The following is a 53,719-nucleotide window of genomic DNA, read 5'->3' on the forward strand; positions in this document are numbered from 1 at the left end:
GTCGGGCCGCCCTTTTTGCGTCGTTCCGCCGGCCCGTCAGACAGTCAGTCAGTCAGTCAGTCAGTCAGGAACGGTTGACCCGGCCTGCCACCGCGTGGCCGATCAGCAGGTAGACCGCGGCGGGCAGACCGTAGTTGACCACCGTGCGCCACGTGTCGGACTTGATGTTGAACATGTCGCGCGACCAGCCCGAGAGCCAGTCAGCCGCGTTCCGGACCCATGAGACGACGTCGTTCGCCGTGTTGGCGTTGACCAGGAAGAAGGCGATCCAGAGGATCAGTATCAGTGCCGTGATGTCCGCGATGATGAGGATGCCGGTCGCCGCGGGATTACCGCCATAGCGCCTGGACATGTCCAACTCCTTGTTTCTGCAGGTGGGTTGACCGGACAGCCCGCCGACGCGCGTATCACCGTTTCGTGCGCCGGCGGGGACCGGGAGTGCTTCGGGAATCACAGGCTCAGCAGGCGCTCCGCGAGCCGGCGGTACTCGCGCAGGGCCAAGCGCAGGTCCTCTGTGGCCGCGCCGCCGGACGCGTCCTGCCAGGACGCCCGCAGGGTGCCACGACGCCGGCCGAGGGTTTCCACGATCTGCTCGGCCAGCGCGTCGACCGCAGAGGCAGCCTCCTCGACCGCCGAACGGGGCTCGTCGACGAAGCCGCCGACCGCATGCTGGATCCTGAGCTGGAGCTTGTCCCGCTGCTCCGACGGCAACACGGCGCCGGCTTCCGCGGAAACACGGGGCACGGCCTCCCGTACCGCCTGCTCAGAGCCACGCTGCCGAGAACCGCGCTGCTCAGACTCGGGCCGATCGGCCACGGACCGAGCAGGCACGGACTGATCGGGCACGGACTGATCGGGCACGGACTGATCAGGCACAGACCGATCGGAGCCGGACTGACCGGGTCCGGACCGATCGGATCCGGAGTGCTCTGGCACCGACTGCTCGGGGCGGGGCCCCTCGGCCTGGCTCATGACTGGCTCCCTCGGGCGATGTCGTGGTGTCGCATGCCACCCCGGGATGCGTGCCGGCCACTGCGGCCCGCCGGGCCTCCGGCTTTTTGCCCGCGGCGTTCCCCGGACAGCACCACGAAGAACTCATGGGCCTGTACGAGGGTCTCGCGCAGCTCTTCCGTACTGGCGCGCCGCCCGTCGGCGCCCTCGGCCACGCCCCGGATGCGGCGGTAGCCGTCGAGGTGCTGGGGGTGGTGCACGGAGAGGGCGGCCAGCTGCTCCTCGGACGAGCCGTCCGGGAAGCCGCGCTCCTGCGCGAGGCGGCCGAGCAGCGCCTCGGCGTCGGCGACCGCGCGCGTCGGCGAGTCGACGAACTCCTCCTGGACTCGCGCCCATTCGGCGGAGTACCGGCCGCGCACCTCGGCCGTCGGAGGCAGAACCTTCAGGTTGCCGTACCGGCGGACCCGCTCGTCCAGGTCCTTCTCTGCGGCCTTCACATCGCCGTTGTGCTCGGCCACGGTCCGCTCGTACTCGGGCCCGAAGCGCCGGCGCAGGCCATGGCCGCCCCGGCGTACGACGAACATGCCGAGAACCACCGCCACGACAACGATCACCGCGACCGCTGTCAGGATGATGACGACACCACTGGACATGGGCTGCTGCCTTCCCGTCGGTGAACGGCCCCGCACTCCGGGCTGTCCCTGTGCGAGTAGGCGCGACGCGGCCGGATAAACGCGGCCTGCGGTGTGCGTCCCGCGGTACGGCCGGGCGCCGTGGCACAGGTGGGTCGAGCCGCCACGGGTCTCGGGGCGGAGCACTCACGGGTCCATGCCCTGGGATCCCAGCATTCACCCGATCGGACCACGCGGCTTTCCCGCAGGCCCCGGCACGGAGAGGCTGGCGGGAGAGTACTCCCTCACCTGTAGGAGGAAACGTGCGTATTCGTATCGCACTCACAGCAACCGCCCTGGCCGCCAGCGCCGTGATGGGCACGGCCGGCGCCGCTGCCGCCAACGACCCGCCGCCAGTCTCGCAGACTACTGGCGACTCCCCCGGCATCCTGTCCGGCGACAACATCCTGGTTCCCATCCACATCCCGGTCAACGTGTGTGGCAACAGCGTCAACGTCATCGGGCTGCTCAACCCGGCTTCTGGCAACACCTGCACGAACAACTGATCTACCGGCCCCGCCCAGCGACTTCGCCCCGGAACCGCACGAGCGGCTTCCGGGGCGAATCGTTCGCCCGACCCGCGTCAGACGTGCATCCCTGCCCCGCCCGGAGCAGACTCGCCCTCGCGGGGGGACAGCGAAGATCAGAGCGAAAAGGATTGCCACGTCATGTCGACTGCCACCCACACCGAGCACGCCGAGCACACCCATGAGCACGGCACCGGCTGCGGCCATGTGTCCGTGCCGCATACCGACCATGTCGACTATGTGCACGACGGACATCTCCACCGGGACCACGACGGCCACACCGACGAGTGCGAGCCGGCCGCACACACCGTGCACGAGAACCACAGTCACCGCCACGATGTGGGCTGCGGACACGTAGCCGTACCGCACGGCGACCATGTCGACTACATCCACGACGGCCACCGCCATGCCGGCCACGACGGCCACTGGGACGACCACTGAGCGCCCTGGGCTAGCGCCCTTCTCGCAGGTCACAATCGGTTTGCCCTGGCAGCACCCCCGCTGTCAGGGTCTGGGCACCTCCCCCAGACTCCCACCGGCCATCCGCCGCCCGCTACGCGAGGAGCAACGCCGCATCCCAGGCGAGGAGTTGGGGATCCGAAGGGTGCGAGGGACGCGACGGGCCACCCTTCGTCGACCGGCTGCCCTCCACATACGTATGGAGTGCAAGCGCCGCCCCCGCCTCCCCTTCAAGAAAACCGAGGCCGTCCACCTCTCTCATCCCTTCGGCCAACTGCCGGGCCAGCGAGGGCAGTTGAGCGGACAGCGTCGCGTCGTCCATCTCGTACGCCATCCGCGCCGCGATCTGCAGCAGCCCGCCGGTGCCGTGGCACAGGCCCGGGCCCTCCAGTGCCCGCGTGTCGACGGGCCGCGCCAGCACCGCGCGTATCGAACGCCCGGCCAGCTCCTGCCACCCCTTCTCCTCCAGCGCGCGTCCCGCCAGGAACAGGGCGCGGGCCACCCCCGGGGTTCCGTAGCACCAGGCGGCCCGGGTCGGCGGGTTCGGGGGCCTCTCGCCGCTGAGTTCGTCCTCGGCACGTACGGTCAGCGGCCAGTACGGTCCGCACCCGTCCTCGTGTACCCGCCCCGCCAGCCACCCGGCGAGGCGGCCGATCGCCTCCGCGTGGCCCCGCACGCGCACACCCTGCTCATGCGCGAGGGCAAGGACGGCGAGCGGGCCCGGGATCCCGTGCGCCAGGCCCAGGTTGAGATGGCCGCGCAGGAAATCCGGGTTCGGCCCCTGGGCCCCGGGGCCGTCCGCCGTCCACCAGCCGGGCAGGGTTCCGTACCGGGTCACGGCGGGTTCGGCGAGCTCGACCAGGGCCTCCAGGCACTCGCGCAGCGCGGGGCCGTGCGGGTCGAGGGCAAGGAGCAGCCGCGCCAGGCCCGATGCGCCGGACACGGCGTCGTACAGGTGTGACGGCGTGCCGGTGCCCGCGGCCCGTCCCGCACGCAGGGCGCGCGCCCGCTCCATCGCCGCTTCGGCTACACGCGGGGTGACGGTGTCGAGGAGCGAGCGGTACGCGTCGGGGCCGGTCGCGGCGACGCGGGCAGCGAAGGCGACGGCCGCCGTCCCGCCGAACAGCCCGGAGGCGCGCAGTCCGCCCGCCGGCCGGATCGCGGCGGCGAGGTGGGCGTGGGCGACCGAGCGGGCCTCGGCGTCGCCGTCCGCCGCCAGCGTGGTGAAGAGCAGGGCGATGCCCGGGTGCCCGACCGCGAGCGAGTCGACCCGGGCCGCCTTGAGCACCTCCGGCGCACGGAGCCGGGCGGCCAGGGAGTCGAGGACCTCGCGGGCGCGCTCCTTGGAGAGACCTTCTCTCACCTGGACTCCTGGGCTCGGGCTCGGGCGCTGTGCGCTTCGAAGGCGCCCCTGGCCAGGGCGTGGGCGCGGCGTTCCGCTTCGGGGTCGATGCCGATGAGCCGGTTGTGGCTCATGTGGATCAGGCTGGCGGTGACGGAGGCGGGCGGGCGTCGTTCCGGGTCACGCGCGTACAACTCGGCGAGGAGGCGACCGTACTCGGCGAGGCGCGCGGCGCGCTCCTTCCACGCCTGCCGCAGGGCGGGGTCGGCCGCGTCCAGTGCGGGGCCGTCCGGGCCGATCGCGCGCAGGACAAGGGCGCGGTGGTCGCGGAAGGCGCGGTGGTCGCGTTCGGACTTGGCGAAGGCGGCCGGGAACCAGACGCCGGGCGGAGGTCCGCCGACGCCGTCGAGGACGTGCCGTGCCAGGTCGGCCGCGTTGACGGCGGCGAGCAGGTCGCGTTCGGGGCCGCTGCGCCCGCGCAGCGCTCCGATGCCGGCGAGCGCCGCGTGGCTGTCCGCCTCGAAGACGCGCTCGGCGGCGGCCATCGCCTCGGGGCCGCCGTACCGCTCCAGTTCCGGGTCGTACGTCTCCAGGCGCAGCCCGGCCGCGAGGTTCGCCCGGCACAGGTCGGCCGCCCAGTCGCGGACGAGCGGCAGCAGCGCCGCGACCGGCCCGGGTTCGTGGCCGTGGAAGCGGATCCTGAGGTGGGGCGCGGGGTCGCGGTAGCGGATGAAGAACCAGCGGTCCACATAGCCGGGGAGTACGGCGAGCAGCTGGGGCAGATGCTCTTCAAGGAGGGTGTCGTGGCGGATCTCTGCCGCGTCCAGGCGGGCGTAGAGCCAGTTGCCGCCGGGCAAAACGGCCCGCCCCTCCGGCCGGTGAAGGGGCTTCGGCAGCGGAACGGGGCGTCGGCTGTCCTGCTGTCGGGCGGCATGCAGGGCGACGACGAGTTCGGCGGTGCGGGACCCGTCGGGCCCGCGCAGTCGGCCGTCCGCTCCGGCGGCCGGCTCCTCCTGGAGGATCGCGTGCTCGGCGCTGCGCGCATGCGCGTACAACAGCCTTTGATGCCAGGGGAGTTCGAGGTCGAGGCTGATGCGCTGGTCCCCGGTGACGAGCCGGACCCGGTCCGGCACACTCCATCGCCGCCGCCAGCTCGCCAGCCCGGCGCACCACTGGTCGAAGTCGTCCGTCGGTACACCCAGCCGCCACGTCGCGGGCGCCAGGACCGTGCGCCCGCACCGCACCCGGGGCAGCGCGGGCAGTGCGTTGGCCGCGCCCCAGTCCCAGGGCTGCCAGGGCCGGTGCCCGGTCAGCGACACCTCGTGGAGGAAGCGGGCGGCGTTCGGCGCGCCGGTGCGCTGGTTGAGCACGTGATGGGCCCTGACCTCGACCGGCCGGCCGAGACGGCGGGAGTGCACGGTCAGCCGTTCCAGGTCGGCGGTGACCAACAGGTCGTCCAGCGGCAGGACTTCAGGGCCGTCCGCGTCCGGGAACGCACTGACGACGACGCGGTGGTCGAGCCAGCGCGGGGTGCGCGTGATGTTGGCGTACCGGGGCCGCGCCGGGCTGAACTCCAGATGCACCGGTACGGGTCCGCCGCCCCCGCTCCCGGCCACCTCCGACATGAGCCCGGCCCCGCCGAGCAGCCCGGCGAACCGGCCGAACGTCGCTCCGGCCACATCGCTGCCCACGACCGGGGACAGCACCACCCTCAACTCATCCCCCTGGCCCACGAGTTCGCCGTACAGCTCGAACGAGCCGGGAACACGGTGGGCCGCACCAGCGCCGTCCGCATCCGGCGACGGGCCCGGTCCGGCGAGCCGGTCGAGCAGCGCATCGTCCAGCACCACTTCGGGCATCGGCCGCCCGGGCTCGCGGTCGGCGAGGGCCCCGGCCGCCAGCTCGGCGAGCAGCCTGCCGCGCCCCGCGTCGTCCTGCGCGGACCCGTCCCAGGGGGCGAGGGCCGCGCCACCCCTCGGGTACTCGTACCCCTCGGGCGGCCCCAACCCCGTTTCCACATCGAGCAGTTCGGCGACAGGCACCGCGCGTTCGGTGCCGTAGCGCTCCACGAAAGCCCGGTGGTAGGCGCGCAGATGCGCGGGCGCGGTACGCGGCGGCGAGAGGCGCCACAGCACGGTCGCCGCCCGCTCGAACTCCTCGCGCACCTCCGGCGGCAGCACCACGTCCGCATCCAGCACGAGATCCACCTGGAGGACGTGGTCGGCGGGGCACACGCCGGTCATGCGCTCCCGCACCGAGCGCAGAGCCTTCAGCCTCTCTCCGCCCGCATCCCGTTCCTCACGCTCCCGCAAGTCACCTCGTACGGAGTCGAGTTCGGCCCGCAGCGGCAGGTCATCCGGCAGGCGTGCGGTGACGTGGCCGAGCGGATCACCGGCGTCCGGGGGCGGCATCAGGTCGGTGTACAGGAAGCCCCGCAGCACGAGGGTGTGGACGAGTTGGGTCACGGCCTCGGCCGGTGCGGCCGGGAAGGCGGCACGCACCCGACGGATCAGCTCGGGGAAGGGGACGGGCTCCGCCGACTGCTTCAACGCCTCTGCCACTGCCGGTGTATGACGCAGGCTCACCTCCCGCCTGACGTCGCCCGAGCTCGTGGGAACGTACGGCAGTGTCACGCGCGAGCCGCGGACGACGTGCTGCTGGTCGGCGACGAGAACCAGGCCGGGCAGGACGGCGGGGTCCTGGTGCAGGTGGTCCACGACCGAGGCGAGCCAGCCGAGGTCGGGGCGAACGGCGATGCGGTGCCGGTCGCCCCAGCGGGCCGAGGCGCTGTCGCCGAACCGGGCGAGCGCGACCCCGGCGAGCAGCCCGAAGGGGGTCGGCCGGGTCGTCATGCGCAGCCGGTAGCGGCCGACGGCGGTGGCCGCACGGCGCAGCGCGTCTCCTGTCGGCGGCGTGTCCCGGGCCAGGACCTGGGCCAGCGAGGGGCTGGACACCTCGATCGCCTCCCGGAACAGCGGGTCGGCCGCCGCCTCGGCGACATAGGCCGCGAGATCGGCCTCCGCCGGGCCCGCCGGGGTGTCGGGATGCTCGGGTACGGGCCGGGCGGGGGCCCGCAGAAGTACCGGTTCAGCGGCCGTGAACAGCCTTTCCTGTCGTGCCGCATGCTGTCCGCCCACAGTTCCCCTTCGCCGTACGAATGCCGTAATCCGCCCCTGTCTAGCGGAGGTTCGGGGAATTGTGACCAGGTCGCGCAGGCAACGTGCCCGATGATGCAGAACCCCTTTCCCTTTTGTTCACAGTCATTGACGCGGCCAGTCGTCCCCGGCCTACCGTCCATTCGTTCGCTGCGAGATCCGCAGCCGGAACGAGAGGAGTTCCTCATGACCAACGAGACGACTCAGGACCTGTTCGACCTCGACGTGCGCGAGGTGCTGGCCGAGGGCGAGGCCCAGAACAGCGCGGGTATCAGCATCTCCTGCGAGGGGTCCTGCCACCGCCCTTACTGCATCTGATTTCTGACACTGCATTTATTTCTGACACCGCGTCTCTTACTGACAGTGTGTCAGTGGCGGCTGCGGAGAACTACAGGGTTCTCCGCAGCCGCGGCGTTCCCGGACCCCGGTCAATTCGCCGACGGCCAGTCGACCGGTGCGGCGCGCGGCGCCGAGGGCAGCGGTCCCCGCGCCCGCGCGAGCAGTTCCTCGGGGGTGACGGCGTCCAGCCTCTTTCGTGCCGTCTCCATCAACTCACTCACGGAGTCCATGAGTTGTAGTTCCGTCAGAGGTCGGAGCGCGAGGCCCTCGCCCGGCTCGGTCAAGAGATCGGCGAGCGTCTGGCGCAGGCGGTTCGTGGTCGCTTCGCGGATGGTGAGGGCGAGGTGGACGGAGAGGCCTTCGTTGCCGGTCGCGGTGTGCGGGGCGCCGCGCGGCACGTACAGGACGTCGCCCGCGCCGATGACGGTACGCAGGGTGGGCTCGTCCGGGTGCGGCACCGGGCCCGGGTGCCAGTGGCCGTCGGCCGGGGCGTCGTACACCGTCCACTCCTTGCGGCCCGCGAGCTGGACGACGAGTACATCGGCGTCGTCCCGGTGCACGTCGAGGCCGCGACGGCCCGCCATGGTGGCGAAGCAGAACGCCTCCGTGGTGCGGCCCAGATCCTGTGAGAGCAGGGCGGTCAGGGCGCCCACCGATGCGTTCCACTGGTCGAGTTGGGGCAGCAGCAGAGTCGCCCCCTCGGCGAGCAGGCGCATGATCCGTTCCGGGTCGGCGAAGCCCTCCTCGGCCCGGCCGGCGACGACCCTGGCGGTGCTGAACTCCGAGGCCGGTACCACCTCGCCCTCCCGCACCATCTCGACGTACGGCGTGCGCATCAGGCCGCCGCTCAGCGCCTGGGTCAACTCCCGTGTCCGGGGTGCCTCTTGGGGCAGACTCGGCGGCGTGAACACATGTGGGCGGCCGCGGCGGCACCGGTCGAAGAACAGCTCGGGCTCCCCCACCAACCGGTCAAGCACTCCCCAGCTCATGGTCTCTCCCCAGGTACGCGGGCGGTCCGGTGCGCCGCCCGGAGCCGAACCTACGGGACGTCCCCGGGAGTGCGTCCCTGGACGGCCGGGCACCGTGAGTGCCGACGAAGCTGCCCGGGAGATCATTGACCCGCCGGCGGGCCCGGTCGGCCCCGGCCCGTCCACCTGTTGATCTCAAGCTCGTGAATCATTGACCTCAAGTTCGGTAGAGGTCGTACGTTCCTCGCATGAGTATGGAAGCCACCGCGTGGACACAGCTCCACAACGTCATGACCGCCCAGCAGGACAAGCGGCCCTTCAACCGGGCCACCCTGCGCCGCATCGGCGCCTTCGCCCGCCCGCACCGGCGGCGGATCGCCCTCTTTCTGGTCCTGAGCGTCGCCACGGCGCTGCTCGCGGTGGCCACGCCCCTGCTCGCCGGGCGGGTCGTGGACGCGATCGTCGGCGGGAAGGAGAGCGGTACCGTCACCCGGCTCGCGCTGCTCATCGCCGCGATCGCCATCGCCGAGGCGGCGCTCGGCATCGTGAGCCGGTGGCTGTCGTCGACGCTGGGCGAGGGCCTGATCCTCGATCTGCGCACGGCCGTCTTCGACCATGTGCAGCGGATGCCGGTCGCGTTCTTCACACGGACCCGCACCGGCGCGCTCGTCAGCCGCCTCAACAACGACGTCATCGGCGCCCAGCGGGCCTTCAGCAACACGCTGTCCGGCGTGGTCAGCAACCTGGTCACCCTGCTGCTCACGCTCGCCGTGATGCTCAGCATCTCGTGGCAGATCACCCTGCTCGCCCTGGTCCTGCTGCCCGTGTTCGTGCTGCCCGCGCGCCGCATGGGCACCCGGATGGCGCGGCTTCAGCGGGAGGCCGCCGAGCACAACGCGGCGATGGGCACCCGGATGACCGAGCGGTTCTCGGCCCCCGGCGCGACCCTGATCAAGCTGTTCGGGCGGCCCGCCGACGAGTCCGCCGAGTTCGCCGCGCGAGCCGGCCGGGTGCGCGACATCGGGGTGCGTACGGCGATGGCGCAGTCCGCGTTCATCACCGCCCTCACCCTCGTGTCGGCCCTCGCGCTCGCCCTCGTCTACGGGCTCGGCGGCTACTACGCGCTGCGCGGCACCCTCGAAGCGGGCTCGGTCGTCTCCCTCGCCCTGCTTCTGACCAGGCTGTACGCGCCGCTCACCTCGCTGGCCGGGGCGCGCGTGGAGGTCATGAGCGCGCTGGTCAGCTTCGAGCGGGTCTTCGAGGTGCTCGACCTGAAGCCGCTCATCGCGGAGAAGCCCGAAGCCCGGGAGGTGCCGCCGGGCCCGGTGTCGGTCGAGTTCCACGACGTGCGGTTCGGCTACCCGTCCGCCGACAAGGTCTCCCTCGCGTCGCTCGAAGAGGTCTCCAGCCTGGACACCCGGGGCGGCACCGAGGTGCTGCACGGCGTCTCCTTCCGCGCCGAGCCGGGGCAGATGGTGGCCCTGGTCGGGTCGTCCGGCGCCGGCAAGTCGACGGTCGCCCAGTTGCTGCCCCGGCTGTACGACGCGGACGACGGCACGGTGCGGCTCGGCGGCATCGACGTACGGGATCTGACCGCCGATTCGATCCGGGACACCATCGGCATGGTCACCCAGGACGGCCATCTCTTCCACGAGTCGGTCCGCGCCAATCTGCTGCTCGCCCGCCCGGACGCCGACGAGGAGCACCTGTGGGACGCGCTGCGCCGGGCCCGCCTGGACGGTCTGGTCGCCTCGCTGCCCGACGGCCTCGACACGGTGGTCGGCGAGCGCGGCTACCGGCTCTCCGGCGGTGAGCGCCAGCGTCTGACGATCGCTCGCCTGCTGCTCGCCCGCCAGCGTGTGGTCATCCTCGACGAGGCCACCGCCCACCTCGACAACACGTCCGAGGCCGCGGTGCAGGAGGCGCTCGGCGAGGCGCTGGAGGGCCGCACCGCGGTGGTGATCGCGCACCGGCTCTCCACGGTGCGCTCCGCCGATCTGATCCTGGTCGTCGAGGACGGCCGGATCGTGGAGCGCGGCACGCACGACGAACTCCTCGAACTCGGCGGCCGCTACGAGGAGTTGTACCGCACGCAGTTCGAGCGCCCCGGCGGCGCACCCGCGCTCGGCTGACCGGCGGTACGCGTTTGTCGGCGCCGTCAGCCCTCGGCGCCGAGGAACCGGTCGACATCGGTGACGGCGCCCAGGGCTCCGAGCAGGGCGCCCACCGACATGTCGTGCAGCTCGGTCCGCGAGAACGCCTCGTTGGTCAGCCAGTCCACACACAGCGCGCGGACGAACACCAGCCAGCTCATGAGGACGGCGGAGACCGTGTCCCTGGCGGGGCCTTCGAGTCCGGTCGCATCGAGGACGCGCCGGCTCAGTTCGGCCAGCTCGTCGTTGATGATCGCCTGAATCACCGGGTCGCCCGCGAGCACCCTGTTCGCGGCGAGCACCGTGTGCCTGTTGGCGGCGAAGTAGTCGAAGTGGACGTCGAGCCCGGCGGAGAGCTGTTCGAGCAGCGACTCCGCGGGGTCGATCGGTGTGCCGTCGAGAAGCCGGTCGGCCGCCTGCCGGTAGATGGCGGCGAAGAGGGCGCTCTTGTTGGGGAAGTAGCGGTAGAGCAGCGCCCGGGAGATTCCGGCCTGTTCGGCCACGTCCTCCATCAGCACGTCGTCGTAGGGCTTCGCCGCGAACAGGCGGGCTCCGACGTCGAGCAACTCCTTGCGGCGCTCGTCGGGGCTCAGCCTGCGGCGCGCGGTCATGACGCCCAGCTTACTTGACGCGTGTCTACTAGCGAACCTATCGTCATCTTAGTAGACAAGTGCCTACTAAGACCGAAGGGGGACCACACCATGGCCAGGCTCCTCAAGTGGCTTTCGTGGGCGATGGGGATCGCCGATGTGCTGATCGGCGCCGTACACCTCGCCACTGGGATGGACTCGGTGCCCGGCGCGGCGTCACCGGGGCCGACCGTCGACAGCCTCATGCGGTTCTTCGGCGCGATCTTCCTCGGGTACGGGCTCGCCTGGATCTGGGTGGCGCGGCAGTCGCCGATCCCGTCGAGGGCCGTGCGTCTGCTCGCCGGGGTCTTCTTCCTCGGCGGCGCCGGCCGGCTCCTGTCCTGGGCGGCGCTCGGCCGCCCGAACTGGTTCCAGCTGGTCCTGATGGGCATCGAACTCACCCTGCCCCCGCTCTACTTCTGGCTGTCGGCCGCCGACGAACGGGAGGTGGCGGCTCGCCGCTGGAAGACCGAGGAGTCGTCCCGCACCGCGGCCCGCTCGACGTCCTAGCAAGTGGCGCAGGTCGACCGGACGCCTCAAGGGCGGACCGATTTCGCCACATACCGTACGCGTCCGAAAGGTTGGTGATCACGAGGCAACGGATCACGCCGGATACCGCTCTAGTTCGGTGCGCACCCCCGAGTCGGTGCGGCTGGACGGTGGCCGCCGGGCGCCGCGTCCAGGACGATCTCGTGCAGAGAGTGTTCTTGATCCATGGGCCTGACAAGTACCACCGTTCTGGTATTGGCCGTGCTCTGCACGGTGCTCCTGTCCCTCGTCGTCGTGTGGCTGTGGCCCCGGCTGGCGCGGCAGGGGTGGCGGCCGGTCGTGGCGCGGGTGGGCCTGATGTGCGCGGTTCAGCTGCTGCTCTTCTCCTCCGTGGGTCTCGCGGCCAACAAGTCGTTCCTCTTCTACGGCTCGTGGGCGGACCTGTTCGGCCGGCAGGACGGTGTGGGAGTCCTGGACGCGAAGGCGGCCGCAAGCCCGGGTGTGAAGGTCGACGGGAAGCAGAAGGTCGACGTTCCGGGCGCCGGAAAGCCGAGCATCGGCGGCGAGGTGCAGCGGGTCACGGTGCAGGGGGCGAAGTCCCGGATAGTTACCCCGGCCTATGTGTATCTGCCGCCGGAGTACTTCCAGAAGGGGTACGAGAAGAAGTCCTTCCCCGTCACCGTGGTGCTGACCGGCTTCCCGGGGACCGCCGAGAATCTCATCAAGGGGCTGCACTACCCGAAGACAGCGTGGACGCTGTCCAAGGAGAAGAAGACACAGCCGATGATCCTGGTGATGATGCGGCCCACCGTCGCCCCGCCGCGCAACACCCAGTGCATCGACATCCCGGGCGGCCCGCAGACGGAGACGTTCTTCGCCGACGACGTGCGCAAGGCGATCTCCGGTACGTATCGCGTCGGTACGAAGCCGAAGAACTGGGGGTTCATCGGCGACTCGACGGGCGGCTACTGCGCGCTGAAGGTCGCCCTGCAACACCCGGAGGCGTACGCGGCCGGGGTCGGCCTGTCCGCCGACTACCAGCCGGAGGTGGACTCGGACTCGGGTGACCTCTTCCACGGGAACAAGCACGAGGAGAAGCGGTCCGATCTCCTGTGGAGCCTCGACCATCTGCCCCAGGGCAACTCGTCGTTCCTGGTCACCACGTCCAAGCGGGGCGAGAGCAACCTCAAGGAGACCCAGAAGTTCATCGCGAAGGTCAAGCGGCCCGCGCACGTCTCCTCGATCACGCTCGATTCCGGCGGCCACAACTTCAACACCTGGCTCCGGGAGATCCCGCCCTCGCTGGAATGGCTGAGCGCCCGCCTCGCCGCCGACTGAGCCGCCCGAGGAACAACCACCTCCTGAGCGGTACGGGTGAGCCGGGTGGCAGGTGGCGAGGAACCGCCTGCCACCCGGCCCGTACGCGGTGGGGCGGGTCAGACCAGGTCGACGTGGTACTGGCCGGCCTTGTAGTCGGCGAACAGCGTGTACTCGACTTCGGTCCTGGCCTCCGCGTCCTCGCCGAAGTCCTTCTCGACGGGTTCGAGGTCGACGAGGGCGTACTCGCTGTAGCCCTCGAAGTCGCCGGGGCCGTCCGCGACGGCGATGTGGATGGGGGTCTCGTCGGACAGGCCGGCGAGAGCTTCCCGCAAGCGGCCTGCGGTCCATACCTGCGGGGTGTGGTCATAGGTGTCCGTCATGGGCGGAGAGTAGCGGCGCCCCCCGCCTCGCCCCGCGCTCCCTCGCCAGCGAAAACGCAACGGCAATCGCTTGGCCTACTGGGCGGGGGTCCCGGTCAGTGGCTGCCCCGCTTGACGTCGACGCGTTTGATGTTCACCGGCAGCGTGGGGTACCCGTCGCCCGGCCCGTTCTGGTCGTCCTCGCCGCCCGCCGCGATCCTCTGCAGGACGTCGAGCCCGGAGGTGACCCGGCCGAACGGCGTGTAGGCGGGCGAGAGCTTGGTGTCCTTCCAGACGAAGAAGAACTGGCTGCCGTTGGTGTTGGGCCCGGCATTCGCCATCGCCACCGTGCCCGCCGGATAGGTGGCGCCCGTGAGGTTCTCGTCCGGGAAGGAGTACCCGGGGCCGCCGCTGCCCGTGCCGGTCGGGTCGCCGCATTGCAGCACGTACAGCCGCGCGGTGGTGAGCCGGTGGCAGTGGGAGCCGTTGAAGTACCGCTTCTCGGCGAGGAACCGGAAGGAGTTGGTGGTGCACGGGGCCTTGTCGGTCAGCGCCTTGAAGGTGATGGCGCCCTGGCTGGTGCGCAGGGTGGCGTTGAAGGGCCGGGCGGCCTTGACCGGGTCGAAGTCCGGAATCCCCTTGTAGTTGTCGGCGGGGACGGCCGGGGTGTAGGTGCACGCGGCGGCCGGCTGCGCCGGGGCGGCCCGCGTTCCTGTGGCGGCACCGGCCTGCGTTGCCGTGGCGAGCGGAATCAGAACGACTGCGGCAAGCAACGCGCCTTGTCTGCGGAGCACTGGAGGGCTTCCTTCCGGAGGGATGAGCGTGACATGGCCGCATCATCCCTTCCACCTCAGGGGACCACGGGAAACTCCGATTGGCACATCAACTGACTTACACATTACGGAAGTTCTTCGATCCCAGTGGAACGGGTCGCCACCCTTGACCGCCTTATAGGGAGTAACATCCACAAAAGGAATGAAAGGGGCAAAGCGTGTACGTATCTGGAATGCGCAGGATCGTCACCGCAAGCGCGGTGGCGGCACTCGCCGGATCGGGAATCCTGCTCAGCGCAGGCGGGGCTTCGGCGGCGAATCCGACGCCGCAGCCCGGCGGCGGCTCGGCTCAGCAGGCGCCCGCCGCCGCACCGGCGGCCCACCACATGAGTAAGGTCGTCGCCAACGGCGGGGTGTGGATCCGCCAGGAAGCGAGCACCAACTCCAAGCGGATCGGCCTGCTGCCCAAGGGCATGGCCGCCGCGCCGGAGTGCAAGAAGATCGGCCAGAGCGTGGACGGCAACAGGCTCTGGTACAAGCTCGGAGCAGGCAAGCAGGGCTGGGTCTCGGCACGCTATGTGCAGAACCTCGGCCGCGTGCCGTACTGCAAGTGAGCTGAGACGGGGCGCCAACAGCCGTATGACCAGGGGCTGTTGGCGCCCCGTCTTTGAGGGCCCGGGACAGGGGGTGGCTACCTCAGGAGCCATTCCCTGGTCAGCTCCATGACCTCCGCGCGGCTGCGACCCGCGTGGTCGGCGGCGATGAAGTGTTCGCCGATGCGCAGCGAGAAGGCGAGCATCGAGCGGGCCTCGACCTCGCCCTCGTCGCAGCAGATGCCACCGAACAGCGAGCGCAGGTATTCCATCCGGCGGTTGTCGACCCGCCGGAGCCGCCGGGCGACGTCGTCGTCGCGCCGGGCCCAGTCCCGGATGGCGAGCTCGGCCACGACGCCCGTCGTCGGACCTTGACCCGCCGTTGCAATGGCGAACAGCCGCTCCAGTCTGGCCCTGGCGTCTCCCCCACCGCTCTCGACCCGCTCGATCACCGCTTCGGCCACCTCGCGCTCCCAGGTGTCGAGCATCTCGGTGAGCAGCGCGTCCCGGTTCTTGAAGTAGCCGTAGAAGCCGCCCTTGCTGACGCCGAGCGCCTGCGCGAGCAACTCGATCCTGACCGCCTCCGGGCCGCCGGCCGACAGCGCCCGCAGCCCTTCTTCGATCCACTTCCCACGCGGCGTGCGAGTCGCACCCATGCCGTGTCTCCTCTCACGCCGGCCATCGCCTATACGGCACCGTATAACCGGTGCTAGCATTGATATATACGGCATCGTATAGACAGGGGTCCGTTCATGAAACTCCCCGCAACGGCGCACACGTCCCGCCCTTGGCGGATCCACGAGATCGCGGCCGACTTCACACTTGAGGACGTGTGGGCACTGCCCACGCCCGGCGGCCCGGACGAACTCGACCGCCTGGTACGCCAGTTCACGAGCGGCAACGACGCGAGCGCCTCCTCCCCCGTTCAGCGCTTCCTCTTCGCGGCCCGCTGGAAGCTGGGCAAGCTGTTCGGCTGGGACAAGCCCGACGAAGGCGTGGGCACCCGGGTACGCACGCTGCGCGACCGGCTTCCGGCAGACCTCCGCGAGGGGCCGCAGGGACCCGCGTTCCGGTCGCGTCCGTTCACTTCCGTCTACCAGACGCACGACGAGTGGGCGGCAGAGATGGCCAACAAGACGGTGCAGGCGGTGCTGCACATCGGCTGGGTCCCGGACGGATCCGGCGGCTACCACGGCCAGATGGCCGTCCTGGTGAAGCCGAACGGACTCTTCGGCACCCTGTACATGGCAGCCATCAAGCCCTTCCGGTACGTCGGGGTGTACCCGGCGCTGATCCGGTCGATCGGCGCCCAGTGGGAAGCCGACTCCCCTGACGGCACGACCAGTTGACGACCTGAGTGGTCGATGCCCCGGTCAGCTCGGGCGGTTGGCGGTGACGAGCCAGGCACCGGTGCGCAGGCGTACCGCTCCGTCGCTCTCACGGGAGCTCAGGATGTCCGTCGGCTTCTGCCGGGCGTGCTCCTGGGACGCCATGCGGCCACGGGGCGCAGCGCGCGGCCAGACAGGACGGCGTGTGGAGGTCTTCAGCGGCGGCCGGCGCGAAGCCGTGCACGACGACGGGCAGCCCCCCGTGGTCGTGCGCGGCGTCCGCGAGCGCCTCGTCCGGCTCCCCGGTGCCCGGCGTACTGGACGCTCTGCGTGGGCAGTTGAGCGCGCTGGACGAGCGGTCGGCCCGGATCGCCCCGGCGCGAGAGACCCTGGTGCGGACCATCGCCGCCGCGGAATCGGCCCTGGCCCCGGTGCATCCCGCACCGGGCCCCGTGCGGGAGCGGGCCCGGGAGTCGGCGTAGGGCCCGTTGTCAGACCCCGTCTCTACGGTGGAGCCATGACGAATTTCGTGTTGGTCGCGGGAGCTTGGCTCGGGTCGTGGGCGTGGGAGGACGTGGTGCCGCCGCTGCGTGCGGGCGGCCACGGCGTCCACCCGTTGACGCTGTCCGGCCTCGCCGAGAAGCAGGGCGTGCCGGCCGGGCAGCAGACCCATGTCCAGGACATCGTCGGCGAGGTGGAGCGCCTCGGTCTGCGCGATGTCGTGCTGGTCGGGCACAGCTATTCGGGCATTCCGGTCGGCCAGGCCGCCGAGCGCATAGGGAACCGCTTGGCGCGGGTCGTCTTCGTCGACTCCAATGTCCCGGCCGATGGCAGCTCGTTCGTGTCCGGCGGGCTGGACTGGCAGGCCGCGGTGGAGGCATCCATAGCCGAGAACGGCGGCTTCTGGGCGCCGCTCACCGCGCCGGACTTCGAGGGCCAGGGACTGAGCGCGGAGCAGATCGCCCGGATCGTCGACGGCTCGACGCCGCACCCGGGGGCCACGCTGACCGAACCCGCCGTGCTGGCCCGCCCGCTCGGCGAACTCCCGGCGACCTACATCAAGTGTCTGCTCGACGGAGCGAAGCCCAGCGACGACGTGGCCTCGCTGCTGGCCGGCGGCTATTGGCGGTTGGCCGAAATGGACACCGGCCACTGGCCCATGTTCTCCCGGCCGACGGAGCTGGCACGGATACTCCTGGACGAAGCGGCGAGGTGACGGCGGCGGGCCGCGCCCCTGGTCGGCGATGGTCTACGCCCGTAGCCTGCACGGGCTGCATGGGCTCAGGGCGGGCCACGTGGTGAGCTCCGGCGCGCGGCCCGCACGCCGCTCCAGAAGCACGCTCCCCGATTTGTTTCCCTCAAGTTTCCTCCCGGCACCTGTACATACAGCTACCCGCCAGTAGTGTGTGGCCGCACGGTCGTGGCCGAAAGCCGCCGTGCCTCAACTGTCAGTGCCATCAGGGGGATACCCATGCGCGGGATGAACCGCCGTCAGTTCGTTTCCAGGATGTCCGCCGTTGCCGCAGGGGCCGCTCTGTGGTCGGCGACGGCGCAGGACCGGGCGCTGGCAGCCACGGCCGCGCGGGCGGTACGGGTCGGCGGGACCACGCTGGAGCAGGCCGCGATGCCGGTGGGCAGCGGCTCGTACAAGCGCCTCGTGGCCGGACCGGGCTGGCCGCTCGTGGTCCGGGGCGAGCTGGCCGCGGCGGGTTCGGGCCGGGACGACCGCCGGACCGGGCTCGCCTCCTTCGTCCAGTTCACCGACCTGCACCTGGCGGACACCGAGTCGCCGGTTCGGTTCGAGTACCTGGCCCAGTACAACGACAGCGCGCACCGCCCGCAGGAAGCGCTGACGGTGCGGGGTGCCTCGTCGCTGGTCGAGCGGGTCAACTCGGTGCGCCAAGGTCCGTACACGGGGCTGCCGTTCGGCATGGTGATGGCCACCGGCGACAACACCGACAACCACGAACTCATCGAGCTCGACTGGTACTTGTCCGTCATGAGCGGCGGCCGGATCACCCCGAGCAGCGGCGACCCCTCGCGCTACGAGGGCGTGCAGAACTCGGGCAGCGCGGCCTACTGGAACCCGGAGTCGTCCTTCCAGGACGCCTACAAGGCCAAGGGGCTCCCGCAGATCCCCGGCTTCCTGTCGGGCGCGGGCCGCCCCTTCAACGCTCCGGGCCTGAGCGTGCCCTGGTACACCACCGTCGGCAACCACGACGACAGCATCGAGGGCAGCCTGCCCGACCTCGGTCTGCTGGGCGACCTGTACACCGGGGACCGGAAGATCGAGGGTATCGACGACGCCACCGCGGCCAAGCTCGCCTACGCCCTGCAGCACGACCCGGCCCAAGCCGTGATCCTGCTCGGGAAGCTGCTCGGCAACGGCGGCGCGATCCGCAAGGTCACCCCCGACGAGCGCCGTCGCCCCTTCACCCCGGCCGAGTTCGCCAAGGCGCACCTGAACCCGGCGTACACCGGCGCCGGGCCGGTCGGCCACGGCTTCACCTCGGACGCGGCGAGCAGCGGGCACCTGTACTACACGTTCCCGCTCGCGAGCGGCGTGCTCGGCATCAGCCTGGACACCACCAACAGGGCCGGTTTCGCGGACGGTTCACTCGGCACGGCACAGCTCAAGTGGCTCGAGTCGGTGCTGAAGTCGCACAGCAGCCACTGGTACGACACCGACGGGCACGTGGTGCGCGGCGGATCGAGCGACTCGCTCGTCGTCCTGTTCAGCCACCACACCAGCGCCACGATGGGCAACCTGCTGCCCGACCCGTACCACCCCTTCGAGGGGCGCCACGACGGCAATGCCCTGGTCTCGCTGCTCCAGCGCTATCCGAACGTGGTGGCCTGGGTCAACGGCCACACCCACGAGAACCGCATCACCCCGCACGGCCACGCGGTTCCCGAGCGCGCCTTCTGGGAGATCAACACCGCGTCCCACGTCGACTACCCGCAGCATGCCCGGATCATCGAGATAGCCGACAACGGCGACGGCACCCTGTCGCTGTTCACCACCCTCATCGAGTCCGCCGCGCCCTATACGACGGACTTCGCGGACACCTCCGACCGGGGCCTGGCAGCCCTGTACCGCGAGCTGTCGTACAACGACCCGTACGCCACCCCGGCCGCCAGGCTCGGCTCCTCCGCCGACCACAACACCGAGCTGATCCTGGCCCACCCGGGCAAGTAGCGGCCCGGCGGCGCTGCTCGACGGCCCGTGGTGGGCGGCCCGGTACTCCGACGGCCGTGCCCGCCTGGCGGGGCCGTCGGGCGGGCGTTCCACTGGGAGTGCCGACAGCCGCGCGTCACACGACGAGGGAGCACACCCGCCATGGCGGACACCCACCATGTTCTGCTGGTCTCGTTCACCGATCCGGCGCGCTGCCGGTCGGCCTTCGCGGAGGCCGTGTCGCTGCCGGGGCTGCGCCAGGCGGCCATTCTGGAGCGCTCGGCCGAGGGGTTGCTCGACGTGCCGGACAACCATGTGCGCGGCGCCGGGGTGCCCACGGTGGGCGGCGGTCTGGTCGGCGGTCTGGTGGGGCTGCTCGGCGGCCCGATCGGCGTGCTGCTCGGCAGCGCGGCAGGGGCCACACTGGCCAACGCGGCGGAGAACCGTCAGCTCCTGGAGGACGGCGCCGGCCTCATCGTGCTGAGCAGCAGGGTCGAGGACGGCATGTCCATGCTGGTCGTCGATCTGCACGAGTCCTCGCAGCAGCCCGCCGACGAGCTGGCCCGGCGCCACGACGGCACCCTGCAACGGCTGTCCGCCAAGGAGTTCGCCGCCCAGGTCGAGGCGGCCGAGCGGGCCGCGCAGGACACCGAGAAGGCTTGAGCCGCCGAGGAGGCTTCGCACGTCCGCGCCACGAACGCGGCTCGTAATACCGTCTCAACCGCCTTGCGACGGACGTGAGTCGAGGCATCTCGGACACCCGGGAGCACTGCCCGTCCCCGTCCAGAATCGGCCTGTACAGGGCCCCTGTCCGCTGCGATGGTGAGGGCAGAACGAGAGACCGGTCTCCCTGGCAGCAAGAGCGGTCCCGGCCGCTCGGCCCCGAACACACCACCACCGGCTCCCGGTGCGCACCATCACCGGCAGGGCAGCCGTCGCGGGAGTTGCAGGCAGCCTGTGCCGCCACCGGGAAGGCGCCCGGCGAGTGGGACGGCGGTTCCCTGGTACTCCCCCCACCAGGTGAGCCCCCTCACTCGCCGGGCCCGCCTTGCCGCCGCCGACGGATCAGGCCGTGCTCACCTGCTTGCGGTACCGGCCGGGCGCCACGCCGAACTCCCGCTTGAAGGCTTTCGCGAAGGCGAACTCCGAGGCGTACCCGGCCTGTTCGGCCACCGTTCCCAGCGGCGCGTCGCTCGTCCGCAGCAGCCGGCCCGCCGTCGTCATGCGCCACCAGGTCAGATAGGCGAGCGGGGGCCGGCCCACGAGCGCCGTGAACCGGCGGGCGAAGGCAGCGCGGGACAGCGAGGCCCGTGCGCCGAGTTCCTCGACCGTCCAGGGCGCGGCCGGGTCACTGTGCATGGCCTGCAGCGCGGCCGTGATGGCCGGGTCGTTGAGGGCGGCCGCCCACCCGGTCGGCCCTTCCGGACGCTCGGCCAGCCACCAACTGCGCAGCAAATACAGCAGCAGGGTGTCGAGGAGCGCGAGCACGATGGCGTCGGATCCGGGCTGGGGGTCGGCCAGTTCGGCTCCGAGCAGGTCGACGGCCGCACGCAGCCGGTCGTGGGCGCCGAGGCGGGCCGGGAGGTGGATGTAGGGCGGAAGGTCGGTGAGCAGCGGGTGGGCCCGCGCCTTGTCCAACCGGTAGGCACCGCACAGCATGAGTGTGTCCTCACCCCGGACCGGCCCGCGGTGACGCAGCTTCGGCCAGGAGCCGTCCGGACCCAACTCGGCTTCCTCCAAAGGAGTTTCGGGATGGTCGGCGAGGGCGTGGCCGTATCCGTGAGCGAGGAACACGACATCGCCGATCCCGAGGCGCACGGGTTCACCCCCGTCGGGCGGCAGCAGCCAGGCCGAGCCCTGGAGCACCACATGGAATCCGGCACCGTCGGATGCGGGAAACCGCACACCCCAGGGTCCGCGCTTGACGGTGCGCGACGAATGCGGGCGCCCGGTGCGCATGGCGGCGATCGCATCACTCAGTACGTCCATCACGGCACCCTAACGCAGCGCCCGCGGGGCGAGCGGAAGACGATCGGACATGAACGAGAGGTTCTGGGACATGGATCGTCTCTCACCTCGTCCGTACGGTCATTCCCATGGCTATCGACAACGCAGTGAGCAACCCAGAAACCAGTGCATCAACTCCCGCTTTTCCTCTGTCAGTTGACCAGAAGGCGTTCACCCGAGCCGTGCTGTTCCATGAGACGGGCGGCCCCGAGGTGCTGAGTATCGAGGACGTGCCGTTGGCTCAGCCCGGGCCCGGCGAGGTCCTCATCCGGGTGGAGGCGATCGGCCTGAACCGGGCCGAAGCCCTGTTCCGCGCGGGCGCCTACTACTACCCGCCGACGCTGCCCGGCTCCCGGCTCGGCTACGAGGCGGCCGGGGTGGTCGAGTCGGTCGGCGAGGACGTGACCGCGTTCGCGCCGGGCGACGCGGTGATGTCCGCGGCCAACTTCGACTTCGGCGTCCACGGGGTGTATGCCGAACACATCGTCCTGCCCGAGGAGTCCGTGGTGCGCAGCCCGGACGGTGTGGACGCGGTGACTTCCGCTGCTATGTGGCTGGCCTACACAACCGCGTATGGCGGCATGGTGGAGACCGGCGGGCTCGCCCCCGGTGACCATGTGGTGATCACGGGTGCGTCCAGTGGTGTCGGTACGGCTGCTGTCCAAACGGCCCTGCGGCTGGGCGCGATCCCCATCGCCGCCACGCGCGGCGAGGCCAAGCGCGGGGGGCTGCTGGAGCTCGGCGCGGCCCATGTGATCACTACGGACACCGAGGACCTGGTGAAGGAGGTCAGGCGGATCACGGGCGGTGCGGGCGCCCGGATGGTGTTCGACGCGGTGGGCGGCCCGGGCTTCGCGGCCCTCGGCGACGCCCTGACGCCGGGCGGAACGGCGGTCCTGTACGGCTGGCTGGACCGGCGCCCGATCGAGCTGTCGATGAACTGGCCGCTCACCATCCACACGTACGCCAACGGCGTGCTCACCCGTGAGCCGGAGTTCCGCCGCCGTGCCGCCGCCTTCATCGGCTCGGGCCTGACGAGCGGCGCGCTGGATCCCGTGATCGCCGAGACCTTCGACGGCCTGGAGCGCATCGGCGACGCTCACCGGCTGATGGAGTCCAACACGCACACCGGGAAGATTGTGGTGCGGGTATGAGGTGAACGGCAGGCGCCAAAGACCGGCAACGCCACGGGGGTTCGGAAAATCCGAACCCCCGAAGCGGGGGGCTCCACGATGGTGGGGAAGGGGCGGCTGCGTCAGCCTTGATCCATGACCACTTCGTCTTCCCGCCGGGTATTCCTGTCCACCGCCGCGCTGGCCGTCGCCGCGTGCCTGACGTGCGCTTCCTCGGCCGGCGCGGCGCCTGCCGCACCGCCGGGGCCGTCGGCTCCGGCCCGGATGTCACTGCCCGCGCCGACGGGTGCGTATCCCGTCGGCACGACCTCCCTGCACCTCACCGATCGGGGCCGCCCCGACCCCTGGGTGGCCTCGCGGCCGCACCGCGAGCTGATGGTCAGCATCCGCTACCCGGCACGGGACGTGGCCCGGCATGCGCGGGCCCCGCAGATGCTGCCGGGTGAGGCGGCCGGGTTCGACGCGCTGAACAACCTCACGGACATACCGAAGGGCCGGGCGGACTGGGCGGCCACCCAAAGCCACGCCCATACGGAAGCACCGGTGGCGTGGCACAGCGCGCAGGGCTTCCCGGTGGTGCTCTATTCGCCGGGCGTCGGGGACCCCCGCACCCTGGGCACCACCCTGTGCGACGAGCTCGCTTCGCGCGGCTACGTGGTGGTGATGATCGATCACACCTATGACGCCTCCGCGGTCGAGTTCCCGGGCGGCCGAGTGGAGAAGACGGTGCTGCCCCAGGAGTTCGAGAAGGCGGACAAGGCAGGAAAGGCACAGGTCACCGCGCTGCTCAAGAAGACCGTTGCGGTACGGGTCGCCGACACCCGGTTCGTACTGGACCAGCTGGCGCAGCTGCCCGGCCGGCTGCGGGGCGTGCTCGACCTGAACGCCGTGGGGATGTTCGGGCAGTCGGCGGGCGGGTTCACTGCCGCGCAGACCATGCACGACGACCCTCGGATCAAGGCCGCGGCCAACCTGGACGGAGTCATGGGCTATACCCAGCGCGACGACGACCCGGCCCATCCTTCCTCCGTCGGGACGGACGGCGTCGACCGGCCCCTGCTGCTGATGGGCAAGGAGGGCAACAACCACCACACGGTCGCATCCTGGGACGCCGCGTGGCAGCACAGCAAGGGGTGGCTCGGGGACCTGACGCTCACCGGCGCCGAGCATGCCGGCTACACCGACATGCAGTCCGAAATACCGCAGCTGGCACGCCAGTTGGGGCTATCCGCGCAGACCGTCGCCGCCAACATAGGCACGGTCGAACCGCAGCGTTCGGTGGCCGCACAGGAGGCCTACATCACGGCCTTCTTCGACCGATGGCTGCGCGGTCAGGACCGGCACCTGCTCGACGGCCCCTCCGCCCGCTTCCCCGAGGTGCGGTTCGTGAAGTAGCCGCTGCGAGCCCCCCTGGCATCCGCCGGCCCGGCCCCGTTGCGGGGCCGGGCCCCACCGAGCACCGCTGACCACCGCCTCCGCCCACTACAGCGACCGCCGTACCGCACCGGAAGGAATGTGTGTGCAAGCCGGCCAGCTGCCCGTTACCGTGGACGGCATGAAGGTCATCAGCCGTATCGACAGCGCTACCGCGCGAGCGACCAGCTCGCCGGTTGCCGCCGCCTGACCTCATTCCCCACTCCCCCGGCGACCGGAAACGGCCCGCCGGTGGATCGTCGGATTCATGGTCCGGAATCCCAGTCCTGGATTCCTGCCGCTTGATCTCTGTCGCGTCCCGTGTCCGCGGTCCTTTTCCGGCTGCCCCACAGCCAAGGAACCGCAGCCATGAACACCATGAACACCGAGCGTGTCGTCCGCACCTTCGTCGAGTACTTCGAGGACCGGGGCCACCGGCGCATCACAGGGTCGTCCCTGCTGCCGCCGCCCGGTGACTCCGTGCTGTTCACCACCTCCGGCATGCATCCGCTCACCCCCTATCTGGAGGGCCGGCCCCATCCGCTCGGCCGGCGCCTGGTCAACGTCCAGCGCTGCCTTCGCACCACCGACCTGGAGGAGGTCGGCGACGACACCCACCTGACGGTCTTCGAGATGCTCGGCACCTGGTCCCTCGGCGACTACGGAAGCTCGCACAGCCTCAACTGGGGCCACGACCTGCTGGTCAACGGCTTCGGCATCGATCCGGGACTGCTGTACGCCACGGTCTTCGGCGGCGACGAGCACTCGGGCCCCGACACCGAATCGCTGCGCATGTGGCAGGAGCTCGGGGTGCCAATCGAGCTGACCACCGAGGAGAACTGGTGGTCCAACGGCCCCACCGGCCCCTGCGGTCCGGACTCGGAGATCTTCGTCTGGACGGGAGAAACGCCGCCACGGTCCACACCGACCGGAGACGAACGATGGGTGGAGGTATGGAACCACGTCATGATGCGCTACCGCCGCCGCGAGGACGGCACCCTGGAGGTGTTGCCCCGGCCGAACGTCGACACCGGGCTCGGCCTCGAACGGCTCGTCTCCATCCTGCAGGGCAAGGGATCGGTCTTCGAGACCGACCTGTTCGAGCCGTGGCTGGGCTCGGTGCCTTCGCTCTGGCGGCTGGAACAGCAGTCACTGCGGCTGGTCTGCGACCATCTGCGGTCGAGCATCGTCGTGATCGGCGACGGGGTCCTGCCGTCCAACACCGGTCGCGGATACGTTCTGCGGCGGTTGATCCGGCGGGTGCTCACCACACTGTGGCGGGTCGATCCGTCCCGTACGCTCGGCGATCTGCCCGAGGAACCGGTCCGGCACACGCTGGAGCACTTCGGGCAGCCCGGGAACACCGGCCCGGTCCGCGACGTATTCCTCGACGAGGAGCGGCGCTTCACCCGGCTCCTCGAACGAGGCCGCCGCGTCCTGTCCCGGCCCCGCTACTCCGGCCCGCTCACCGAGGACGACTACAGGTACCTCCACGACACCCACGGCCTGCCCCGCGATCTCGTACTCGGCCTCCGGGGCGGCACACTGGGGTGAACCCTGGCGCGGGGCCGTCGGGGGGCCGGCCCCGGGCCGACACCTGGTAACCGCCGGAACCGGGCGCCCGGGCACCCAGGTGCCCGGACCTTAGACTCGGCGGATGGCAAAGTACTTTGACGTGCACCCCGAGAACCCCCAGCGGCGCACCATCGGCAGTGTGGCGGACAGCATCCGTTCCGGCGCGCTCGTCGCGTACCCGACGGACTCCTGCTACGCGCTGGGGTGCCAGCTGGGCAGTCGTGACGGCATCAACCGGATCCGGTCGATCCGCGAGCTGGACGACCGCCACCACTTCACCCTGGTGTGCCAGAACTTTGCGCAGCTGGGTCAGTTCGTACAGATCGACAATGACGTGTTCCGTGCCATCAAGGCGGCGACGCCCGGCAGTTACACCTTCATCCTGCCCGCGACGAGGGAGGTGCCGCGCCAGCTGCTGCACCCGAAGAAGAAGACGGTCGGAGTGCGGATCCCCGACCACGCCGTCGCTCAGGCCCTGCTCGCCGACCTCGGCGAACCGCTCCTGTCCAGCACTCTGCTCCTGCCCGACGAGGACGAGCCGATGACGCAGGGCTGGGAGATCAAGGAGCGCCTCGACCACGTGGTGGACGCGGTCCTCGACTCCGGGGACTGCGGTACCGAGCCGACGACCGTCATCGACTTCTCGGGCGGCGAGATGGAGATCGTGCGCCGGGGCGCGGGCGACACCTCGCGCTTCGAGTAGTCGCCCGCGCCCCCGCGGCCCCGTCGCTGCGGCGTCGGGTCGGTCGCGGCGTCGGTCAGTTACGGCGTCGGTCAGTCGCGACGGGGTCCGACGACGGCGCTCCCGTGGTGCACCGTGATCGCCTGGGCGGGGCAGGCGTCGGCGACGTCGAGGACGCGTTCGTCCGGCTCGATGCCGTCCGCCAGCACGCGTGCGTGCTCGCCGTCCAGTGCGAACACGTCGGGGGCCGCTCCGGCGCACATGCCCGAGGCCAGGCAGAGCTGCGGGTCCACGCGTACGGTCCAGGTCATGGCGGTCACCACGCGACCGGCATGACGCGCGGGCCACGGACCAGCATCTCGGACTTCCAGGTCACGTCGCCGGCCAGTTTCAGCCCGGGGAAGCGGGCGATGAGGGCGCTCAGGGCTTCCTGGAGTTCGAGGCGGGCCAGCGGGGCACCCAGGCAGTGGTGGACTCCGTGGCCGAAACCGAGGTGCTGGTTGCCTTCGCGGGCGATGTCGAGCACACCGGGCGCGGTGAAGCGGAGGGCGTCGCGGTTGGCGGCGCCCATCGCGACCAGGACCGGGGTGCCGGCCCGCACCAGGGTGCCGCCCACCTCGATGTCCTCGGTGGCGTACCGGGCCTGGCCGGCCCCGCTGCCCAGCGGTACGAAGCGCAGCAGTTCCTCCACCGCGCCCGCGACGAGTTCGGGCCGGGCCCTGAGCTGTGCCAGCTGGTCGGGGTGGTCCAGCAGCGTCAGGGTGAAGTTGGGGATCTGGGACGCGGTGGTCTCGTGGCCCGCCACCAGGACCGCCACGCACAGGTCGACGAGTTCGAGTTCGGACAGGCGGTCGCCGCCGTCGCGGGCCTCGATGAGCGCGGTCATCAGATCGTCCTGCGGCTCCCGGCGGTGCCGCTCGATCAACTCGCGCATGTAGGCGCGGAGTTCCTCGCGGTTGGCCTCGAACTCGGCGGCAGTGAGCGAGCTGGTGGACAGGGCCGCGTCGCTCCACACCCTGAAGCGCGGGCGGTCCTCGGCGGGCACGCCGAGCATGCGGCAGATCACCGCGACCGGCAGCGGCAGCGCATAGGCGTCCACCAGGTCGGCGGGGGCTCCGGCCGCCTCCATGTCGTCGAGCAGGCTCGCGGTGAGTTCGCGGACCTGCGGGCGGAGCTTCTCGACCTGGCGGACGGTGAACGCCCGCGCCACCAGGGAGCGAAGCCGGGTGTGGTCCGGCGGGTCCATGCCGAGAATGCCGCTGTCGGTCTGCCCCTCGGACTGCCGGGGCTCGTCGTGCGAGGCGCCTTCGGCCCGGCTGAAGCGCTGGTCGCCGAGGACGAGCCGGGCGTCCGCATAGCGGGTGACGAGCCAGGCGGGCTCGCCGTACGGCAGCTGCACGCGTAACAGACCCGGCAGTTCGCGTACGCGCTCGTACTCCTCGGCAAGCTGGAGTCCGTCGGAGGTGTTGAAGGGATAGGCGAGGGGGGTGGTGTCGGCTGTCGTCACTGCGGCCTCCCGGATGTAAGCAGCTGCTTACAACGTAGGGGTGGCTCTTGGAGGCGGTCAACGGCGCATTGTGGCCGTTATCCTGACGGGCCGCCTGAGAGGATCTGCCCCATGCGCGAAGCCCCCGGCTCGGCTTCCCCCCATTCGACTGCTACCGACTCGGCTCGCCTCGAATCGGCTGTTCCCGGCTCGACCGCCACCGGCTCGACTGCCACCGACTCGACCGCTACCGGCTCGGCCGTCCCCGAACCGAGCGTTCCCGACTCGCCCGCAGGTGAGCGTCGTCGTGATGCCGGGGCCACCCGCCGCCGGCTGCTCGACGCCGCCCGGGACCTGTTCGCGGAACGGGGCTACGAAGGGGCCACGGTCCGCGAGATCGCCGAACGGGCGGGCGCCAACCAGGCGCTGCTGTTCCGGTACTTCGGGTCGAAGCAGGGGCTGCTCACGGAGGTCGTCGCGCAGGGGGGCCTGGAACAGTTGCGCGCCACCCCGCCCGAGGAACTCTTCGAGACCGCGCTGCGTTCGATGCTGACGAGCAGTGCGTCGGGGACGGCCGACCGCTCCCTGGAGGTCTATCTGCGCTCCATAGGGCGCGGCGACGAGGCGACCGGGACGCTGCGGGAGCTGGGCGAGCGGTATCAGAGCGCACTGGCCGCGCTCTCCGGGGCCAAGGACGGTGCCCTGCGCGCGGATCTGGCCATGGCCTGGCTGCTCGGCATCGGGCTCATGCGGACGGTCGTGGCGCGCGAGCCACTGGCCAGCGCGGATCCGGACACCGTCTGCCGCATGGTGGTCGACACTCTCGACCATCTCTGGTCAACGCCGGACAGCGAGACGCCGTAGTCCCTCAACTCGACGGTTTTGAACGGCAGATGAGGTCGGCGAGCTCCGCGGGGCGGCTCAGCGCGAGGAGGTGTCCGCCGGGCATGGGCTCGATGTCGATGCCCAGCCGCTCCTTGGCGTTGCGGCGCTGGAAGTCGAGCGGGAAGAACCGGTCGTCGCGTCCCTGCACGAAGCGGGTGGGGACATCCGGCCAGGCGCTCAGCGGCCAGGGCTGGGTGAAGAGAGCCTCCGCGGGCCCGGCCGGACCGGCCGCCATTGCCTCTTCGGTCACCGCGGGCGGCACGTCGTGGAAGAAGTCGGTCAGCAGGTCGAACTCCGCCGCCGGATCGCGGCCCTGTCCCGCGGCGAACTCCGAACGCGCCTCGGCCTGCCCGGTGTTGGCCCACCAGTCGCCCGCGGTCTCACCGGGCACCGGAATCATGGCATTGACCAGAATCACCCCGTCGACGGGAACACGTTCGCAGACGAGCGGTGCGAAAAAACCGGCCAGCGACTGCGCGACGAGCACCAGCTCGCGCGACATCCCGGAGCGGTTCTGGCCCTGGTCGTGGTCACCGATCGCCCGTACGACGGCGTCGGCATGCTCGGCGAGACCGGCCGCGGGGTCCTGCGGCAGGTCCATCGTCACCACCTCGTGGCCACGACCGCGGAGTTCGGGCACGACCAGGTGCCAGTACCAGGCGCGGCCGTCCGCGCCGGGGATGAGTACGTACGTCGTCATGCGCCGCTCCTCGCAGACTGGAAAGCCCCCGGCTCGCGCCGGCGGGGGCCGGGAAGCCCATCGTCGCCCCGGCCGTCCCGACGGGCCACCACCGACACCGCGCGATACGCGCGCGTACCGCGTACCGCGCGTCGGGGGCGGGCAGCGGGCAGCGCAAGAAGAAGGCGTTCGTCCGGACCGGAGCCGCTTGGGCGGCCCAGTCCGGACGGAGACGAGACGGGACCCTATTCGGTGATCCGGACGGCGCCGGACGGACAGAGGTTTCCGGCCTGGCGGGCGGCGGGCTGCTGGGTGCGATCGGGGTCCGGCGTGATCACATCCACCAGACCGTCGTCGTCCTGGTCGAAGACTCCGGGGGCGGTCAGCGCGCACAGTCCGGCGCCGACACAGACGTCCCGGTCGGCGGACACCCGCATGGAGCCTCCCTTCTCCCCGGTCACCAGGTGACCGGGAGTTCGTTGACGCCCTGGATCGTCGTGCCCGGGCGCAGCGTCAGCCGATCCACGGGCACGGCCAGGCGCAGGGTGGGAATGCGCTCGAAGAGCGCGGTGAGGATGACTTCGAGTTCGAGGCGGGCCAGGTTCTGGCCGAGGCACTGGTGCACCCCGTACCCGAAGGACAGGTGATGGCGGGCCGAGCGGTGCACATCGAAGACGTCCGGGTTCTCGAACACCGAACTGTCGCGATTGGCAATGGAGTTGGTGACGATCACACCCTCTCCCGCGCGGATGAGACGGCCGTCGATCTCGATGTCGGCCGTGGCGACGCGGCCGCCCGCGATGTCGGCGATGGCGAGGTAGCGCAGCAGTTCCTCGACCGCGCCGGGCAGCAGCGTGGGGTCGGCGCGCAGGGCGGCGTGCTGGTCGGGGTGTTCGAGCAGGGTGATCACACTGAGGGAGGTCATCGAGGCCGTGGTCTCGTGACCGGCGACGAGCAGCAGCAGCGCGGTCGAGATCAGTTCCTCGCGGTCGATCTCGCCGGCCGCCAACTGGCGTGTCACCAGGTTGTTCAGCAGGCCGGGGCCGGGCTTGGCCTGCATCGTGGTGATCAGCCCGTCCAGGTAGTGCTGGAAGTCGTCGCGGGCGGCGATCGCGCCGGCCGCGTCCGTCGCCTGCACGAGGCGCCTGCTCGCGTCCTGGAAGAAGTCGTGGTCGGCGTAGGGCACGCCGAGCAACTCGCAGATCACCATGGACGGTACGGGCAACGCGAACTCGCTGACCAGGTCGGCGGGCGGCCCTCCGGCGAGCATCCGGTCGAGGAAGCCGTGCACGATGCGCTCGACGTCCAGCCGCATCCCCTTGATGCGCTTGACGGTGAACTCGCTGATCGTCATCCGCCGGCGCGGCCCGTGTTCGGGCGGATCCAGGCCGATGAAGGCCGGGCGGACCTCCCTGATGGCCTGGAAGCGCGGGGACGTGGCGGGGAATTCGTCGCGGGTCCGGTCGGAGGAAAGCCGGGGATCGGCGAGCAGCTTGCGCGCCGTCTCGTGCTTGGTGACCACCCAGGCTCGTCGGCCGTCGAAGAGGGTCACGGCGTTCAGCGCATCGGGCTCGTCGCGTAACTGACGGTATGTCTCGGGCAGTTGGTAGGGGCACGTGCGGTCGGCCGGGAAAGCGGGGGCTGCGCGCGTCTGGATCGCTGCGGCGGTCTCTGTCGTGTCGGTCATCGAATCCCTCGAAACCTCAGACGTTAAAGAACGGACAGTTCTCTAACTGCGAGGCTAAGCTGTCCCCCTTAGAGAACGCAACGGCCCCTATCGGACACACCCGGGAGGCATGGGTGCCCAGCAGCACCGGCCCCGCCACCGAACCACCCGCTGACCACCGCAAAGGGCCGCGCCGCCGCGGCGAGGAACTGGAAAGCGCCATTTTGCGGGCCACCTTGGACGAACTCGCCGAGGTGGGCTACTCCGCGCTGACCATGGAGCGGGTCGCCGTACGGGCCCGTACGGGCAAGGCAGCCGTCTACCGCCGCTGGCCGAGCCGGGCCCAACTGGTCCTGGACGCCTGCAAGTTGGGCAAGATTTCCGAGGTCGACCTGCCCGACACCGGCGGAGTCCGCGGCGACGCGCTGGCCCTGCTGCGGCAGATGGCGGCCACCATGTCCAGCCCGCTCGGCGGGATCATGCGCGGTCTCCTCGGGGAGATGACCCGCGATCCCGAGCTGGCCGAACTGATCCGGGAGCGGATCCACACCGTCCGCCCGCTGGCGGTCCACGTCATCCTGGAACGGGCCGTCGAGCGCGGCGAGGTCGAGCCGTGGGTCCTCACCTCGCGGCGGGCCACGGTCGCGACGGATCTGCTGCGCAACCAGTTCCTGCTGTTCGGCGCGCCCGTGGAGGACGAGGTCATCGTGGACATCGTGGACGACATCTACCTGCCACTGATCCTGAGCCCGGCCGCGCCCCCGCGGGGCGAGGCCGGCTAGTCGCCGGGCGCCCCGCCCATCATCCTGAGCATCCCCATCCCCCCGGTCCGGAAGAAACGTACGACCAGGGCTGCTGCCAGCACGAGGAACACAATGTTGAGCCAGGTCGTGTAGTTCCAGGCCACACCCGCCATGGGGATGGTGGCCGAGCTCCGGTCGGGCACGAGACCGAGGCCGCCGAAGGTGAACTCCACGGCATACCCGGCGACGACCATCGCCCCATAGAACGTGCCGAGCAGGAAGGCGGCCATGCGGGCGCCGTAGTACTTCCGGTAGATGGTGAGGATCGGCAGGATCAACAAGTCCGCGAAGATAAACGCGACCACCCCGCCGAAGCTGATCCCGCCCTTCCAGAGGACCACCGCCAGCGGCACGTTGCCGATGGAGCAGACGAACGACGCGATGGCGACGAGCGGGCCGATCAGCGGCCCCCAGAGTTTGGCCGCCAGCGGATGCCCGTCGAAGAAGAACATACGCCAGAAGGCGTCCGGCACCCACGCGGCGATCGCGCCGGCGACGACAAGACCGGCGACGAGATCGCGCAGGATCGCCGCCCACTCCATGACGAAGACGTGCGCGGTGGAGGTGAACCCCTCGGCCGAGAACAGCCGCCGGGCGAACGAGCCCTCCTTCTGTACGGACATGTCCATCGCGGCATGCCCCTCCATCGAGCCGGCCAGACCGCGCTCGGCCTGTTCGCGGGCCCGGCTCAGCAGTCCCTCACGGAGGAAGAGCCGGAACAGCACCGCGAGCAGCACGATCATAAGGGGGCCGCCGGCGAACTCGGCCGCCGTGAACTGCCAGCCCATCAACAGGGCCAGAATCACGCCGAGTTCGACGACGAGGTTGGTCGAGGCGATCTCGAAGGCCATCGCGGCGGTGAAATGCGCGCCCTTGCGGAACAGCGAGCGGGCCAGCGCGACGGCGGCGTACGAGCAGGAGGACGAGGCGGCGCCGAGCCCGGCCGCAAGAGCCAGGGTGCGCGGCCGGTCGTCGCCGAGCAGTGCGACGACGGTGGACCTGCGCACCACCGCCTGCACGACGGCGGACAGGGTGAAGCCGAGGACCAGAGCCCAGGTGATCTCCCAGGTCATGGAGCCGGTGATACGCAGGGCGTGCAGTACGGCATCCATGGGCGTGCCTTCCGCGAGGAGGGGACGGATGGGGAGAGGGGGGTGGGTTCCGGGCCCTCGCCTCGGCGAGGGCCCGGAACCCGCCTCCTGCTGTCTGTCGGCGGCTGACCGTCGGCCGATATCTGTTATCTGATATCCGTCGGCTGACAGCTGATGACGGAAAGCTGACAACCGGCGGCCGCCAACCGCTACTTGAGCCGGTTGACGATCTTGTTCATCTGCTCGATCTCCGCGTTCTGGGCCGCGATGACGTTGCCCGCGAGCCGCTTCGCGCCGGGGTTGCTGCCGTTCTTCTGCTCGTCCTTGGCCATGATGACCGCGCCCTGGTGGTGGCCGATCATCAGCTGGGCGAACTTCTTGTCGAAGTCCTTGCCCTTGGCGGACTTGAGGTCACTCATGTCCTGGTCCGACATCATCCCGGCCATGCCGGACGAGCCGTGGTTCATCCCCGGCATGTCCCCCATCGACGACGAGGCCGAGGCCGAAGGCAGCGGCTTGCCCCACGACTTCAGCCAGCCCTTCATCGTGTTGATCTCGGGGTCCTGGGCCTTCTCGATCGCGGAGGCCAGGCTCTTGACCTCGGAGTCGGCGGCGCGGCCGTCGGCGAGCCGGGCCATCTCGATGGCCTGCTGGTGGTGCGGGATCATCTGCTGAGCGAACGTCACGTCCGCGTCGTTGAAAGCGCCGCCCGGAGACGAGGCGCTGGAGGACGGGACGCTGCCGGCCCCGTGGTTCATCCCGGGCATGGCCGAACCATCGGGCTTGGAGCTGTCCGAGGAGCCGCAGGCCGCCAGCGCCAGGGCGAGGGCGGCGACGGTGCCGACGGCGGCTAGGGTGCGGCGACGGGCAGCGAAGGGGTGGTAAATCGACATCAAAAGGGTTCTTTCCAGGTGGGCGACCCCGTGCTGGGGCGCGCGTGAACGGGCAGGGCACTTCGCCGGTCCGGCCGGGGGCCGGGCTGGGCAGCGCCTGTCACGTCCGCGCGACGCACACCTGGAGGAGCAGACCTCTGCCGCCGAACGGCGGTCCGCGCCGCGCCAAGACGAACAGGCCCGTACGGCGCGGCCCCCATGCGACGAGGACCACCAGCCCGAGCGCGGCGAGGAGACCGGCCGCAGCCAGCGGCAGCCGCTCCCGGGCAGGGGTGGACACGCAGAGCTCGCCGCCCGTCCCCGTGGTGACGGGGGCTGCGCGATGCTCCCCCCGCATGCTCGCCCGCGTGTCAGCCCGCATGTCCGTATGGGCCGTACTCATGGGCGCGGTCATGCCCGCGGCCGGGGGCGCCTGCATGGCCGTCTCGCCGTGGCAGCCCGCTGCGGCGTTCGCCGGAGCCCCGTGCATGGAGAAGAGGCCGAAGAGGACGGCGCACAGCACGAGCAGCCGGGGCAGTCCCGCCCTGCGCGTCCGTTCGCGGTCCACGGCTTCCTCGCCCTTCTCTCGCTCGTGCGAGCCGTACGGGTCGTACGGCTCTGCGCTCCGGCCCGACGATACCCCCACCGGGTTTACTCGGGACACTCCCCCACCCCGGTGTACGCCCACACGGATCGCCACATTCGCTCGGGCTCCCACGAGTGTGTGCTTCACCGAAGTAGCCAGGTCAGTGGTGGAATTTGGGGTGGTCCGCCACAAGGGTGAGCTATGTTTTGAGCACACATGGCACGAGAAGGAGGCCCGCCGGTGTCATCGGGGCAGCAGGTACGCGCCCAGTCGGCCGCGATCACGCCGAGCGGGGAGCCCTCGGACCATGAGCGCGCCCCGGCGGACCGGGTCCGCGCGCTGTTCGACGGCCACCGGCTCTCCCCCGGGCAGCGGCGCATCGCTCAGTACCTCATCGACCACCTCACCGACGCGGCCTTCCTCTCGATCACCGAGCTCGCGGAACGGGTCGGCGTAAGCCAGCCGTCCGTGACCCGCTTCGCCTCGTCCCTCGGCTACAGCGGCTATCCCGCACTGCGGGAGGTTCTCCAGCCGATCGCTCTGAGCGCGGTCGCGGGCACTCCGGAAGGCCGAGAAGAGAGCCGTCACAACGAGCTCCAGGCGGCGGTGGACGCCGAGATCGAGAACCTGGAGCACGTGCGCCGCCTGGTCGCCAACACCACCCAGGTCCTGGAGATCGGCCGCGAGCTGGCCTTCTCGGTGCCGCTGACCGTCCTCGGCCTCAGAATCTCCGTGTCCCTCGCGGAGTACTTCGCGTACGCGGCCCGGCGCATCCACCCCGATGTGCGGGTGGTGACGCGTGGCGGCAGCGTCGCCTATGACGCGCTGCTGCAGTCCCGCTCGGCGGGCGGGACCTGGGTGCTGGCCTTCGCGATGCCCCGGCACGCCAAGGAGACCCTCTCCGCGATGCGGGCGGCTCGCAGCGCCGGGCTGCGTGTCGCGCTGGTCACGGACACCACGCTCGGCCCGCTCGTCGACGAGGCCGACGTGGCACTGACCGCGGGCACCGGCTCACGGCTGGTGTTCGACTCGTACGCGGCTCCGAGCGTGCTCGCCGCGGCCATCCTCCAGGCGATGGCCGACGCCGATCCCGAGCGGACGCAGGCGCGGCTCGAAGAGTACGAGCAGGCCGCCGACAAGCACGGCTTCTTCCTCTAGGGCTGTGACAGCCCTCTAGGGCATGACGGTCCTTCAAGGCTTCGCCCGGCCCGCCAAGCAGCCGGCCTTTCCGTTTCTTCCCGCCGGGCCCGATTCGCCCAGGTCACTGCGCAAGATCTTCACACCGTCGAGGCGTATGAATTTTTTCATACCCTTGTGTACTCAACGGTATATATGTTTACTGAGCCGTGGCGACCACCGATCTCTTCCTGCCAAAGGGCGACCCCAGTCCCTCTGAGAACGAACAGCCGACGTGACGCTCTCCCCCTCCTCCTCACGTCGCGCCGACTGTCCGATCCAGGCTGTTGGATCCGGTGGAACGCCCGTGGCGGCCTCGGCTAACCCCTGAGCCGGGGCCGCCCCCCTCTCTCGATCAGAGTTCGACAATCTTCGGAAGCGACGAGAATGTCCCCTACGGCCCCCACCACCACGCTCAGCCCGGACTGGCCCTGCCAGGTCAAATCGCCGGGGAGTCGTGACTGGGAACGCACCGCCACCCGTTGGCTGCGCGACCTGCTGCCGGCCCGCTACGCCGGCTACTCACCCCTCATCCGCCACCACGTCCTGCTCGCGCGGCACGCCCAGATCCAGGTGCAGCACGAGATACGCGCGGTGCGCGTCGCCCTCCAGACCAGCCGCGCGGAACTGCCCACCCTGGGCGTGGCCCCGGCCGTCATCGAGAACACCATCCGGATGTACGCGATGGAGCTCGAACAGCTGGGGCGCCTGGCCCGGGGCGTCCGCCTCGTCATGGAGGCCCTCATGGACGACGGCGCCCCGCCACGCAGGACACACGTACCGCGAAGGTGACTCCGGCGCCTCCGGGGTCTACACCGGCTCCGGCAGGTCGAGCCGCGTGAGGTGTTCGGGCGTGAGCGCGCGCAGGAAGTCGGCCGCGTCGAAGGCCTCCCCGGTGGCGACCACACCCGTCGCGCGGGAGCGGCCGTCGAGGATGCGTGCGAGGGCCTCGACGACGAGCGGCGCCGTGACCGCGTAGATGTCACGGCCGCCCGCGACCGCCCGGCGCGTCTCGCCGCCCCTGCGGACGGCCGCCTCGACGAGGAACGTCTGGGCCGAGCGCCCGCTGCTGTCGGCGGGCACGGGCTCGGGGGTGGTGGCATCCCGTACGTCACGCAGCGGCGCCAGGTTCATGACGGCACGCACCTCTGGTGTGCGCACATGGTGCGAGACGGTCACCTGGTCGGCCGTCGCGAACGGAGCGGCGTCCTGCCTCCCGAACGGCTCGGGAAAGTCCCACGGGAATTCCTGCGGCGTGTAGTCGAAGGGCCTCAACTTGCCTGCGGTGTAGGTGAGTTGCTGCCCGGCGTTGCTCTTTCCGGTGAGCCGGCTGCCGAGGGTCGGCAGCCAGCTGTCGAGGGCGTACGAGAGGACCACCTCGTCCGCCTCCGTCCAGTCGCCCAGGGCCGCGGTGGCCAGCAGGTCGCCGACCGCGCCGTAGAAGGCGACCGAGGGTGCGAGGACGATGCCCGCCTCCCTGGCCCGCTCGTCGTAGGTGTCGAACAGCGCGGCCGTGACGGCCTGTTCGGCCGCCACGTCCAGGTACGGAATGCGGGCACGCAGTGCCGCCTGGGTCACGGGGAGCGCGGTCGCGAGGAACGGCCCCGCACAGTTGACGACCGCCGATGTGCCCTCCAGGGCGCGGTCCAGGGAGGCCGCGTCCCCGGTCGACGCGACGCGCACCGGGGCGTCGGGGGCGAGCTCGCCGAGCCCGTCGAGCTTGGCCCGGTCACGGCCGACGAGTACGACTCGCGCACCCCGGCGCAGGAGCTCCTTCACGACGAAACGGCCCGTGTGGCCGGCGGCCCCCATGACGGCGACGGGCCGCTCGTCGGGCCAGTCGGCAGTGTGCGGAACAGACATGGGGGAAAGGGCGGAACTCATCGCTGGCTCCCGAATTTCTGCAGGTGGTATGTGGTGTGACGCCATAGTGCGGGCCCGGGGCCCACAGCCACCAGCGGCCGGAATGACGAGGGGCGTACAGTTTCGGACATGACTGCTTCGGGTGTGACTGCTTCGGACACGGCCGCTTCGAGCACCGGCGCTTCGGACACGGCCGCATTCGCGACTTCGGGTGGCCGGTCCGTGGCGCTCGCCGTCGCCGAGGGGAGCATGCTCTTCGAGGCCGCGGCGGCCTGCGAGGTGTTCGGCACCGACCACTCCGAGCTGGTCAACCCCTGGTACTCGTTCCGCGCGTGCGGTTCGCGGCAGGCCCGCGTCGGGGGCTGGCTGCGCGCCGACACCACCCACGGCCTGGACACCCTGGCCTCCGCGCACACGGTGATCGTCCCGGCCCAGGACGACATCGAGGGCGACCCGCCGGGCGAGCTGATCGACGCCGTCCGCGCCGCGCACGCCGCGGGCGCCCGCATCGTCTCGCTGTGCACCGGGGCGTTCGTCCTGGCCGCGGCGGGGCTCCTGGACGGCCGCCGCGCCACCACGCACTGGGCTCATGCCGACCTGCTCGCCGCGCGGTACCCGAAGGTGACGGTCGACGCCGGGGTCCTGTTCACCGATGAGGACGGCGTCCTCACCTCGGCGGGCAAGGCCGCCGGGATGGACCTGTGCCTGCACATCGTCCGTACCGACCACGGCGCGACGGTGGCCAACGCGCTGGCCCGCCACCTGGTCGTGCCCCCGCACCGGGACGGCGGCCAGGCGCAGTTCATTCCCGCGCCGGTGACCCACGGGCGCGACCACCCGCTCGCCGAGCTGCTGCCGTGGGCCCTCGAACGTCTCGACCAGCCGCTCACGGTGGAGGACCTGGCCCGGCAGGCGGCCATGAGCAGCCGCAATCTGGCCCGGCACTTCCATGCCGTCACAGGAACCTCGCCGCTGCGCTGGCTGCTGAGCCAGCGCGTACGGCTTGCGCAGGAACTCCTGGAGTCGGGCGACGACAGCGTCGAGCACATCGCGGCGCGCACGGGTATGGGGACGTCCGCCACTCTGCGCCGCCATTTCGCCCGCGTCACGGGCCTGCCGCCCGAGGCGTACCGGCGCACTTTCGGCGTGCGCTGACATCCCCTCGGGCCGAGCACCGGTCCGAGGGGACGCTTGGTTCAGAGGACGAACACGCTCCGGCTTCCGTTGGGGTGGTAGGTCTCACCGGGATAGATCAACCAGGTGACCTGCCCGGTGCAGTCGGCCCCGGAGTGCACCTCGGCGATCGCGTCCGTGTAGTTGCTCACCACAGGCGGCACGAAGTCCCCGAGCGGGAAGCAGCCGCTCGGATCTTGGTGGGCCACCCCGTCGACGACCAGGAATCCATGAGCCGCGTACGCCGCAGTCGGCGCCCCCAGCGCGAGTGCCGCGGCCGCGGTGAACACACCGAGCGCCGTCGCCATGCGTCGCACCATGCACATACCCCTTCCGTCACCACAGGCCGCACCCTTGTGGGGCCCACTGATGCAACTCACCGTATGTGTGTGGCTACTTGACGTCACAGGCGTACGGAGGTGAAGCCGTCCCGCGTCAACGCGCCCTGAGCCGACGACCCGGCCGCACAGGGTCGGCTCACACCCGACATGCGATCTACCGGGGCACGTGCGAGCGTGGAGGTGGCTCTACCTCCGACCTGCCCAGCAGGGGGCGACCACCATGAGCAAGAAGCAGACCCGCCAGAACCGGGGAGCACGCACCGGCGGCCATGACCGGAGCACCACCTCCGAGGTCAAGGAGCAGGCCAAGACCCCCACCGCGCCGGAAACGACGCACTCCACGCCAGAGGCCTCCCACAAGCAGCCGCGGAAGTTCGGCCACAACTAGCCCTGCCTGGCGACTCCCCATGGCTGCACCTGGCCGCCGGATCCGCCTTGGTTCCTCGACCGGGCGACGGATCCGGCGGCGTTCATACGCTGCCGACCAATCCGATGCGCCGCGAAACCGGGTGGCTGCGTAAGCGAGTTGGTGACACCTACGGCTGCTCCATGGCAGTCAGGACGCTCGCTCGGCCGCCCGCCACTCCGGGGCGAGCACGGACCAGATCTCCTCGTCGTGCCGCGCGCCCCGGTACAGGTAGCTCTCCCGCAGCACGCCGTCCTTCGTCATGCCTAGACGTCGGGCCACCGCGATGCTGGGTTCGTTGGCTGCCGAGACCCACCACTCCACGCGGTGGATGCCGCGCTCCTCGACGGCCCAGTCGATGATCGCGCGCACGGCCCGGGTCACCAGGCCCCTGCCCACCGCCGACGGCTCCAGCCAGCAGCCCGCCTCGGCGATGCCCTGCGCGGTGTCCAGCCTCCGGAACAGCACGGCGCCGACCAGCCGGCCGTCGGTCCGGATGCCGTAGAGCCGCCCGGTGTCGGCGGCCGTCCTGTCCGCGTACGTCTGAAGGAACGCCCGGCTCGACTCCAGGTCCGTCACGACATCGGGCAGCCCGTTGTACCGCCCGATGAACTCCCGCCCGCGCTCCACATGGTTCAGGAACTCCTCGGCCTGCCAGGGTTCGAGCGGGCGCAGCTCGGCGCCGTCCTCGCCCAGGGATATCGCGTACATCCACACCCTCCACGGTCTCGACGTGCGCCCACGGCGCCGTCGACCAGACCCTACGGTCAACGGTCGCTGGGCGGCAGCGCGCGCCTCGCGGGAACACGGCACCACCCTGCCCCTGTGCTGGTGGTGTCGCGGATCCGCCAGAAACGGCCTTCCCTTCCTGCTGAAGTCGGGGTGCTCGTGCTGCTGCTCCTGGTGCTCCCTCCGCTCCCTGCCGCCCACACGACCCGGTTGCATGTGCTCGGCGACATGGGTCCGGAGCGTCAACACCCGGTTGGCACTGGGGATTACGTTCCTTGTCGTCTCGCACACTTCGGCACCTACACCTATGTGGCGCCGTTTCTGGAGCGGGTGACACATGTGGGCTCCGGCCACATCACGCTCTTCCTGCTCATCTACGAAGTGGCGGGCATCGTCGGCAACTTCCTCGGCGGGTCGTCCGTCGCGCGCCACTCCCGAGGCACCTTCGCGGCAGCCGCCGCGCTCATCGCCGGAGCCACCCTGCCGCTCCCGGTCCTCGGCCGGTGGGAGCTGGGCGCAGTGGCTCTGCTGATCGCGTGGGGCGTCGGCTACGGGGCCGTGCCGGTCTGCTCGCAGTCCTGGTTCTCGACGGCCTCCCCCGAGGCGCCGGAGGCGTCCACCGTGCTGTTCACCGCGTCGTTCCAGGCCACGTTGTCCACCGGCGCGCTGGTCGGCGGCGTCGTGGTCGACCACACATCGCCCTCGACGGTCATGACGACGGGGGGTGTGGCGGCCGTCCTGATGGTGCTCGTGGTGTGGGTCCACCACATAAGGAAGGTTGAGTGGCCCGAGACCCGGCAGGGGCGCCGGTGACGCCCAATTCCCTTGAATGCGCGTCAATTTGGCCAGTGGCAACCGAGGCGTCAGGTCGGGGTGTGAGGTCGAGCCGTCAAGTCATCGGTCAGGGCAGATCCGAGCGGCCCAGCCATGCGGGCTCCACGGGGACGCCGTCCGCGTACCGCGCCGGCGGAGCGGACGGCATCGGGGGTGTCCGGGACGGCACCGCGTCGGCGGGTTCCGGTTGCGGTTCACGTTCCGGTTGCGGTTCTGGCTCACGCTTCGGCTTCGGCGCGGCGGAGTCCTCCAGCAACTCGGCGACGGTGAACCGGGCGCTGTAGGACTGCCAGGAGCCGTCGATGACGAGCACGAAACCGTCGCCGTCCCGGAAGAGCCGGCGCCGCTTCGGATTCCGTGGGTGCTCGGGCGTAAAGCGCCGGGCTCGGCCCTCCAGCTCCGCGAGGGCTTCGTCGCGCGAGCCTTCCACATGCGTCAGCACGTACGCCTCCACATGCTTGCGATCCCCCGTACCCACCGTCATCTCGGCGATCAGCCCCCATGTCGGCACGAGCCACTCCTTTCCCCTCGGGTACGAATCGGCCACCGCAACCAGCGAACCGGCATCCCCCTCGGCGCCCTCAGAACTCCGAGTTGGCGACCCAGCGGGCGAGCAGGTCCTCGTCCCCGGAGGTCTCGAAGGCGTCCGAAGTCCGGTCGAGGCGTCCGTACATGAGCAGCAACAGATCCGCGGCGGCTCCCTCGACAGTGGCATCCGCCAGGTTCGTGGCCTCGGGATTCGTGGCCTCGGCGTCCGCGGGTACGAGCTCGAAGCCGTCGGGGCGCAGGCGGATCAGCCAGTCGCCGGCCCGGTCGGTGCAGCGGAAGCGAATGGTCTCGTCCTGGCCGCGCAGGTGCGCGGTCTTGGGCGCGAACGACGCGGCGAACGGCAGGTTGACCAGGAATTCGTCCACCCCGTCGGCCGCGAGAGCGGGATCGATGACAGGCCGGAGGCCGACGGCGAGTTCCGCGTCGACGCGGTGCACCAGCGTCTCGAACAGCATCCGCCGCATCCAGAACCGGGCATGGGGATCGGCGCCCCACACCCACATCGGGGCGTCCGGGTCGGTGTCGGCGAAGGCCCGGGCCGCCACCTGCGAGCTGGCCGTCAGCCAGCCGGGGTAGCCGGCGTCGTCGGCCGGCAGGTCCAGTTCGGCGTCGCGGGTGAGAGGCCGCTCCTGGACGCGCTGACGCAGCAGCCCGGAGAACATGCGCTGCACGCTTCCGGTGTGCCTGATCAGGTCGACGAGCGTCCAGCCGGGGCAGCTCGGCACCGGCGTCGCCAGGTCCGCTCCCTCGACGACCGCCACGAACCTGGCGGTCTCCGTCATCACCGCCTCGCGGTGGGTCGCCGAGGCGGAAACCCAGCGCGAGTCATGTGACCCGTCCATGCCCATGCCCATACCCGTGCCGCTGTCCATGTGGCTGCACCTTTTCCCTTTTCGCTTCTACGGTCCGACAGCCCGATCGGTGCGCGTCTCGGGCGCTCCTCCACGGTCTGTCCGGGATCAGTCTGCTCCGGGGGCGGTCTCCTCGCGGACTCGGGGCACCTCTGCGGCAGTGTGCTCGGAGCACACTCGGCCAGGCGTGCTGTGTGTGGGTGGCGGTGCAGTGTATTCAGGAGTGATGGATCTTCAGGCACTGCGCGCGGCCGGCCGCCCCTCCCTGGCGACGCGCCACGCACTGCTTGCCGTGCCGTTCGCGATGATCGCGCTCGTCACGGTGGGCGACGTGCTCGCCCCGCCCGACGTGCACCTCGGCCCGTTCCTGGCCGCGGCACCGGCCGTCACGGCTTCCTTTCGGGGCCCCCGGGCCACGGGGTTCATCGGCGCGGTAGCCGTTCTGGCGCAGGTGGTCGTCGCTGCCCTGCGCAGCAGTGTCACCGACCTCAACCACACCTTCCAGATCATCACGCTGGTCCTGATCTCGGTGTTCGTCACGTTGTTCGCCCATCTGCGCGAGGTGCACGAGAAGGAGCTGGTCCAGTTGCGTTCGGTCGCCGAGGCCGCGCAGCAGGTCGTGCTGCGGCCCCTGCGCGAGCGCCTCGGCCCGCTGCGCGTCGCGAGCGTGTACCTGGCCGCGGCGGCGGACGCGCAGATCGGCGGCGACCTGTACGCGGCCGCCCGGACCGCCCACGGCACCCGGCTCATCATCGGCGACGTACGCGGCAAGGGTCTTGAGGCGGTCGGGGACGCGGCTCTCGTCCTGGGCGCGTTCCGGGCCGCCGCCCATCAGGAGGCCGACCTCCCGGGTCTTGTCGACTACCTCGAACGGGCGGTCGCACCGGACCTCGACCAAGCCCCCGGAGCCGGTCTCGACGACACCTCCAGCCGCGCCCCCGGCCCGGACCACGACGCCGCCCCACACTCCCCCTCTCCCTCCAACGACCTCAGCGAGGCGTTCATCACCGCTGCCGTGCTCGACATCCCCGACGTGGGCCAAGCCCTCCAGCTCGTGAACTGCGGCCATCCCCCGCCGCTCCTCCTGCGCGGCCATCGCGTGATCCCCCTGGAGGTGGACCAGCCGGCGCCGCCACTGGGCCTGTCCGACCTCGCGGAGTACCAACTCGCCGCGCAGGGCTTCCCGTTCGAGCCCGGCGACATCCTGCTCCTGTACACCGACGGCGTCCTCGAAGCCCGCGACGAGGCGGGCGCGTTCTACCCGCTCGCGGAACGCGCGGCGGCCTGGAACGGCACCGGACCGCGCGCGCTGTTGAGCCACCTCCGGGGCGACCTCCTCGCCCACACTCCCACCGGGACCCTGGACGACGACGCCGCGATGGTGGCCATCGAACGGCTCCGTCCATCCGCGCAGCGGGGTGCGGCCCACCCGTAGGGGCCCGATGATGGGGAAACCTGTGCAGCGTACGTATCCGAGAGGCGGGACCAGGCCATGCCGCAGGAACCAGCAGGCGAGCGGGCCTGGGCCGGGCGCGAGGGCGCGCGGGCTTTCGCGGCGGTGGACGCGGCGACCGACTGGCTGGTCGGCTATCCGTTCGTGTTCCGGGCGCTGGCCGAGAACAGCCCGGCGGGCGGGGCGCTGCTCGACTTCGGATGCGGGCCGGGGCGCGTCGCCGACCAGGCCGCCCGGCGGCTCGGCATGCGGATCATCGGCGTGGACGCATCTGAGGAGATGCTTGTCCTGGCCCGCCAACAGGGCACCCCCGGGGCCGAGTACCACCTGGTCACGGACGGCCGGGCGGACGAGCTGCCCGATGCCTGCGCGGACGCCGCGATGTGCAACCACGTCCTCGCGTCGCTGCCGGACGAGGAGACCGTCCTCGGCGTGTTCGGCGAGATCCACCGGCTGCTGAGGCCCGGAGCCCCGCTCGTCCTCCTGACCACGGACCCCGCGGGCAGCGGCGTCGAGTACGCCTCCTTGCGGGTCGGCGAGCCCGGCGTCGCCTACCACCCCGGCCAGCCCATGACCGTACGCCTGCGTCGCACCGACGGCACCTGGCAGACCATGCCGAACCACGCCTGGCCCCCCGCCGCGATCTTGGACCTCCTGGAACGCGCGGGGTTCACCACCGCCGCACAGCACCACCCGACTCCGGACGAGGCGGAAGGCGTCGCCGACCCGGAGCATGCGCACAGCCGCGACTGGGCGGCCGAGCGCAGGCTGCCCCCGCTTGTGGTGACGGTCGCCACCAGGGCCTGAGCCGGGCTGCCCCGGCCTTCTCAGAGATTGCTGTCCAGGAATTCCTTCAACGCGGGTCCGTCCATCGGACCCGCCTCCGTGGCCGCCGCCTCCCCGCCCTTGATCAGGACGACGGTGGGCGCTCCGGTGACTCCGTACCGCTGTACGGGGCCAGGACACCGCGTCATGTCGACCTTGACGGCGGTCAGGCGTCCCGCGTACGCCTCCGCGGCCTCCCCCACAACCTCGTCCATCTCCTTACACGCCTTGACGGCCTTCGGCCAGGTCCCGCAGAAGTACGCGAGCACCGGGCCGTCGGTCATGCCGAGGATGAAGTCGAACTCCTGGTTCTCCAGCGGTTGGTGGACCCTGCGGGCCATGGCACTCCTCGTGTTCCGAGCAGTACTCCGGTCGGTACTGCGATCAGCGCTGTCCTCGGCGCCGCGGCTCCCATCATGACCCGCGCGGCCGGCGCAGTCTGCCAGGACCCCGTCGTCAGGCGGCGCTCCGGGGCCCGGCCCACCGGCACAGTTCCGGTCGGTCGCCCGGCGAGGCGCACCGCCAAAGGGGCGCGCGGGGGGCGGATACTGGCGGCGTTTCCGTACGCCGCGCGCCCGAGGAGCCGGTCATGGTCCTGCCTCCCCCGCCCTGCCAGCATCCGCCGCCCGGCACCTTCGCGCGTCGTACGGTGCTGCTCGGCACGGCGGCCTGGTGTGTGAGCGCCGTCGCGTGCTCGGGCGGGGCGAAGACGTCGTCGGCCGCCTCCACCTCTTCATCTGCCACGGGCTCGGGCACGCCGTCCACCGCCATCGCGCCCGCGACCATGTCTCCGTCTGCCTCCGAGAGCCCTGGCTCCGGGCTGCCCCGGGCCGTGCCGTGGCGGCCGGGGGCCGGTGAGATCGAGCCGGCGGCCAAGCTCGCCGCCGTCCAACTCGTCGAGGCACTGGGTACGTGGCCCGTCGGGCAGAGCGGCGAGCAAGCGGGGGCGGACCGGGCCGCGGCCCTGGGCATCCCCGCTTCCACGGCGTCTCGACTGGCCGCCCAGGCCGGGTCGTTGATGCCGACGGCGGATGCGGCGGTCGTCCGGGTGATCGACGCCCAGTACGGCGGGATCCTGTCCGACACGGCGAGCGTTCTGGTGGTGTGCGACCAGCCCACCCTGACGGGTACGACCGTGGGGCCCGGCGGCACCACGGTCGACGTACGGCTCAGCCGCGGCTCGGCCGGCTGGCGTGTCACCGCCCTGCACCCCGCGGCACCCGGCCCGGCGAAACCGCTGGCCCCGCCGGCACGGGAGGTGCTCGCCCAGTCCCGGATCGAGCTGCCGCCCGCTTCCGCCGCCGACATCCGCAGCGGTGCCGTGCACGACAGTGTGCTGCGCGCGATGCTCCAACTGGCGGGCGCCTACCGGCTGTCGGTCAGCGTCGTACGCTCCGGACACCCGCTGGATGTGTTCGGCACCGATCGCCCCAGCGACCATCCACTCGGCCGGGCCTTCGACGTATGGCGCATCGACGGCCACCCCGTGGTCGACCCGGCGACCTCCCGCAGCCTGATCACCGCCTTCATGCGGGCCGCGGCGGCAGCCGGTTCGTACAACGTCGGCGGCCCCGTGCAGTTGACGGGCGGCGCCACGGCGAATCAGTTCTTCTCCGACAACACCCACCACGACCACGTTCATGTGGGGTTCACCGCCTGACGCGGCCGCTTTACGGGATCAGGGCCGCGGTTCCGGCATGGCCCGGAGGACCATGTGGCCGTCCTGTCATCGGCCGGACGGCCACGTGGCGACTGGAGCGGCCGCATGGCTGACGGAGACGGTGTGGGTGACCCACATGGGTCCGGCACCCATATGGAGCAGGAAAGAGGTGGGTTCAGCAAGGTAGTTGGGGATCTCGCCGCGCAGGGCGAGCCCGCTCTGGAGGTATGTGCTGGGGGCAACGGCCAGGGTGCTGCCCGCGAAGGCGGCGGTGACGGACCGGTGGACATGGCCCGCGAGGACCAGCGCGACGTGCGGATGCCGTCCGACCACCTCGGCCAGACCATCACCATCGGCCAGCCGCATCCCGTCCAGGAAAGGGATCCCGACGGGGATGGGCGGATGGTGCAGGCAGACGAGTGCCGGCATGTCCGGTCGGCGACCAAGTGCCTCGTCCAGCCAGCCCAGTTGGGCTGCCCCCACGTGGCCACCGGGTGATCCCGCCACCTTCGAGTCCAGAACGACGACGGTGAAGGCGGGGTGGTCCACCACATAGTGTGTGTCGTGTGTGTGGCCCAGGAATGGGGTGCCGCCAAAGGCGTCCCGCAGGGCCTCGGGGTCATCGTGGTTGCCCGCGACGAGATGCAGCGGCAACGGGAACCCGCCGATGACTTCCCGCAGTACCACGTACTCCTCGGGGCGGCCGCGGTCGACGAGATCGCCCGTAATGATCACGGCGTCCGGCTGCGGATCGAGCGCGAGGACACGGCCGAGCGTACGGCTCAGGGCCTCGGCCGGAGTACCGGCCAGCGCGCCGGATGTGATGTGCGGATCGCTGAGGTGAGCGATGGCCGGAGTCATCCCCGCACGCTTCACCCTCACCTCCCCCGGCCACAACCGATCACGCTCAGGGCGAAAGCCCGCCGCTGTTGAAGACCGCTCTGCGCGTCCTCGCCGCCACGTCCCTGGCCGCCGCCTCGCTGACCGTCGCCGCTCCCGCCGACGCGACCGTCCAGCACGCCACGACGGCACGGGCACAAGCCCCCGACACCGGACCCTGCGGGCCGGTCGGCCGGTTCCACCCGTCGGACTGGTGGCGAACCACCACGTCCGAGTCCATCGCCCCGGCCGTCCGGCATGCGGCGCAGGACGAGAACTGGCAGTGGCGCGACGATGCCAACACGCTCTGGCGGGGCGACACCCGGGACAACGTGCAGCAGCTTTTCGACGACGGTTTCACCCCGCGAGGCGAGACGGTCACCCCGCTCGCCGAGTACATCGTCAAGGGCGGCGGCCAGAACACCGCGCACGTCAGCACGAGTTGCGAGAAGTGGGTGGCGGAGAAGTTCGCCACGTACGGTGCGGCGAAGACGGGATGGGTCTACGAGATCGAGGCTCCGGGCGGCATCGACGTGAGCGCCACGGCCCACCTCAACGGGTATCAGTCCCCGTACCTGTGGAACAAGGAGATCGACTTCCCCGGCGGGGTCAAGGGGAGTTACATCAAGAAGGCCTGCAAGTACCGCCTCCTGAAGACCGATCCGGACACCAAGGTCAACACGTACGAGAACCTGGGCTGCCGGGCCAACGACCACTTCGAGCCCCCCTTGGCTGTGGCGCACGCTGAAGACGGGAGGGGGCGCCGGGTGGCCGCCCGAAGGAGATCCTCAACGGCCTGGCGGGGTAGCGGGCGAGAACTGCGCCATCCCGCCACTCGCCCCGCCGCCCTGAGGAATTACGCTTCCGCCTTGCGCGCCAAAAGACAGGCGTGGCGTCGCTTCACCCGGCCGTCCGGCTCCTGCTCCATGCGCGCGGTGACGACGAAACCGGCCTCGCGCAGCAGCTCGGCCGTGCGGTCCAGCGGCAGGAAGTAGGACTCGTACGACACCGGGCGGTCCCAGGCCTGCCTCGGGCACATGTGCTCGTCGTTGCCTATGTAGTCCCCCCACATGAGGTGGCCGCCGGGCGCGAGGGTGCGGTGGAACTCGGCGAACACCGACGGCAACCGCTCCGGCGGGGTGTGGTGTGTGGAGTAGTAGGCGAGGATCCCCGCGAGCTCATTGTCGGCGATGTCCAGCGCGGTGATCGAACCCTCCATGAACCGCAGCTCCGGATGAGCCTCCCGGGCCAGCTGGACCATCCTCGGCGACAGGTCCACGCCGAACGCGGAAAGCCCGAGCAGGGTCAGGTGCGCCGTCACCCGGCCGGGCCCGCATCCGACGTCCGCGACCGGTCCGGCACCGGAGCCCCGCACGAGCTCGGCGAAGGTGTTCAGCATCCCGCGTGACAGCGGGTCCAGCTCCGCCGGGGTGATGACGCGCTCGACATAGACGTCGGCGACGTTGTCGTACGACTCCCGGATGGCGGCCAGGTAGGCGGGCTCGGTCATGCGGCGACTCCAGACGAGAGCGATTCGGCACCGGACCCGAGCGTGTGGGCTCGAGCGCCGGACCCTAGCACCCGATCGCGAGCATCTGTACCGCTCCGGTGGCCACGCCGACAAGGTCTTCGGAGAATTCTCGGGGGACGTGTCGAATCGGCCGTGTCCCATTCGACGCACGGGTGAGAGCAGGAGTCATGTGTGGCAACCGCCGCGCACCGAGTGCCGGCCCCCTCGCCCCGCCCACCTGCCGTCCCGTCCGGCCAAGGAGAGAACGCCATGCCCAAGCTGCGCGCACACAACCTCACCATCACCCTCGACGGCTTCGCCACCGGGACCGACCAGCGCCTGGACGCGCCCTTCGGCGACGGCGTGGACGGCCTCCACGATTGGATGTTCGCCGCGATGCGGGACCGCGCCGAAGGCAGGACCGGCATCGACGTCGACTTCGTCGCGCGCAGCGAGGAGAACATCGGCGCCACCATCATGGGCCGCAACATGTTCGGCCCCCTGCGGGGCCCTTGGCAGGACGAGTCGTGGACGGGCTGGTGGGGCGACAACCCGCCTTACCACCACGACGTGTTCGTACGCACCCACCACCTGCGGCCGTCACTGCCCATGGAGGGCGGGACCACTTTCCACTTCAGCGACGAGCCCGTCGAGACCGTCCTTGAGCGGGCGTTCGACGCCGCGGCCGGCAAGGACGTACGCATCGGAGGCGGCCCGGACACTGTCCAGCAGTACCTCCGCGCCCAGCTCGTCGACGAGCTGCACCTGGCCATCGCGCCCATGCTCGCGGGCCGCGGCGAGCGCCTGCTCGACAATCTGGGCGACGGGGTCGACGGCTACCGGGTCGCGGAACTGACCAGCTCCGCGACCGTCACCCATGCGGTTCTGGTACGCCGCTGACGCGCATGAGGGCGCGTATCGGGATCTGAATCGGGACCTGGATCGGAATGTATGTGGGAGGCGAACACAAGGAGTGGACTAGGTCGGGTCAGGTCATCGCCACGGTCAGCAGGAACGCCGAGTCCTCCAGCGCCTCCACGGTGTGCGCCGTGCCGGGCACGGCCAGCAGATCGCCGTCCCGGCCCTCCCAGCTGTCGTCCCCGGCGACGAGCCGGATCCGGCCGGACCACACCAGGAGCGTGGCCTCTCCCCCTAGCCCGTGTTCGCCGAGCGTGTTCCCCGCGGTCAGCGCCATGACCGTCTGCCGCAGCACCCGCTCGTGCCCGCCGATCACCGTGGACGCGCTGCGCCCGGCCCCGGCGTCCCGGGCCGCCTTCAGCTGAGCGCGGGCGATTGCTTCCAGGGAGAACTTCTCCATGCCTTGCTCTCACTTCCTTGTGCGAAGGGTGCCGCGCGTGAGGGCACCGCGCCACGGGGGTACGTACCAGGCCGACCCTGGCAGAACCGTGCGTCAGCGGCACGCCGGGACGCGCCGGAAGGCGGCTCGGGCTGCGGTCACTGATGGCAGCCACGCTCGCCGCCCCGCCCCGCACAAGCCCCCGTGCGATCATCGGCCGGCATCACGAACGGGGAGGGCCGGGATGCGACCGGCCGTCGCAACGAGCAGAGCGGGGAGAGTGGGATGCTGCTGACATTGACCGGAGGCGCGGGCGCGGGCAAGACGACGCTGGCCGCGGCACTGGTGGAGACCGCGCCCCACACTCCCGTACGGGTTCTGCACGGCGACGACTACTACTTCCACACCCCGGATCGCGGGGTATGGGCGCCCGACGAGGCCGGGACGCCACGTCTGGATGTCGGCGATCCCCGCTCCATGGACGCCGAGCGCCTCGGCCGCGACGCCGACGCCGCTCTGGCAACCGCCGCGTACGTCATCGTCGACGGCATGTTTGCCCACCACATAGCCCCGGGTACCCCGCACGCCCGCTTCGATGTGTTCGTCGACCTGCCGGCCGACCTGCGTCTGGCACGCAAAATCCGGCGCAAATGCCTGAGCGAGGGATTCCCCCTCGACGTGCTCCTGCGGAACTACGTCGAGCACCGCCGGGACGCCCACACGCGCCACGTCGAGCCGGTGCGTCACGTCTGCGACCTGGTGGTCGACGCCACCCTGGACCCACATACCGTGGCTCGGGATGTGTGGTCAGCCATCACCAACAGGGCTGACACGCAGAGCAGTTGAGCCCCCGGCCGGTCTACTGCACACCGAGGCCGTGCACCAGCGTGGAAGCCGTGCTCGCGATCACCGCATTGTCCGCGGTGGCGTCGGCGGTCGTGTGGTTGGTGTAGATCGCGATGATCACCGGGTGACCGGACTTCGGCCAGGCCACGGCGATGTCGTTGGCCGATCCGTAGGCGTCGCTGGTGCCGGTCTTGTCGCCGACGGTCCAGTCCTTGGGCAGGCCGGCCCGGATGCGTTCGTCGCCCGTGACGGTGGCGCGGAGCCAGCCGTTCAACCGGTCCCGGTCCGCGGGTACCAGGCCGCTGCCGAGGGAGGTCCTGGCGAGGTTTCGGCCCATGGCGGCGGGGGTCGTGGTGTCGCGTCGCTCGCCGGGCTTCCAGTCGTTCAACTCGGGCTCCCAGCGGTCCAGCCGGGAGACGGGGTCGCCGAGGGACCGGTAGTAGTGGGTCAGTCCCTGGGGGCCGCCGATCCGGCCGAGCAGCAGGTTGCCCGCCGTGTTGTCGCTCCGGGTGACGGCCGCACGGCAGAGTTCGGCCACTGTCATGCCCTTGTCGCCCTTGCCTTCGGTGGCAGGGGAGTTCGGGACCTCGTCGCTCTTCTTCCAGTGGATGACCTTGTCCATCAGCCCCGGCTCCGAGCGCCGGGCCTTGTCGAGGACGGCGGCACACGCCATGGCCTTGAAGGTGGACAGGGACGGGAACTTCTCGTTGCCCCGGTAGCCGACGGTCCGCCCGGTGGCGGTGTCGAGGGCGTACGCGCCGATCCGTACGTGGTGTGTCGTCTCAAGGCGGCTCAGTTCGCCCGCGACGTCATGTGTGCCACCCACATGGAATGGCGCCGGCGTCGACGGGGATTGTGTGGTGGTCCGGTCCTGCGCCTCGGCCGCCTGCACCGTGGAGGCGGTACCGGTGGTGAGGACCGCGAGGGCAAGCAGCGCGGCGGGCCACTTCGCACGGGAAGGCATATGTGGCCGTCGGACGGAGGCAAAGCGTGTCGTGTTGTCTCGCATGGCTCCAGCAGAACAGGCCCGGGCCGCCTCCGTCCAAGAGCCGTCCAGGGAACGCGGCCATAGCGATCTGCCTATGGCGCCTGGTGCGGGTGGTCACGGGGCGGATGCCCAACGGCCCGAACAAGGTGCGGAATCACCACCCGGCGAGAGGCCCGCAAGAGGGCCGAACGGGACAGCCGAGATGCCGTATTGGCCAATGATCACTCGGATACATCAATGATCCGTTGGATTTACTGACAAGTTGGCGAACGTTCACCCTGCGGCCTCCTAGAGTCTGGGTTCTCTTCCCGTCCACACACGTACGGACTCGTACACGCACAGGAACCGGAGCCATGGATTCACTACGCCATCTCGCTGCCCATCTGGGGCTCGACCTCGCTGCCATCTGCCTGCTCACGTTCGCGATCTACTATCCGAGGCACCGACGGCGCGATCTCGTACCGGCGTATCTCGCCCTGAACGTCGCCCTGTTCACCATCGTCGCGGCGCTCGCCGAAGTGGGCGGCAGCGGCGGGATGGCACTCGGCTTCGGTCTTTTCGGAGTCCTCTCGATCATCCGGCTGCGCTCCGATGCCGTCCAACACGAGGAAGTGGCCTACTACTTCACCACCCTGGTCCTCGGCCTCATCTGCGGTCTGCCGCACCTCGGGCTCGCCCTGGCCGCGGCACTCAGCGCCGTTCTGCTCCTTGTCGTCTACGCGGCGGACCACCCGCGCCTGTTCGCCCGCGCCCGGCGCACCGTCATAACGCTCGACACCGTCCACACCGACCCCGCCGCCCTGCGGGCCGACCTCGCCCGTCGCCTGGGCGAGCCCCTGCACTGGACGGTGATGGAGATCGACTTCGTACGGGATCTGATGGTCGTCGACGTCCGCTATCGCGAGCCCGAGCCGAGGCCGGCCGGGCAGCAGACCGGTTCTGTCGAGACCCTGCGTCCGGCCGCGCCCGCACTGGACTCCGTATGACCATCCAGACAGCGGCTCCGCCGGCCGCGGAAGCCGTACGGGCCATCAACGAGGCCGCGTACGAAGCCGACCCGATCTCGCTGGCCGAGCTGAACGAGCGGTCCTCACTGCTCACACGGTTCGACCGCAGCTATCTCGTGCCTGCCGACACCTTCCTGCGGGTGGTCGGCCGGCTCACCGAGGCCCGCCGTCCCGGCGGGTCGTTCCGGGCACTGGCCATCGACGGCCGCCGCGCCTTCCGCTACCACTCGGTCTACTACGACACCCCGGGGCTCCGCTCCTTCCACGACCACCGCCAGGGCCGCCGCCTGCGCTTCAAGATCCGTGAACGTGTCTACGAGGACAGCGGAGAGCGGCAGTTCGAGATCAAGCTCAAGGGCGCCCGCGGCGACACCGTCAAACACCGCTGCCCCCTGAACGGCGAGGACACTCCGCTCGGCACCGCACAGCAGGCGTTCCTCGCCGACACGCTGAGGCACGCCTACGCGATCGACGCGCCCACCGCGCTGCGGCCCTCGCTCTCCACCGACTATCTCCGGTCGACGTTCGTGGCCGACGGGCAGCGCATCACGTGTGATGCCGGGCTCGTGTGCGTCGATCTGCGGACGGACCGCATGGTGCGCTGCGCCAGTGGTCTCGTGCTGGTCGAGACGAAGTCCGCGGAGCATCTCACCGAGGCGGACCGGCTGTTGCACGCCCACCGGGTGCGGCCCGCCGTGTTCACCAAGTACTGCGGCGCGTTCGCCGTGCTGCGTCCCACGCTGCCCGCCAACCGGTGGCGGCGCGCCGCACAGCAGGCGTTCGATCCGCTGCCCGGTTGACGGCCCATGTGGCTGAAAGCCATACCAGCCGTTCGCGATGGGTGGGGCCACCATGTCACCGACGCGCCGCGCCCGGGCAACTTCGGGCACTTCTGCCCGCAACCGCGCCAGCCGTATGGTGAGCCGTCATATGTGTCCGGACCGAGGGGTACTGATGGTGCGTAGGAACAGGATCATCCGGCAGGCCACCGCGATCACGGCCGTCCTGCTGCTGTCCGCCGGGGTCGGTCCGGCGGCGTTCGCCGCGGACGCCCCGACCCCGCCCAACCCGGACGCGGCCGAGCTGAGCGCCTACTGGACGCCGGCCCGCATGACGGCGGCTCTGCCCGACGAAACGGACCGGGGTGGTTCCCCGGGGGCCGGCACCACATCGGCCGGCACCGCCTCGCCCACCGTGGACGGGCCCCGGCCCGGCGAGTT

Annotated in this window: 59 protein-coding genes and 2 pseudogenes (1 of these 61 only partly in view); 32 read left to right on the forward strand and 29 right to left on the reverse strand. The window is 70.7% G+C overall.

Translation table 11 applies throughout. From position 1 onward, the window contains the following. Positions 1 to 64: 64 nt before the first annotated feature. The 3 genes from IE206_RS02625 to IE206_RS02635 all read right to left on the reverse strand — a co-directional run bounded on the left by IE206_RS02625 (position 65) and on the right by IE206_RS02635 (position 1,604). A complete protein-coding gene (locus IE206_RS02625; protein ID WP_189960195.1) occupies positions 65 to 352 on the reverse strand; it encodes a hypothetical protein in 288 nt (95 codons plus the stop codon). Between the two features lie 98 nt (positions 353 to 450). Next, positions 451 to 744 (reverse strand): hypothetical protein, encoded by a 294-nt coding sequence (locus IE206_RS02630; protein ID WP_189960197.1) that lies wholly within the window; start codon positions 742 to 744, stop codon positions 451 to 453. 224 nt (positions 745 to 968) lie between these two features. Continuing rightward, complete coding sequence (locus tag IE206_RS02635) at positions 969 to 1,604, reverse strand: hypothetical protein (RefSeq protein WP_189960199.1); 636 nt, start codon at positions 1,602 to 1,604, stop codon at positions 969 to 971. Positions 1,605 to 1,936: 332 nt separating this feature from the next. Here IE206_RS02635 and IE206_RS02640 point away from each other — a divergent pair, with 332 nt between their 5' ends. After that, a complete protein-coding gene (locus IE206_RS02640) occupies positions 1,937 to 2,128 on the forward strand; it encodes a chaplin (RefSeq protein WP_189960760.1) in 192 nt (63 codons plus the stop codon). 162 nt (positions 2,129 to 2,290) lie between these two features. Then, positions 2,291 to 2,590, forward strand: a complete 300-nt coding sequence (locus IE206_RS02645) for a hypothetical protein (protein ID WP_189960201.1) — start codon at positions 2,291 to 2,293, stop codon at positions 2,588 to 2,590. 112 nt (positions 2,591 to 2,702) lie between these two features. Here IE206_RS02645 and IE206_RS02650 read toward each other — a convergent pair whose 3' ends face one another. Continuing rightward, entirely contained in the window at positions 2,703 to 3,971 is a 1,269-nt protein-coding gene (locus tag IE206_RS02650; RefSeq protein ID WP_189960203.1) for a lanthionine synthetase C family protein, read from the reverse strand. Further along, a complete protein-coding gene (locus tag IE206_RS02655; RefSeq protein ID WP_189960205.1) occupies positions 3,968 to 7,087 on the reverse strand; it encodes a lantibiotic dehydratase in 3,120 nt (1,039 codons plus the stop codon). Before IE206_RS02655 ends, IE206_RS02650 begins: the two co-directional genes overlap by 4 nt. A 204-nt stretch (positions 7,088 to 7,291) precedes the next feature. Between IE206_RS02655 and IE206_RS43115 the strand changes: the two genes are divergently transcribed. Then, a complete protein-coding gene (locus IE206_RS43115; RefSeq protein WP_264197750.1) occupies positions 7,292 to 7,423 on the forward strand; it encodes a hypothetical protein in 132 nt (43 codons plus the stop codon). A 110-nt stretch (positions 7,424 to 7,533) separates the two neighbouring features. On the opposite strand, the gene IE206_RS02660 is transcribed toward IE206_RS43115, so the two are convergent. Beyond that, positions 7,534 to 8,433: a JmjC domain-containing protein gene (locus IE206_RS02660; protein ID WP_189960206.1), complete on the reverse strand. Its 900-nt coding sequence runs from the start codon at positions 8,431 to 8,433 to the stop codon at positions 7,534 to 7,536. A gap of 227 nt (positions 8,434 to 8,660) precedes the next feature. Here IE206_RS02660 and IE206_RS02665 point away from each other — a divergent pair, with 227 nt between their 5' ends. After that, a complete protein-coding gene (locus IE206_RS02665; RefSeq protein ID WP_189960208.1) occupies positions 8,661 to 10,544 on the forward strand; it encodes an ABC transporter ATP-binding protein in 1,884 nt (627 codons plus the stop codon). Positions 10,545 to 10,570: 26 nt separating this feature from the next. Here the strand turns inward: IE206_RS02665 and IE206_RS02670 are convergent, their stop codons facing one another. Continuing rightward, complete coding sequence (locus tag IE206_RS02670) at positions 10,571 to 11,176, reverse strand: TetR/AcrR family transcriptional regulator (RefSeq protein ID WP_189960210.1); 606 nt, start codon at positions 11,174 to 11,176, stop codon at positions 10,571 to 10,573. A gap of 90 nt (positions 11,177 to 11,266) precedes the next feature. Here IE206_RS02670 and IE206_RS02675 point away from each other — a divergent pair, with 90 nt between their 5' ends. Beyond that, positions 11,267 to 11,704, forward strand: a complete 438-nt coding sequence (locus IE206_RS02675; RefSeq protein WP_189960212.1) for a DUF4345 domain-containing protein — start codon at positions 11,267 to 11,269, stop codon at positions 11,702 to 11,704. 204 nt (positions 11,705 to 11,908) lie between these two features. Next, positions 11,909 to 13,021: an alpha/beta hydrolase gene (locus IE206_RS02680; RefSeq protein WP_189960214.1), complete on the forward strand. Its 1,113-nt coding sequence runs from the start codon at positions 11,909 to 11,911 to the stop codon at positions 13,019 to 13,021. A 98-nt stretch (positions 13,022 to 13,119) separates the two neighbouring features. On the opposite strand, the gene IE206_RS02685 is transcribed toward IE206_RS02680, so the two are convergent. After that, positions 13,120 to 13,383 carry a DUF6225 family protein gene (locus IE206_RS02685; protein ID WP_189960217.1) on the reverse strand — a complete coding sequence of 88 codons (264 nt, stop codon included), beginning with the start codon at positions 13,381 to 13,383 and terminating at the stop codon, positions 13,120 to 13,122. 95 nt (positions 13,384 to 13,478) lie between these two features. After that, positions 13,479 to 14,156 (reverse strand): peptidylprolyl isomerase, encoded by a 678-nt coding sequence (locus tag IE206_RS02690; protein WP_226598662.1) that lies wholly within the window; start codon positions 14,154 to 14,156, stop codon positions 13,479 to 13,481. A gap of 197 nt (positions 14,157 to 14,353) precedes the next feature. Between IE206_RS02690 and IE206_RS02695 the strand changes: the two genes are divergently transcribed. Further along, positions 14,354 to 14,749 (forward strand): SH3 domain-containing protein, encoded by a 396-nt coding sequence (locus IE206_RS02695; protein WP_189960219.1) that lies wholly within the window; start codon positions 14,354 to 14,356, stop codon positions 14,747 to 14,749. 77 nt (positions 14,750 to 14,826) lie between these two features. Here IE206_RS02695 and IE206_RS02700 read toward each other — a convergent pair whose 3' ends face one another. Beyond that, complete coding sequence (locus IE206_RS02700) at positions 14,827 to 15,384, reverse strand: TetR/AcrR family transcriptional regulator (RefSeq protein ID WP_189960221.1); 558 nt, start codon at positions 15,382 to 15,384, stop codon at positions 14,827 to 14,829. Between the two features lie 96 nt (positions 15,385 to 15,480). Between IE206_RS02700 and IE206_RS02705 the strand changes: the two genes are divergently transcribed. The 5 genes from IE206_RS02705 (at position 15,481) to IE206_RS02725 (ending at position 19,897) form a co-directional block, all read left to right on the forward strand. Further along, positions 15,481 to 16,077, forward strand: a complete 597-nt coding sequence (locus IE206_RS02705) for a DUF2867 domain-containing protein (RefSeq protein WP_189960223.1) — start codon at positions 15,481 to 15,483, stop codon at positions 16,075 to 16,077. Between the two features lie 182 nt (positions 16,078 to 16,259). Next, positions 16,260 to 16,538, forward strand: a complete 279-nt coding sequence (locus IE206_RS02710; RefSeq protein ID WP_226598663.1) for a hypothetical protein — start codon at positions 16,260 to 16,262, stop codon at positions 16,536 to 16,538. 35 nt (positions 16,539 to 16,573) lie between these two features. Beyond that, positions 16,574 to 17,272: an alpha/beta fold hydrolase gene (locus IE206_RS02715; protein ID WP_189960225.1), complete on the forward strand. Its 699-nt coding sequence runs from the start codon at positions 16,574 to 16,576 to the stop codon at positions 17,270 to 17,272. A 255-nt stretch (positions 17,273 to 17,527) separates the two neighbouring features. Next, positions 17,528 to 19,255, forward strand: coding sequence for a TIGR03767 family metallophosphoesterase (locus IE206_RS02720; protein WP_189960228.1), 1,728 nt, complete (start codon positions 17,528 to 17,530; stop codon positions 19,253 to 19,255). A 141-nt stretch (positions 19,256 to 19,396) separates the two neighbouring features. Then, positions 19,397 to 19,897: a histidine kinase gene (locus tag IE206_RS02725; protein ID WP_189960230.1), complete on the forward strand. Its 501-nt coding sequence runs from the start codon at positions 19,397 to 19,399 to the stop codon at positions 19,895 to 19,897. Between the two features lie 402 nt (positions 19,898 to 20,299). Here IE206_RS02725 and IE206_RS02730 read toward each other — a convergent pair whose 3' ends face one another. Then, positions 20,300 to 21,223 carry an AraC family transcriptional regulator gene (locus IE206_RS02730; RefSeq protein ID WP_189960232.1) on the reverse strand — a complete coding sequence of 308 codons (924 nt, stop codon included), beginning with the start codon at positions 21,221 to 21,223 and terminating at the stop codon, positions 20,300 to 20,302. A gap of 107 nt (positions 21,224 to 21,330) precedes the next feature. Between IE206_RS02730 and IE206_RS02735 the strand changes: the two genes are divergently transcribed. From IE206_RS02735 to IE206_RS02750, 4 genes are all read left to right on the forward strand, one after another. Continuing rightward, a complete protein-coding gene (locus IE206_RS02735) occupies positions 21,331 to 22,395 on the forward strand; it encodes a zinc-dependent alcohol dehydrogenase family protein (RefSeq protein WP_189960234.1) in 1,065 nt (354 codons plus the stop codon). A gap of 114 nt (positions 22,396 to 22,509) precedes the next feature. Continuing rightward, positions 22,510 to 23,769, forward strand: coding sequence for an alpha/beta hydrolase family protein (locus tag IE206_RS02740; RefSeq protein WP_189960236.1), 1,260 nt, complete (start codon positions 22,510 to 22,512; stop codon positions 23,767 to 23,769). A 396-nt stretch (positions 23,770 to 24,165) separates the two neighbouring features. Continuing rightward, positions 24,166 to 25,341: an alanine--tRNA ligase-related protein gene (locus IE206_RS02745; protein WP_189960762.1), complete on the forward strand. Its 1,176-nt coding sequence runs from the start codon at positions 24,166 to 24,168 to the stop codon at positions 25,339 to 25,341. Positions 25,342 to 25,444: 103 nt separating this feature from the next. Then, positions 25,445 to 26,065 carry an L-threonylcarbamoyladenylate synthase gene (locus tag IE206_RS02750; RefSeq protein WP_189960238.1) on the forward strand — a complete coding sequence of 207 codons (621 nt, stop codon included), beginning with the start codon at positions 25,445 to 25,447 and terminating at the stop codon, positions 26,063 to 26,065. A gap of 71 nt (positions 26,066 to 26,136) precedes the next feature. On the opposite strand, the gene IE206_RS02755 is transcribed toward IE206_RS02750, so the two are convergent. Further along, positions 26,137 to 26,355, reverse strand: a complete 219-nt coding sequence (locus IE206_RS02755; protein WP_189960240.1) for a ferredoxin — start codon at positions 26,353 to 26,355, stop codon at positions 26,137 to 26,139. A 5-nt stretch (positions 26,356 to 26,360) separates the two neighbouring features. Next, positions 26,361 to 27,551: a cytochrome P450 gene (locus IE206_RS02760; RefSeq protein WP_189960242.1), complete on the reverse strand. Its 1,191-nt coding sequence runs from the start codon at positions 27,549 to 27,551 to the stop codon at positions 26,361 to 26,363. A 111-nt stretch (positions 27,552 to 27,662) separates the two neighbouring features. Here IE206_RS02760 and IE206_RS02765 point away from each other — a divergent pair, with 111 nt between their 5' ends. Continuing rightward, the gene (locus IE206_RS02765; protein ID WP_189960243.1) at positions 27,663 to 28,394 is read left to right on the forward strand and encodes a TetR/AcrR family transcriptional regulator; all 732 of its coding nucleotides are present in this window, start codon (positions 27,663 to 27,665) and stop codon (positions 28,392 to 28,394) included. A 4-nt stretch (positions 28,395 to 28,398) separates the two neighbouring features. Here IE206_RS02765 and IE206_RS02770 read toward each other — a convergent pair whose 3' ends face one another. The 3 genes from IE206_RS02770 to IE206_RS02780 form a co-directional block, all read right to left on the reverse strand. Then, a complete protein-coding gene (locus IE206_RS02770) occupies positions 28,399 to 29,115 on the reverse strand; it encodes an alpha/beta fold hydrolase (protein ID WP_189960245.1) in 717 nt (238 codons plus the stop codon). Positions 29,116 to 29,339: 224 nt separating this feature from the next. Continuing rightward, a complete protein-coding gene (locus IE206_RS02775; RefSeq protein WP_189960247.1) occupies positions 29,340 to 29,531 on the reverse strand; it encodes a ferredoxin in 192 nt (63 codons plus the stop codon). 20 nt (positions 29,532 to 29,551) lie between these two features. Beyond that, positions 29,552 to 30,781, reverse strand: a complete 1,230-nt coding sequence (locus IE206_RS02780) for a cytochrome P450 (protein WP_189960249.1) — start codon at positions 30,779 to 30,781, stop codon at positions 29,552 to 29,554. Between the two features lie 113 nt (positions 30,782 to 30,894). Here IE206_RS02780 and IE206_RS02785 point away from each other — a divergent pair, with 113 nt between their 5' ends. Further along, positions 30,895 to 31,542, forward strand: a complete 648-nt coding sequence (locus tag IE206_RS02785) for a TetR/AcrR family transcriptional regulator (RefSeq protein WP_226598666.1) — start codon at positions 30,895 to 30,897, stop codon at positions 31,540 to 31,542. Here the strand turns inward: IE206_RS02785 and IE206_RS02790 are convergent. From IE206_RS02790 to IE206_RS02800, 3 genes are all read right to left on the reverse strand, one after another. Continuing rightward, the gene (locus IE206_RS02790) at positions 31,539 to 32,675 is read right to left on the reverse strand and encodes a permease (RefSeq protein ID WP_189960253.1); all 1,137 of its coding nucleotides are present in this window, start codon (positions 32,673 to 32,675) and stop codon (positions 31,539 to 31,541) included. The genes IE206_RS02785 and IE206_RS02790 overlap by 4 nt on opposite strands. A 188-nt stretch (positions 32,676 to 32,863) precedes the next feature. After that, on the reverse strand, positions 32,864 to 33,547 hold the full coding sequence (locus IE206_RS02795; RefSeq protein ID WP_189960255.1) for a DUF305 domain-containing protein: 684 nt from the start codon (positions 33,545 to 33,547) through the stop codon (positions 32,864 to 32,866). A 100-nt stretch (positions 33,548 to 33,647) separates the two neighbouring features. Then, positions 33,648 to 34,172 (reverse strand): hypothetical protein, encoded by a 525-nt coding sequence (locus tag IE206_RS02800; RefSeq protein WP_189960256.1) that lies wholly within the window; start codon positions 34,170 to 34,172, stop codon positions 33,648 to 33,650. Between the two features lie 180 nt (positions 34,173 to 34,352). Between IE206_RS02800 and IE206_RS02805 the strand changes: the two genes are divergently transcribed. Continuing rightward, on the forward strand, positions 34,353 to 35,270 hold the full coding sequence (locus tag IE206_RS02805; RefSeq protein WP_226598667.1) for a MurR/RpiR family transcriptional regulator: 918 nt from the start codon (positions 34,353 to 34,355) through the stop codon (positions 35,268 to 35,270). Positions 35,271 to 35,675: 405 nt separating this feature from the next. Then, positions 35,676 to 36,080 (forward strand): hypothetical protein, encoded by a 405-nt coding sequence (locus IE206_RS02810; RefSeq protein ID WP_053726823.1) that lies wholly within the window; start codon positions 35,676 to 35,678, stop codon positions 36,078 to 36,080. An 18-nt stretch (positions 36,081 to 36,098) separates the two neighbouring features. On the opposite strand, the gene IE206_RS02815 is transcribed toward IE206_RS02810, so the two are convergent. Further along, positions 36,099 to 37,151 carry a saccharopine dehydrogenase family protein gene (locus tag IE206_RS02815; RefSeq protein WP_189960258.1) on the reverse strand — a complete coding sequence of 351 codons (1,053 nt, stop codon included), beginning with the start codon at positions 37,149 to 37,151 and terminating at the stop codon, positions 36,099 to 36,101. 249 nt (positions 37,152 to 37,400) lie between these two features. Between IE206_RS02815 and IE206_RS02820 the strand changes: the two genes are divergently transcribed. Continuing rightward, entirely contained in the window at positions 37,401 to 38,306 is a 906-nt protein-coding gene (locus IE206_RS02820; protein WP_226598825.1) for a helix-turn-helix domain-containing protein, read from the forward strand. Positions 38,307 to 38,347: 41 nt separating this feature from the next. Here the strand turns inward: IE206_RS02820 and IE206_RS02825 are convergent, their stop codons facing one another. Then, positions 38,348 to 38,644 (reverse strand): hypothetical protein, encoded by a 297-nt coding sequence (locus tag IE206_RS02825; RefSeq protein WP_189960260.1) that lies wholly within the window; start codon positions 38,642 to 38,644, stop codon positions 38,348 to 38,350. A 241-nt stretch (positions 38,645 to 38,885) separates the two neighbouring features. On the opposite strand from IE206_RS02825, the gene IE206_RS02830 reads away from it, so the two are divergent. After that, a complete protein-coding gene (locus IE206_RS02830) occupies positions 38,886 to 39,053 on the forward strand; it encodes a hypothetical protein (RefSeq protein ID WP_189960261.1) in 168 nt (55 codons plus the stop codon). Positions 39,054 to 39,221: 168 nt separating this feature from the next. Here the strand turns inward: IE206_RS02830 and IE206_RS02835 are convergent, their stop codons facing one another. After that, entirely contained in the window at positions 39,222 to 39,782 is a 561-nt protein-coding gene (locus tag IE206_RS02835) for a GNAT family N-acetyltransferase (RefSeq protein ID WP_189960262.1), read from the reverse strand. A 165-nt stretch (positions 39,783 to 39,947) separates the two neighbouring features. On the opposite strand from IE206_RS02835, the pseudogene IE206_RS02840 reads away from it, so the two are divergent. Next, positions 39,948 to 40,613 (forward strand): annotated as a pseudogene (locus tag IE206_RS02840) (MFS transporter); the annotation flags it as partial. Between the two features lie 88 nt (positions 40,614 to 40,701). On the opposite strand, the gene IE206_RS02845 reads toward IE206_RS02840, so the two are convergent. Both IE206_RS02845 and IE206_RS02850 read right to left on the reverse strand, forming a co-directional pair. Then, positions 40,702 to 41,118 (reverse strand): hypothetical protein, encoded by a 417-nt coding sequence (locus tag IE206_RS02845; protein WP_189960763.1) that lies wholly within the window; start codon positions 41,116 to 41,118, stop codon positions 40,702 to 40,704. Between the two features lie 97 nt (positions 41,119 to 41,215). Further along, positions 41,216 to 42,055, reverse strand: a complete 840-nt coding sequence (locus IE206_RS02850) for a maleylpyruvate isomerase family mycothiol-dependent enzyme (protein ID WP_226598671.1) — start codon at positions 42,053 to 42,055, stop codon at positions 41,216 to 41,218. Between the two features lie 205 nt (positions 42,056 to 42,260). On the opposite strand from IE206_RS02850, the gene IE206_RS02855 reads away from it, so the two are divergent. Both IE206_RS02855 and IE206_RS02860 read left to right on the forward strand, forming a co-directional pair. Next, positions 42,261 to 43,469, forward strand: coding sequence for a PP2C family protein-serine/threonine phosphatase (locus IE206_RS02855; protein WP_189960263.1), 1,209 nt, complete (start codon positions 42,261 to 42,263; stop codon positions 43,467 to 43,469). A gap of 57 nt (positions 43,470 to 43,526) precedes the next feature. Further along, the gene (locus IE206_RS02860) at positions 43,527 to 44,294 is read left to right on the forward strand and encodes a class I SAM-dependent methyltransferase (protein ID WP_189960264.1); all 768 of its coding nucleotides are present in this window, start codon (positions 43,527 to 43,529) and stop codon (positions 44,292 to 44,294) included. A 20-nt stretch (positions 44,295 to 44,314) separates the two neighbouring features. Here the strand turns inward: IE206_RS02860 and IE206_RS02865 are convergent, their stop codons facing one another. Then, positions 44,315 to 44,653 carry a thioredoxin family protein gene (locus IE206_RS02865; protein ID WP_189960265.1) on the reverse strand — a complete coding sequence of 113 codons (339 nt, stop codon included), beginning with the start codon at positions 44,651 to 44,653 and terminating at the stop codon, positions 44,315 to 44,317. A gap of 248 nt (positions 44,654 to 44,901) precedes the next feature. Between IE206_RS02865 and IE206_RS02870 the strand changes: the two genes are divergently transcribed. After that, complete coding sequence (locus tag IE206_RS02870) at positions 44,902 to 45,972, forward strand: hypothetical protein (protein ID WP_226598673.1); 1,071 nt, start codon at positions 44,902 to 44,904, stop codon at positions 45,970 to 45,972. Between the two features lie 66 nt (positions 45,973 to 46,038). Here the strand turns inward: IE206_RS02870 and IE206_RS02875 are convergent, their stop codons facing one another. Further along, entirely contained in the window at positions 46,039 to 46,833 is a 795-nt protein-coding gene (locus IE206_RS02875) for a phosphodiesterase (RefSeq protein WP_189960266.1), read from the reverse strand. A gap of 68 nt (positions 46,834 to 46,901) precedes the next feature. Here IE206_RS02875 and IE206_RS43545 point away from each other — a divergent pair. Then, positions 46,902 to 47,489, forward strand: a pseudogene (locus IE206_RS43545) (scabin-related ADP-ribosyltransferase); the annotation flags it as partial. Positions 47,490 to 47,707: 218 nt separating this feature from the next. Here IE206_RS43545 and IE206_RS02880 read toward each other — a convergent pair. Then, positions 47,708 to 48,361, reverse strand: coding sequence for a class I SAM-dependent methyltransferase (locus tag IE206_RS02880; protein ID WP_189960267.1), 654 nt, complete (start codon positions 48,359 to 48,361; stop codon positions 47,708 to 47,710). 270 nt (positions 48,362 to 48,631) lie between these two features. On the opposite strand from IE206_RS02880, the gene IE206_RS02885 reads away from it, so the two are divergent. Next, positions 48,632 to 49,261: a dihydrofolate reductase family protein gene (locus tag IE206_RS02885; RefSeq protein WP_189960268.1), complete on the forward strand. Its 630-nt coding sequence runs from the start codon at positions 48,632 to 48,634 to the stop codon at positions 49,259 to 49,261. A gap of 88 nt (positions 49,262 to 49,349) precedes the next feature. On the opposite strand, the gene IE206_RS02890 is transcribed toward IE206_RS02885, so the two are convergent. Further along, complete coding sequence (locus tag IE206_RS02890) at positions 49,350 to 49,679, reverse strand: cupin domain-containing protein (protein WP_189960269.1); 330 nt, start codon at positions 49,677 to 49,679, stop codon at positions 49,350 to 49,352. Between the two features lie 264 nt (positions 49,680 to 49,943). Between IE206_RS02890 and IE206_RS02895 the strand changes: the two genes are divergently transcribed. Then, the gene (locus IE206_RS02895) at positions 49,944 to 50,504 is read left to right on the forward strand and encodes a uridine kinase family protein (RefSeq protein WP_189960270.1); all 561 of its coding nucleotides are present in this window, start codon (positions 49,944 to 49,946) and stop codon (positions 50,502 to 50,504) included. A gap of 13 nt (positions 50,505 to 50,517) precedes the next feature. On the opposite strand, the gene bla is transcribed toward IE206_RS02895, so the two are convergent. Next, on the reverse strand, positions 50,518 to 51,468 hold the full coding sequence (gene bla / locus IE206_RS02900) for a class A beta-lactamase (protein ID WP_189960271.1): 951 nt from the start codon (positions 51,466 to 51,468) through the stop codon (positions 50,518 to 50,520). Positions 51,469 to 51,845: 377 nt separating this feature from the next. On the opposite strand from bla, the gene IE206_RS02905 reads away from it, so the two are divergent. The 3 genes from IE206_RS02905 to IE206_RS02915 form a co-directional block, all read left to right on the forward strand. Next, a complete protein-coding gene (locus IE206_RS02905; RefSeq protein WP_189960272.1) occupies positions 51,846 to 52,478 on the forward strand; it encodes a DUF4956 domain-containing protein in 633 nt (210 codons plus the stop codon). Then, the gene (locus IE206_RS02910) at positions 52,475 to 53,299 is read left to right on the forward strand and encodes a polyphosphate polymerase domain-containing protein (RefSeq protein ID WP_189960273.1); all 825 of its coding nucleotides are present in this window, start codon (positions 52,475 to 52,477) and stop codon (positions 53,297 to 53,299) included. Before IE206_RS02905 ends, IE206_RS02910 begins: the two co-directional genes overlap by 4 nt. Positions 53,300 to 53,453: 154 nt before the next feature. Next, on the forward strand, positions 53,454 to 53,719 hold the 5' portion of the coding sequence (locus IE206_RS02915) for a trypsin-like serine peptidase (protein ID WP_189960274.1). Its footprint extends 724 nt past the window's final position; only the first 266 of its 990 coding nucleotides appear in the window; it begins with the start codon at positions 53,454 to 53,456; its stop codon lies off the right edge, out of view.

The sequence above is a fragment of the Streptomyces violascens genome (assembly GCF_014649955.1).
Classification (GTDB): domain Bacteria; phylum Actinomycetota; class Actinomycetes; order Streptomycetales; family Streptomycetaceae; genus Streptomyces; species Streptomyces violascens.

What these genes read in the sequence shown, in the direction of transcription:
- IE206_RS02625 (WP_189960195.1), bottom strand. Translation starts at nt 352, where the DNA reads ATGTCCAGGCGCTATGGCGGTAATCCCGCGGCGACCGGCATCCTCATC.
- IE206_RS02880 (WP_189960267.1), bottom strand. Translation starts at nt 48,361, where the DNA reads ATGACCGAGCCCGCCTACCTGGCCGCCATCCGGGAGTCGTACGACAAC.
- IE206_RS02700 (WP_189960221.1), bottom strand. Translation starts at nt 15,384, where the DNA reads ATGGGTGCGACTCGCACGCCGCGTGGGAAGTGGATCGAAGAAGGGCTG.
- IE206_RS02635 (WP_189960199.1), bottom strand. Translation starts at nt 1,604, where the DNA reads ATGTCCAGTGGTGTCGTCATCATCCTGACAGCGGTCGCGGTGATCGTT.
- IE206_RS02860 (WP_189960264.1), top strand. Translation starts at nt 43,527, where the DNA reads ATGCCGCAGGAACCAGCAGGCGAGCGGGCCTGGGCCGGGCGCGAGGGC.
- IE206_RS02795 (WP_189960255.1), bottom strand. Translation starts at nt 33,547, where the DNA reads ATGTCGATTTACCACCCCTTCGCTGCCCGTCGCCGCACCCTAGCCGCC.
- IE206_RS02825 (WP_189960260.1), bottom strand. Translation starts at nt 38,644, where the DNA reads ATGGTGCGACGCATGGCGACGGCGCTCGGTGTGTTCACCGCGGCCGCG.
- IE206_RS02875 (WP_189960266.1), bottom strand. Translation starts at nt 46,833, where the DNA reads ATGACTCCGGCCATCGCTCACCTCAGCGATCCGCACATCACATCCGGC.
- IE206_RS02685 (WP_189960217.1), bottom strand. Translation starts at nt 13,383, where the DNA reads ATGACGGACACCTATGACCACACCCCGCAGGTATGGACCGCAGGCCGC.
- IE206_RS02855 (WP_189960263.1), top strand. Translation starts at nt 42,261, where the DNA reads ATGGATCTTCAGGCACTGCGCGCGGCCGGCCGCCCCTCCCTGGCGACG.
- IE206_RS02905 (WP_189960272.1), top strand. Translation starts at nt 51,846, where the DNA reads ATGGATTCACTACGCCATCTCGCTGCCCATCTGGGGCTCGACCTCGCT.
- IE206_RS02890 (WP_189960269.1), bottom strand. Translation starts at nt 49,679, where the DNA reads ATGGAGAAGTTCTCCCTGGAAGCAATCGCCCGCGCTCAGCTGAAGGCG.
- IE206_RS02665 (WP_189960208.1), top strand. Translation starts at nt 8,661, where the DNA reads ATGAGTATGGAAGCCACCGCGTGGACACAGCTCCACAACGTCATGACC.
- IE206_RS02780 (WP_189960249.1), bottom strand. Translation starts at nt 30,781, where the DNA reads ATGACCGACACGACAGAGACCGCCGCAGCGATCCAGACGCGCGCAGCC.
- IE206_RS02660 (WP_189960206.1), bottom strand. Translation starts at nt 8,433, where the DNA reads ATGAGCTGGGGAGTGCTTGACCGGTTGGTGGGGGAGCCCGAGCTGTTC.
- IE206_RS02645 (WP_189960201.1), top strand. Translation starts at nt 2,291, where the DNA reads ATGTCGACTGCCACCCACACCGAGCACGCCGAGCACACCCATGAGCAC.
- IE206_RS02745 (WP_189960762.1), top strand. Translation starts at nt 24,166, where the DNA reads ATGAACACCGAGCGTGTCGTCCGCACCTTCGTCGAGTACTTCGAGGAC.
- IE206_RS02720 (WP_189960228.1), top strand. Translation starts at nt 17,528, where the DNA reads ATGCGCGGGATGAACCGCCGTCAGTTCGTTTCCAGGATGTCCGCCGTT.
- IE206_RS02680 (WP_189960214.1), top strand. Translation starts at nt 11,909, where the DNA reads ATGGGCCTGACAAGTACCACCGTTCTGGTATTGGCCGTGCTCTGCACG.
- IE206_RS02715 (WP_189960225.1), top strand. Translation starts at nt 16,574, where the DNA reads ATGACGAATTTCGTGTTGGTCGCGGGAGCTTGGCTCGGGTCGTGGGCG.
- IE206_RS02835 (WP_189960262.1), bottom strand. Translation starts at nt 39,782, where the DNA reads ATGTACGCGATATCCCTGGGCGAGGACGGCGCCGAGCTGCGCCCGCTC.
- IE206_RS02755 (WP_189960240.1), bottom strand. Translation starts at nt 26,355, where the DNA reads ATGACCTGGACCGTACGCGTGGACCCGCAGCTCTGCCTGGCCTCGGGC.
- IE206_RS02750 (WP_189960238.1), top strand. Translation starts at nt 25,445, where the DNA reads ATGGCAAAGTACTTTGACGTGCACCCCGAGAACCCCCAGCGGCGCACC.
- IE206_RS02790 (WP_189960253.1), bottom strand. Translation starts at nt 32,675, where the DNA reads ATGGATGCCGTACTGCACGCCCTGCGTATCACCGGCTCCATGACCTGG.
- IE206_RS02820 (WP_226598825.1), top strand. Translation starts at nt 37,401, where the DNA reads ATGCTCTTCGAGGCCGCGGCGGCCTGCGAGGTGTTCGGCACCGACCAC.
- IE206_RS02865 (WP_189960265.1), bottom strand. Translation starts at nt 44,653, where the DNA reads ATGGCCCGCAGGGTCCACCAACCGCTGGAGAACCAGGAGTTCGACTTC.
- IE206_RS02830 (WP_189960261.1), top strand. Translation starts at nt 38,886, where the DNA reads ATGAGCAAGAAGCAGACCCGCCAGAACCGGGGAGCACGCACCGGCGGC.
- IE206_RS02850 (WP_226598671.1), bottom strand. Translation starts at nt 42,055, where the DNA reads ATGGACAGCGGCACGGGTATGGGCATGGGCATGGACGGGTCACATGAC.
- IE206_RS02775 (WP_189960247.1), bottom strand. Translation starts at nt 29,531, where the DNA reads ATGCGGGTGTCCGCCGACCGGGACGTCTGTGTCGGCGCCGGACTGTGC.
- IE206_RS02705 (WP_189960223.1), top strand. Translation starts at nt 15,481, where the DNA reads ATGAAACTCCCCGCAACGGCGCACACGTCCCGCCCTTGGCGGATCCAC.
- IE206_RS02810 (WP_053726823.1), top strand. Translation starts at nt 35,676, where the DNA reads ATGTCCCCTACGGCCCCCACCACCACGCTCAGCCCGGACTGGCCCTGC.
- IE206_RS02670 (WP_189960210.1), bottom strand. Translation starts at nt 11,176, where the DNA reads ATGACCGCGCGCCGCAGGCTGAGCCCCGACGAGCGCCGCAAGGAGTTG.
- IE206_RS43115 (WP_264197750.1), top strand. Translation starts at nt 7,292, where the DNA reads ATGACCAACGAGACGACTCAGGACCTGTTCGACCTCGACGTGCGCGAG.
- IE206_RS02845 (WP_189960763.1), bottom strand. Translation starts at nt 41,118, where the DNA reads ATGACGGTGGGTACGGGGGATCGCAAGCATGTGGAGGCGTACGTGCTG.
- IE206_RS02765 (WP_189960243.1), top strand. Translation starts at nt 27,663, where the DNA reads ATGCGCGAAGCCCCCGGCTCGGCTTCCCCCCATTCGACTGCTACCGAC.
- IE206_RS02730 (WP_189960232.1), bottom strand. Translation starts at nt 21,223, where the DNA reads ATGGACGTACTGAGTGATGCGATCGCCGCCATGCGCACCGGGCGCCCG.
- IE206_RS02895 (WP_189960270.1), top strand. Translation starts at nt 49,944, where the DNA reads ATGCTGCTGACATTGACCGGAGGCGCGGGCGCGGGCAAGACGACGCTG.
- IE206_RS02725 (WP_189960230.1), top strand. Translation starts at nt 19,397, where the DNA reads ATGGCGGACACCCACCATGTTCTGCTGGTCTCGTTCACCGATCCGGCG.
- IE206_RS02770 (WP_189960245.1), bottom strand. Translation starts at nt 29,115, where the DNA reads ATGACGACGTACGTACTCATCCCCGGCGCGGACGGCCGCGCCTGGTAC.
- IE206_RS02640 (WP_189960760.1), top strand. Translation starts at nt 1,937, where the DNA reads ATGGGCACGGCCGGCGCCGCTGCCGCCAACGACCCGCCGCCAGTCTCG.
- IE206_RS02910 (WP_189960273.1), top strand. Translation starts at nt 52,475, where the DNA reads ATGACCATCCAGACAGCGGCTCCGCCGGCCGCGGAAGCCGTACGGGCC.
- IE206_RS02870 (WP_226598673.1), top strand. Translation starts at nt 44,902, where the DNA reads ATGGTCCTGCCTCCCCCGCCCTGCCAGCATCCGCCGCCCGGCACCTTC.
- bla (WP_189960271.1), bottom strand. Translation starts at nt 51,468, where the DNA reads ATGCCTTCCCGTGCGAAGTGGCCCGCCGCGCTGCTTGCCCTCGCGGTC.
- IE206_RS02735 (WP_189960234.1), top strand. Translation starts at nt 21,331, where the DNA reads ATGGCTATCGACAACGCAGTGAGCAACCCAGAAACCAGTGCATCAACT.
- IE206_RS02675 (WP_189960212.1), top strand. Translation starts at nt 11,267, where the DNA reads ATGGCCAGGCTCCTCAAGTGGCTTTCGTGGGCGATGGGGATCGCCGAT.
- IE206_RS02815 (WP_189960258.1), bottom strand. Translation starts at nt 37,151, where the DNA reads ATGTCTGTTCCGCACACTGCCGACTGGCCCGACGAGCGGCCCGTCGCC.
- IE206_RS02740 (WP_189960236.1), top strand. Translation starts at nt 22,510, where the DNA reads ATGACCACTTCGTCTTCCCGCCGGGTATTCCTGTCCACCGCCGCGCTG.
- IE206_RS02885 (WP_189960268.1), top strand. Translation starts at nt 48,632, where the DNA reads ATGCCCAAGCTGCGCGCACACAACCTCACCATCACCCTCGACGGCTTC.